Origin of the sequence: Caballeronia sp. LZ029 (assembly GCF_031451275.1) — a bacterium.
GTDB classification, from domain to species: domain Bacteria; phylum Pseudomonadota; class Gammaproteobacteria; order Burkholderiales; family Burkholderiaceae; genus Caballeronia; species Caballeronia jiangsuensis.
The window spans coordinates 2,870,176-2,918,810 of record NZ_JARUXO010000001.1 but is presented as its reverse complement, the minus strand read 5'-3'; the positions used below and the strand labels follow the sequence as shown (position 1 = coordinate 2,918,810).

At 63.1% G+C, this 48,635-nt stretch carries 52 protein-coding genes; 28 read left to right on the top strand and 24 right to left on the bottom strand.

Going from position 1 to position 48,635, the window contains the following annotated elements; translation table 11 throughout:
* Positions 1–201: 201 nt before the first annotated feature.
* Both QCE73_RS13770 and QCE73_RS13765 read right to left on the bottom strand, forming a co-directional pair.
* Positions 202–396, bottom strand: a complete 195-nt coding sequence (locus tag QCE73_RS13770) for a DUF2905 domain-containing protein (protein WP_035511085.1) — start codon at positions 394–396, stop codon at positions 202–204.
* A gap of 10 nt (positions 397–406) precedes the next feature.
* The gene (locus tag QCE73_RS13765) at positions 407–1,612 is read right to left on the bottom strand and encodes an SAM-dependent methyltransferase (protein ID WP_309881653.1); all 1,206 of its coding nucleotides are present in this window, start codon (positions 1,610–1,612) and stop codon (positions 407–409) included.
* A gap of 13 nt (positions 1,613–1,625) precedes the next feature.
* On the opposite strand from QCE73_RS13765, the gene QCE73_RS13760 reads away from it, so the two are divergent.
* The 5 genes from QCE73_RS13760 to glmS all read left to right on the top strand — a co-directional run bounded on the left by QCE73_RS13760 (position 1,626) and on the right by glmS (position 7,213).
* A complete protein-coding gene (locus QCE73_RS13760) occupies positions 1,626–2,468 on the top strand; it encodes an SDR family oxidoreductase (RefSeq protein WP_309881652.1) in 843 nt (280 codons plus the stop codon).
* A gap of 28 nt (positions 2,469–2,496) precedes the next feature.
* A complete protein-coding gene (locus tag QCE73_RS13755) occupies positions 2,497–2,898 on the top strand; it encodes a dihydroneopterin aldolase (protein WP_035511079.1) in 402 nt (133 codons plus the stop codon).
* The gene (gene ttcA, locus QCE73_RS13750; protein WP_250482726.1) at positions 2,895–3,854 is read left to right on the top strand and encodes a tRNA 2-thiocytidine(32) synthetase TtcA; all 960 of its coding nucleotides are present in this window, start codon (positions 2,895–2,897) and stop codon (positions 3,852–3,854) included. The genes QCE73_RS13755 and ttcA overlap by 4 nt, the downstream gene beginning before the upstream one ends.
* Before the next feature lie 97 nt (positions 3,855–3,951).
* Entirely contained in the window at positions 3,952–5,313 is a 1,362-nt protein-coding gene (gene glmU, locus QCE73_RS13745; protein WP_035511074.1) for a bifunctional UDP-N-acetylglucosamine diphosphorylase/glucosamine-1-phosphate N-acetyltransferase GlmU, read from the top strand.
* Positions 5,314–5,395: 82 nt separating this feature from the next.
* Complete coding sequence (gene glmS / locus QCE73_RS13740; protein WP_309881649.1) at positions 5,396–7,213, top strand: glutamine--fructose-6-phosphate transaminase (isomerizing); 1,818 nt, start codon at positions 5,396–5,398, stop codon at positions 7,211–7,213.
* A gap of 369 nt (positions 7,214–7,582) precedes the next feature.
* Here the strand turns inward: glmS and QCE73_RS13735 are convergent, their stop codons facing one another.
* A complete protein-coding gene (locus QCE73_RS13735; RefSeq protein ID WP_309881647.1) occupies positions 7,583–8,284 on the bottom strand; it encodes a FadR/GntR family transcriptional regulator in 702 nt (233 codons plus the stop codon).
* 381 nt (positions 8,285–8,665) lie between these two features.
* On the opposite strand from QCE73_RS13735, the gene garL reads away from it, so the two are divergent.
* From garL to gudD, 4 genes are all read left to right on the top strand, one after another.
* Positions 8,666–9,451: a 2-dehydro-3-deoxyglucarate aldolase gene (gene garL, locus QCE73_RS13730; RefSeq protein ID WP_309881646.1), complete on the top strand. Its 786-nt coding sequence runs from the start codon at positions 8,666–8,668 to the stop codon at positions 9,449–9,451.
* A gap of 45 nt (positions 9,452–9,496) precedes the next feature.
* Positions 9,497–10,405 carry a 2-hydroxy-3-oxopropionate reductase gene (locus tag QCE73_RS13725; protein ID WP_309882011.1) on the top strand — a complete coding sequence of 303 codons (909 nt, stop codon included), beginning with the start codon at positions 9,497–9,499 and terminating at the stop codon, positions 10,403–10,405.
* A gap of 374 nt (positions 10,406–10,779) precedes the next feature.
* Entirely contained in the window at positions 10,780–12,117 is a 1,338-nt protein-coding gene (locus QCE73_RS13720; RefSeq protein ID WP_404989752.1) for an MFS transporter, read from the top strand.
* Between the two features lie 31 nt (positions 12,118–12,148).
* The gene (gene gudD / locus QCE73_RS13715; RefSeq protein WP_309881644.1) at positions 12,149–13,489 is read left to right on the top strand and encodes a glucarate dehydratase; all 1,341 of its coding nucleotides are present in this window, start codon (positions 12,149–12,151) and stop codon (positions 13,487–13,489) included.
* Between the two features lie 7 nt (positions 13,490–13,496).
* Here the strand turns inward: gudD and QCE73_RS13710 are convergent, their stop codons facing one another.
* From QCE73_RS13710 to QCE73_RS13700, 3 genes are all read right to left on the bottom strand, one after another.
* The gene (locus QCE73_RS13710) at positions 13,497–14,312 is read right to left on the bottom strand and encodes a DUF72 domain-containing protein (RefSeq protein WP_309881642.1); all 816 of its coding nucleotides are present in this window, start codon (positions 14,310–14,312) and stop codon (positions 13,497–13,499) included.
* A gap of 8 nt (positions 14,313–14,320) precedes the next feature.
* On the bottom strand, positions 14,321–14,587 hold the full coding sequence (locus tag QCE73_RS13705) for a cupin (protein WP_309881640.1): 267 nt from the start codon (positions 14,585–14,587) through the stop codon (positions 14,321–14,323).
* 104 nt (positions 14,588–14,691) lie between these two features.
* Positions 14,692–14,997, bottom strand: coding sequence for a hypothetical protein (locus tag QCE73_RS13700; protein WP_250482715.1), 306 nt, complete (start codon positions 14,995–14,997; stop codon positions 14,692–14,694).
* 464 nt (positions 14,998–15,461) lie between these two features.
* On the opposite strand from QCE73_RS13700, the gene arsC reads away from it, so the two are divergent.
* The 3 genes from arsC (at position 15,462) to QCE73_RS13685 (ending at position 17,687) form a co-directional block, all read left to right on the top strand.
* Entirely contained in the window at positions 15,462–15,884 is a 423-nt protein-coding gene (arsC, locus tag QCE73_RS13695; RefSeq protein ID WP_035509443.1) for an arsenate reductase (glutaredoxin), read from the top strand.
* A 125-nt stretch (positions 15,885–16,009) separates the two neighbouring features.
* Entirely contained in the window at positions 16,010–16,291 is a 282-nt protein-coding gene (locus tag QCE73_RS13690; RefSeq protein ID WP_035509499.1) for a hypothetical protein, read from the top strand.
* Positions 16,292–16,514: 223 nt separating this feature from the next.
* Entirely contained in the window at positions 16,515–17,687 is a 1,173-nt protein-coding gene (locus tag QCE73_RS13685) for a GGDEF domain-containing protein (RefSeq protein ID WP_309881637.1), read from the top strand.
* Here QCE73_RS13685 and QCE73_RS13680 read toward each other — a convergent pair.
* Positions 17,684–18,178, bottom strand: coding sequence for an MgtC/SapB family protein (locus QCE73_RS13680; RefSeq protein WP_035509496.1), 495 nt, complete (start codon positions 18,176–18,178; stop codon positions 17,684–17,686). The genes QCE73_RS13685 and QCE73_RS13680 overlap by 4 nt on opposite strands.
* A gap of 109 nt (positions 18,179–18,287) precedes the next feature.
* On the opposite strand from QCE73_RS13680, the gene QCE73_RS13675 reads away from it, so the two are divergent.
* Positions 18,288–18,686 (top strand): RidA family protein, encoded by a 399-nt coding sequence (locus QCE73_RS13675; protein WP_035509438.1) that lies wholly within the window; start codon positions 18,288–18,290, stop codon positions 18,684–18,686.
* A 6-nt stretch (positions 18,687–18,692) separates the two neighbouring features.
* On the opposite strand, the gene QCE73_RS13670 is transcribed toward QCE73_RS13675, so the two are convergent.
* Positions 18,693–19,289: an alpha-ketoglutarate-dependent dioxygenase AlkB gene (locus QCE73_RS13670; protein WP_309881635.1), complete on the bottom strand. Its 597-nt coding sequence runs from the start codon at positions 19,287–19,289 to the stop codon at positions 18,693–18,695.
* Positions 19,290–19,472: 183 nt separating this feature from the next.
* Here QCE73_RS13670 and QCE73_RS13665 point away from each other — a divergent pair, with 183 nt between their 5' ends.
* Positions 19,473–19,874: a response regulator gene (locus QCE73_RS13665; RefSeq protein ID WP_309881634.1), complete on the top strand. Its 402-nt coding sequence runs from the start codon at positions 19,473–19,475 to the stop codon at positions 19,872–19,874.
* Positions 19,875–19,882: 8 nt separating this feature from the next.
* Here QCE73_RS13665 and QCE73_RS13660 read toward each other — a convergent pair whose 3' ends face one another.
* On the bottom strand, positions 19,883–20,689 hold the full coding sequence (locus QCE73_RS13660; protein ID WP_035509431.1) for an endonuclease/exonuclease/phosphatase family protein: 807 nt from the start codon (positions 20,687–20,689) through the stop codon (positions 19,883–19,885).
* 50 nt (positions 20,690–20,739) lie between these two features.
* A complete protein-coding gene (locus tag QCE73_RS13655) occupies positions 20,740–21,261 on the bottom strand; it encodes a hypothetical protein (RefSeq protein WP_309881633.1) in 522 nt (173 codons plus the stop codon).
* A 326-nt stretch (positions 21,262–21,587) separates the two neighbouring features.
* On the opposite strand from QCE73_RS13655, the gene QCE73_RS13650 reads away from it, so the two are divergent.
* The 5 genes from QCE73_RS13650 to QCE73_RS13630 all read left to right on the top strand — a co-directional run bounded on the left by QCE73_RS13650 (position 21,588) and on the right by QCE73_RS13630 (position 26,114).
* The gene (locus tag QCE73_RS13650) at positions 21,588–22,565 is read left to right on the top strand and encodes an AAA family ATPase (RefSeq protein WP_309881632.1); all 978 of its coding nucleotides are present in this window, start codon (positions 21,588–21,590) and stop codon (positions 22,563–22,565) included.
* A 185-nt stretch (positions 22,566–22,750) separates the two neighbouring features.
* Complete coding sequence (locus QCE73_RS13645) at positions 22,751–23,851, top strand: NAD(P)/FAD-dependent oxidoreductase (RefSeq protein ID WP_309881631.1); 1,101 nt, start codon at positions 22,751–22,753, stop codon at positions 23,849–23,851.
* Positions 23,852–23,985: 134 nt separating this feature from the next.
* On the top strand, positions 23,986–24,303 hold the full coding sequence (locus QCE73_RS13640; protein ID WP_035509424.1) for a high-potential iron-sulfur protein: 318 nt from the start codon (positions 23,986–23,988) through the stop codon (positions 24,301–24,303).
* Positions 24,304–24,502: 199 nt separating this feature from the next.
* Complete coding sequence (locus QCE73_RS13635) at positions 24,503–25,792, top strand: MFS transporter (RefSeq protein WP_309881629.1); 1,290 nt, start codon at positions 24,503–24,505, stop codon at positions 25,790–25,792.
* A 10-nt stretch (positions 25,793–25,802) separates the two neighbouring features.
* Positions 25,803–26,114: a cupin domain-containing protein gene (locus QCE73_RS13630; RefSeq protein WP_035509420.1), complete on the top strand. Its 312-nt coding sequence runs from the start codon at positions 25,803–25,805 to the stop codon at positions 26,112–26,114.
* Positions 26,115–26,118: 4 nt separating this feature from the next.
* On the opposite strand, the gene QCE73_RS13625 is transcribed toward QCE73_RS13630, so the two are convergent.
* Positions 26,119–26,388, bottom strand: coding sequence for a hypothetical protein (locus tag QCE73_RS13625; RefSeq protein ID WP_309881626.1), 270 nt, complete (start codon positions 26,386–26,388; stop codon positions 26,119–26,121).
* Between the two features lie 62 nt (positions 26,389–26,450).
* On the bottom strand, positions 26,451–27,206 hold the full coding sequence (locus QCE73_RS13620) for a Mut7-C RNAse domain-containing protein (protein WP_309881625.1): 756 nt from the start codon (positions 27,204–27,206) through the stop codon (positions 26,451–26,453).
* 44 nt (positions 27,207–27,250) lie between these two features.
* On the opposite strand from QCE73_RS13620, the gene QCE73_RS13615 reads away from it, so the two are divergent.
* From QCE73_RS13615 to QCE73_RS13600, 4 genes are all read left to right on the top strand, one after another.
* Complete coding sequence (locus tag QCE73_RS13615; protein WP_309881624.1) at positions 27,251–28,195, top strand: NAD(P)-dependent oxidoreductase; 945 nt, start codon at positions 27,251–27,253, stop codon at positions 28,193–28,195.
* A gap of 96 nt (positions 28,196–28,291) precedes the next feature.
* The gene (locus QCE73_RS13610; RefSeq protein ID WP_309881622.1) at positions 28,292–28,921 is read left to right on the top strand and encodes a LysE family translocator; all 630 of its coding nucleotides are present in this window, start codon (positions 28,292–28,294) and stop codon (positions 28,919–28,921) included.
* A gap of 153 nt (positions 28,922–29,074) precedes the next feature.
* A complete protein-coding gene (locus QCE73_RS13605; protein WP_309881621.1) occupies positions 29,075–29,515 on the top strand; it encodes a hypothetical protein in 441 nt (146 codons plus the stop codon).
* Between the two features lie 7 nt (positions 29,516–29,522).
* On the top strand, positions 29,523–29,888 hold the full coding sequence (locus tag QCE73_RS13600) for a response regulator (RefSeq protein WP_035509408.1): 366 nt from the start codon (positions 29,523–29,525) through the stop codon (positions 29,886–29,888).
* A 232-nt stretch (positions 29,889–30,120) separates the two neighbouring features.
* Here the strand turns inward: QCE73_RS13600 and argC are convergent, their stop codons facing one another.
* The 3 genes from argC to QCE73_RS13585 form a co-directional block, all read right to left on the bottom strand.
* Positions 30,121–31,074: an N-acetyl-gamma-glutamyl-phosphate reductase gene (gene argC, locus QCE73_RS13595; RefSeq protein ID WP_309881620.1), complete on the bottom strand. Its 954-nt coding sequence runs from the start codon at positions 31,072–31,074 to the stop codon at positions 30,121–30,123.
* Positions 31,075–31,120: 46 nt separating this feature from the next.
* Positions 31,121–31,735 (bottom strand): flavodoxin family protein, encoded by a 615-nt coding sequence (locus QCE73_RS13590; protein WP_309881618.1) that lies wholly within the window; start codon positions 31,733–31,735, stop codon positions 31,121–31,123.
* Positions 31,736–31,854: 119 nt separating this feature from the next.
* Complete coding sequence (locus QCE73_RS13585; RefSeq protein ID WP_035509402.1) at positions 31,855–32,445, bottom strand: YbhB/YbcL family Raf kinase inhibitor-like protein; 591 nt, start codon at positions 32,443–32,445, stop codon at positions 31,855–31,857.
* Positions 32,446–32,735: 290 nt separating this feature from the next.
* Here QCE73_RS13585 and QCE73_RS13580 point away from each other — a divergent pair, with 290 nt between their 5' ends.
* On the top strand, positions 32,736–33,446 hold the full coding sequence (locus tag QCE73_RS13580; protein ID WP_309881617.1) for a response regulator: 711 nt from the start codon (positions 32,736–32,738) through the stop codon (positions 33,444–33,446).
* Between the two features lie 82 nt (positions 33,447–33,528).
* On the opposite strand, the gene QCE73_RS13575 is transcribed toward QCE73_RS13580, so the two are convergent.
* Complete coding sequence (locus QCE73_RS13575) at positions 33,529–34,215, bottom strand: orotate phosphoribosyltransferase (RefSeq protein ID WP_035509484.1); 687 nt, start codon at positions 34,213–34,215, stop codon at positions 33,529–33,531.
* A 233-nt stretch (positions 34,216–34,448) separates the two neighbouring features.
* Here QCE73_RS13575 and QCE73_RS13570 point away from each other — a divergent pair, with 233 nt between their 5' ends.
* Entirely contained in the window at positions 34,449–35,687 is a 1,239-nt protein-coding gene (locus QCE73_RS13570) for an MFS transporter (RefSeq protein ID WP_309881615.1), read from the top strand.
* A gap of 256 nt (positions 35,688–35,943) precedes the next feature.
* Positions 35,944–38,217, top strand: a complete 2,274-nt coding sequence (locus tag QCE73_RS13565; RefSeq protein ID WP_035509395.1) for an NADP-dependent malic enzyme — start codon at positions 35,944–35,946, stop codon at positions 38,215–38,217.
* Between the two features lie 117 nt (positions 38,218–38,334).
* Here QCE73_RS13565 and QCE73_RS13560 read toward each other — a convergent pair whose 3' ends face one another.
* Complete coding sequence (locus tag QCE73_RS13560; RefSeq protein ID WP_250482702.1) at positions 38,335–41,919, bottom strand: indolepyruvate ferredoxin oxidoreductase family protein; 3,585 nt, start codon at positions 41,917–41,919, stop codon at positions 38,335–38,337.
* A 345-nt stretch (positions 41,920–42,264) separates the two neighbouring features.
* Here QCE73_RS13560 and QCE73_RS13555 point away from each other — a divergent pair, with 345 nt between their 5' ends.
* Positions 42,265–42,474: a hypothetical protein gene (locus QCE73_RS13555; RefSeq protein ID WP_035509390.1), complete on the top strand. Its 210-nt coding sequence runs from the start codon at positions 42,265–42,267 to the stop codon at positions 42,472–42,474.
* A gap of 108 nt (positions 42,475–42,582) precedes the next feature.
* On the opposite strand, the gene hppD is transcribed toward QCE73_RS13555, so the two are convergent.
* The gene (hppD, locus tag QCE73_RS13550) at positions 42,583–43,686 is read right to left on the bottom strand and encodes a 4-hydroxyphenylpyruvate dioxygenase (protein ID WP_238295106.1); all 1,104 of its coding nucleotides are present in this window, start codon (positions 43,684–43,686) and stop codon (positions 42,583–42,585) included.
* A 146-nt stretch (positions 43,687–43,832) separates the two neighbouring features.
* On the opposite strand from hppD, the gene QCE73_RS13545 reads away from it, so the two are divergent.
* On the top strand, positions 43,833–44,336 hold the full coding sequence (locus QCE73_RS13545; protein WP_035509386.1) for an Lrp/AsnC family transcriptional regulator: 504 nt from the start codon (positions 43,833–43,835) through the stop codon (positions 44,334–44,336).
* A gap of 74 nt (positions 44,337–44,410) precedes the next feature.
* Here QCE73_RS13545 and QCE73_RS13540 read toward each other — a convergent pair whose 3' ends face one another.
* The 6 genes from QCE73_RS13540 to QCE73_RS13515 form a co-directional block, all read right to left on the bottom strand.
* The gene (locus QCE73_RS13540) at positions 44,411–45,076 is read right to left on the bottom strand and encodes a GNAT family N-acetyltransferase (protein ID WP_035509482.1); all 666 of its coding nucleotides are present in this window, start codon (positions 45,074–45,076) and stop codon (positions 44,411–44,413) included.
* Positions 45,077–45,296: 220 nt separating this feature from the next.
* The gene (locus QCE73_RS13535; protein ID WP_187606609.1) at positions 45,297–45,899 is read right to left on the bottom strand and encodes a TetR/AcrR family transcriptional regulator; all 603 of its coding nucleotides are present in this window, start codon (positions 45,897–45,899) and stop codon (positions 45,297–45,299) included.
* Positions 45,900–45,932: 33 nt separating this feature from the next.
* Positions 45,933–46,733, bottom strand: coding sequence for a DUF1835 domain-containing protein (locus tag QCE73_RS13530; RefSeq protein WP_309881607.1), 801 nt, complete (start codon positions 46,731–46,733; stop codon positions 45,933–45,935).
* An 84-nt stretch (positions 46,734–46,817) separates the two neighbouring features.
* Positions 46,818–47,906: a 1,2-phenylacetyl-CoA epoxidase subunit PaaE gene (paaE, locus tag QCE73_RS13525; RefSeq protein ID WP_309881606.1), complete on the bottom strand. Its 1,089-nt coding sequence runs from the start codon at positions 47,904–47,906 to the stop codon at positions 46,818–46,820.
* 47 nt (positions 47,907–47,953) lie between these two features.
* A complete protein-coding gene (gene paaD, locus QCE73_RS13520) occupies positions 47,954–48,478 on the bottom strand; it encodes a 1,2-phenylacetyl-CoA epoxidase subunit PaaD (RefSeq protein WP_309881604.1) in 525 nt (174 codons plus the stop codon).
* Positions 48,479–48,635: Phenylacetic acid catabolic protein (locus QCE73_RS13515; protein WP_309882005.1), on the bottom strand; the 157-nt coding region annotated here is incomplete at its 5' end.

Sequence of the window (48,635 nt, the reverse complement as noted above, 5' to 3'; positions counted from 1 at the left end):
ATTTCGCGCATCACCGACTCATGACGTTTGACCCGAACCAGCCCGATACACGATGATCAAAGTGTCAACCATGTCCCCGACGAAAGTGTCAACCATGTCCCCGGTCTATACACAGCAGCAAAGAAAGTGACCCCCGCCCCGGGGAGGGGCAACGCTAATAGACCACCACGCCAACGGGATCCAACGAAAACCAAAAACCCCTCAAATCGCCCGCGCAATCAACGACAACAAAACCGACAACAACAACGTCGACATAAACGGAAACGAATACTCCCGCCCAAAAATCCGCAGCGTGAAATCCCCCGGCAGCCGCCCGATGCCGATCTTCTTCAGCCACGGCAGCGAGCCGGAAAGAATCGCGAGCGCGATGAACGTCGTGAGCAGCCAGCGGATCATGATCGCGCACTCATAGCGTGTGAGAACGATCGCCCGTCGCGAATGCGTCGAGCGTACCGGGAATGCCGCGCGAAAACGCGATCACCTTGAACAACTCGCCCATCTCCGCTTCCGACAGCAGCTTCTGCACCGCATTCGCCGCGGGTAGAAAGCGCTTCACGTCGGCGGGATCGAGGTCCGCAAGCACATCGGTGATGCCGGCGTTCATCAGGAAACGCGCCTGCGACGTGAATCCAAGCAGATCCGCGCCAGCCTCGACGCCAGCCTCCGCGATGCCCGTAAACTCCACGTGCGCCGTGATGTCCTGCAAACCGGGATACAGAAACGGGTCCGCGTGCGCCCGATGACGGTAGTGGCACATCAGCGTGCCCGTCGCGCGCTGCGCGTGGTAGAACTCGCGTCGCGGAAATCCGTAGTCGATGAAAAACGCCGCGCCGCGCGTGAGCATCGTGCAGACCGTCTTCGTGAACGCGAGCGCGGCTTCGTGCGTTTCGGTGACGTACTCGGCGAACGGCTCGTCGTTGGCGTCGTCGATGGCGGCATCGATCAGTTCGACTTGCGCATCCGGCGCGATCGGCCGGTCGTCGAAGGTCAGGCGATCGTTCAGCACGACAACGCCGCGCTCGTGCCACGCGCCGAGCTTGCGCACCACGAGGCGCACGGGCATCGCGTCCAGCACTTCATTGCCGATCACGACGCCTTCGAACGCGTCGGGCAGCGCGTCGAGCCATGTCACCTTCGCAGCGAGCGCAGGCGCCTGCTTTTCGATGGTCTCGCGCTGCCGCGCCCGCAACTCGCCGGACAGATCGACGATCGCGTAACTGTCGAACGGCACATCGAGATCGGCGAGCGCGGTCAGCAAACCCGCCGCGAGCTTGCCCGTGCCCGCGCCGAATTCCATCACTTGCCGCGTGCCGCTCTGCTGCAACGCCTGCGCGACCGGCCGCGCGAGCGTCGTCGCAAAAAGGGGGGACAGTTCCGGCGCGGTGACGAAATCGCTGCCGTCTTCCGCGCGGCGGCCGAATTTCATTGCGCCGCCGCTGTAATAGCCCAGACCGGGCGCGTACAGCGCGAGGTCCATATAGCGGTCGAACGGCAGCCAGCCGCCCGCCGCGGCGATGCGTCCGCGCAGCAGGTCGGTCAGCGCTTCGGATTGCGCGAGCGCGTCGGCGCCCGGAGCAGGTAAACTATCGGTTTGTCTGGCATTCGGATTCATCCCAGTATTGTAAATGAGCGCTTCCACGCCGTTTTCTTCCGCCAACTCACCGTCTTCCGGTTCCGTTCCGCGTTCCCGCGTCGCGCTCGTGACCGGCGCGGCAAAGCGCATCGGGCGCGGCGTCGCGCTGGAATTCGCGCGGCAGGGCTGGGACGTAGCCGTGCACTATGGCGGCTCGGAGCACGAAGCGCGGGAAACCGTCGCGGATATCGAGGCGCTCGGGCGGCGCGCGGTCGCGCTGAAGGCGGACTTGGGTGTCGAGGCCGAAGTCGCGCGGCTCGTGCCCGCGTGCGTCGAGACGTTCGGCGGGCTGAACTGCGTCGTGAACTGCGCGTCGCGTTTCGACGAAGACACGGCCATCGACTTCGGCTACGCAAAACTGCTGGAGATGACCGCCGTCAATGTCGCCGCACCGTTGACGCTCGCGCGCATGCTGCACGAGATCACGCCCGAAGCCGCAGCCGGTGACGACGCGCAACGCGGCGTTGTCATCAACGTGCTGGACCAGAAGCTGTACAACATGAATCCTGATTACCTGTCGTACACGCTGACGAAGGCTGCGCTCGAAAACGCCACCGTCGCGCTCGCGCAGGCGCTCGGGCCGAAGCTGCGCGTCGTCGGCCTCGCGCCGGGCCTCACGCTCATTTCCACCGGGCAGACGCCCGCGTCGTTCGAGGCGGCGCATCGCGTGACGCCGCTGAATCGCGCATCGACGGTTGAAGACGTGGCGCAGGCCGCGTGCTATCTCGCGAACGCGCACGGCGTGACCGGCACGACGCTCGTCGTCGATGGCGGCCAGCACCTCGTGCCGAGCCCGCGCGACGTGATGTACATGTTTGGCTCACGCACGCCTTGAAACGCGCTTATTGAATATTGGAACTCACATGCTTGCCGCACTTTCGCATCCCCGGCTGACCGATTGCCGGCGGCTTTTTCTGCGCAACTACGAAGTGCGCATCAACATCGGTGTGCATGACTTCGAGAAGCGCGGCGAGCAACGCGTCGTGATCAACGTCGAGCTGTACGTGCCGCTCGCATTGTCGACGCCCGTCGCGGACAAATTGTCCGAGGTCGTCGATTACGACTTCATGCGCTCGACCATCGCCGCACGTGTGAAGCAGGGCCACATCCACTTGCAGGAAACGCTCTGCGACGACGTCGCCGCCGCCTTGCTCGCGCATCCGAATGTGCGCGCGGTGGCCGTATCGACGGAAAAGCCCGACGTCTATCCCGACTGCGACGCGGTGGGCGTCGAAGTCTTCCGCATCAAAGAGGAACGAGCATGAACGCGCGTGACACGATCGAAGTCGCCGAGGCCCAGAAGCCCGCGCGCGAGGCGCTGACGAAGCGCCAGCAGAAGGAAGCGTACGAGAACAACAAGCTCTACAAGCGCATCGTGCGGCAGGTCGGCGAGGCAATCGGCGACTTCAACATGATCGAGGAAGGCGACAAGGTGATGGTGTGCCTGTCGGGCGGCAAGGACAGCTACGCGATGCTCGAAATCCTGATGCGTCTGCGCGAGCGCGCGCCGATCAACTTCGAGATCGTCGCCGTGAATCTCGATCAGAAGCAGCCGGGCTTTCCTGAGCACGTTTTGCCGGAATACCTGAGCAAGCTCGATATTCCGTTCCATATCGAGAATCAGGACACGTACAGCATCGTCAAGCGTCTCGTGCCGGAAGGCAAGACCACGTGTTCGCTCTGCTCGCGCCTGCGCCGCGGCATTCTGTATCGCGTGGCGGGCGAGCTCGGCGCGACCAAGATCGCGCTCGGCCATCATCGCGATGACATCCTGCAGACGCTGCTGCTCAACATGTTCTACGGCGGCAAGCTCAAAGGCATGCCGCCCAAGCTGCAATCCGACGACGGCAAGAACGTCGTGATCCGTCCGCTCGCCTATGTGAAGGAAGTGGATCTGGAGAAGTACGCAGAACTGCGCGAATTTCCGATCATCCCGTGCAATCTGTGCGGCAGCCAGCCGAACCTGAAGCGCGCGGAAATGAAGGCGCTCGTGCGCGAATGGGACAAGCGTTTCCCTGGCCGCGTGGACAATATGTTCAACGCGCTGTCGAACGTGGTGCCGTCGCATCTGATGGACAGCAAACTTTTCCCGTTCGCGGGACTGCGCGCGACGGGCGAGGCCGATCCTCAGGGCGATATCGCGTTCGACGAGGAACCGTGTGCAAGCGAACCGTCAGGATCGGCCGGCGCGGTTTCAATTGTGCAGTTCGACGACCTGTAACCTTTATCCGATAAGGCGCAGCGTGGGTTTCGCCGCATTGCGCCAAAGAGCCGGGTGATATATTGGCGGCTCGTCATACCCAGTAAGGCTTCCTGCGATGAACATCGTGATTCTGGCTGCCGGCATGGGCAAGCGCATGCGCTCAGCCCTGCCGAAAGTGCTCCATTCATTGGCGGGCAAGCCCTTGCTCGCGCACGTCATCGACACGGCCCGGACGCTGTCGCCGACGCGTCTCGTCGTCGTCGTCGGGCACGGCGCCGATAAGGTCCGCGAAGCCGTCGGCGCGCCGGACGTCCAGTTCGCGCTGCAAGACAGGCAACTCGGCACGGGACATGCCGTGCAGCAGGCGCTGCCGCTGCTCGATCCATCGGTGCCGACGCTCGTGCTGTACGGCGACGTGCCGCTCACGCGCGCAAGCACGCTCAAGCGCCTGATCGATGCCGCGGGCGCTGAGCGCTACGGCGTCCTGACGGTGAGCGTGAACGATCCAACCGGCTACGGGCGCATCGTGCGCGACGCGGCCGGGAAGGTGAAAAAGATCGTCGAGCAGAAGGATGCGAGCGAGGAAGAACGGCGCATCGCGGAAATCAACACGGGCATCGTGATCACGCCGACGCGCACGCTCGAAACGTGGCTCGCGTCGCTGAAGAACAACAACGCGCAGGGCGAGTTCTATCTGACGGACGTGGTCGAGCGCGCAATCGATGCGGGCGTCGAAGTCGTCACCGCGCAACCGGACGCCGAATGGGAAACGCTCGGCGTGAACAGCAAGATTCAGCTCGCGGAACTGGAGCGCATCCATCAGCGCAACGTCGCGAACGCATTGCTCGACGCCGGCGTGACGCTGATGGACCCGGCGCGCATCGACGTGCGCGGCACGCTCGAATGCGGCGCGGACGTGACGATCGACGTGAACTGCGTGTTCGAAGGGCGCGTGACGCTCGCGGACAACGTGACGATCGGCCCGAACTGCGTGCTCCGCGATGCCGTGATCGGCGCGGGCACGCGTGTGGATGCGTACACGCATATCGAAGGCGGCACGACCGGCGCGAACGTCGTGCTCGGGCCGTATGCGCGGCTGCGTCCGGGCGCGAAGCTCGCTGACGAAGCGCATGTCGGCAACTTCGTCGAGGTGAAGAACGCGGTGCTCGGGCACGGCTCGAAGGCGAACCATCTCAGCTATATCGGCGATTCGGATATCGGTGCGCGCGTGAACATCGGCGCGGGCACCATCACGTGCAACTACGACGGCGCGAACAAGCATCGCACGGTTATCGACGACGACGTGTTCGTCGGCTCGGATACGCAACTGGTCGCGCCGGTGCGCGTGGGCCGCGGCGTGACGATCGCGGCGGGCACGACGGTGTGGAAGGATGTCGGTGAAGGCGAACTGGTCTTGAACGAGAAGACGCAGGTGAGCAAGGCGGGCTACAAGCGCCCGGTGAAGAAGAAGTCGTAAGGCTGTCGAGAAGACTCAGCCCAACGCGCGCGGCGCCTCAAGCACCGCGCTTTCGAATGCAAGTTTCAAAGGATGAACGTCCATGTGCGGAATTGTCGGCGCGGTAGCGCAACGTAACATTGTCTCGGTGCTGGTAGAAGGTCTACGCCGCCTCGAGTATCGCGGCTACGACTCGTGCGGCGTGGCCGTTCTGAGCAACGGCGAGCCGCGCCGCGCGCGCAGCGTCGCGCGTGTGTCCGATCTCGACGCGCAAGTGCGCGATACGAATCTCGGCGGCATGACCGGCATCGCCCACACGCGCTGGGCGACGCACGGCGCACCCGTCACCGACAACGCGCACCCGATCTTCTCGCGCGATACCGTCGCGCTCGTGCACAACGGCATCATCGAGAATTACGAGTCGCTGCGCGAGATGCTCAGGGGCAAGGGCTACGAGTTCGTATCGCAGACGGATACGGAAGTCATCGCGCATCTGATTCACAGCATGTATCGCGGCGACCTGTTCCAGACCGTGCGCGAGGCCGTGAAGCAACTGCACGGCGCGTATGCGATCGCCGTGATGCACCGGAATCAGCCGCACACGGTCGTGGGCGCGCGCCAGGGTTCGCCGCTCGTCGTCGGTGTGGGCGAGGGCGAGAACTTCCTCGCGTCGGACGCGCTCGCGCTTGCCGGCAGCACGGATCGCTTCGCGTTCCTGGAAGAAGGCGATGTCGTGGAGATCGGCCTCGATGGCGTGAAGATCGTCGATCGTGAAGGCGTGCCCGCCGAGCGCGAAGTGCGCGTGGTGACGGCGTATGGCGGCGCGGTGGAACTCGGGCCGTATCGCCACTTCATGCAGAAGGAAATCTTCGAGCAGCCGCGCGCGATCACCGACACGATCCCCCAAGCCGATCAGTTCGATCCGAACCTCTTCGGCGACGGCGCGCGCGATGCGTTCGCGGGCGTCGACAGTCTGCTGATCCTCGCGTGCGGCACGAGCTACTACTCGGGTCTGACGGCGAAGTACTGGCTCGAATCGATCGCCAAGATTCCGACGCAGGTCGAGATTGCGAGCGAGTATCGCTATCGCGAGTCGGTGCCGAATCCGAAGGCGCTGGTCGTCACGATCTCGCAATCGGGCGAAACCGCCGACACGCTCGCCGCGCTCAAGCACGCGCAGTCGCTCGGCCACAAGCACACGCTCGCCGTGTGCAACGTCGCGACGAGCGCGATGGTGCGGCAGACCGAGTTTTCGTTCCTGACGCACGCGGGCACGGAGATCGGCGTGGCATCGACGAAGGCATTCACGACGCAGCTCGTCGGCTTGTTCGTGCTCGCGGTGACGCTCGCGAAGATGCGCGGTCATGTGAACGCGAAGCAGGAAGCCGCGTATTTCACGCAACTGCGTCACTTGCCGGCGGCGCTGAACAGCGTGCTCGCGCTGGAGCCGCAGATCATCGCGTGGTCGGAGGAGTTCGCGCGCAAGGAGAATGCGCTGTTCCTCGGTCGCGGGCTGCACTATCCGATCGCGCTCGAAGGCGCGTTGAAGCTGAAGGAAATCTCGTACATCCACGCGGAAGCGTATCCGGCGGGTGAACTGAAGCACGGACCGCTCGCGCTCGTGACCGAAGCGATGCCGGTTGTGACGGTCGCACCGAATGACACGCTGCTCGAAAAGCTGAAGTCGAACATGCAGGAAGTGCGTGCCCGCGGCGGCGAGCTTTACGTGTTCGCGGATGCGGATACGCGCATCGTCAGCGAGGATGGTATCCATGTGATCCGTATGCCGGAGCACTATGGGGCGCTGTCGCCGATTCTGCATGTGGTGCCGTTGCAGTTGCTGGCGTATCACACGGCGTGTGCGCGTGGGACGGATGTCGATAAGCCGCGGAATTTGGCTAAGTCGGTTACGGTGGAGTGAAGGGCTAAGGCCCAGTCTGATGCCTGAGAAAGCGCCTCTTTGGAGGCGCTTTTTGTTTGATTGGCCGACGCATGAAAGCATCGACGTGAAAGGGCGCCTGTGGACAACCTTGTTGGCACCTCACCGCGTTAACTGTTGGCGGTTTCTGAACAACTCGCCGCCCGTCGCTTGAGCGCGAAAGTTGTTCAACGTTCAGTCCGAAACCGGATGCGCAATACCGGACTTATTGATCCGGTAAACATCTGACGCAAAACGCGCATAGGAAGTTATCCACCGATCCGCGATGCCCTTGTTAACTACTACCACGTATACATACGAACTCTTTTGTTTACTTAAGCAACGTGGCCGCACTGCTCAAAACCGCAGCGTTCAAGCCGCCGCCGCATGCACCTGTCTCAACCGCTCCCGGCTGTTGCTCAAATGCATGCGCATCGCGGCACGCGCATCGTCGGGATCCTGACGCAGGATCGCCTGATAGATCGCCTTGTGCTCGCTGAGCACGTTGCGCAAGCGCTCGATCTGATCCAGCTCTGCAATCTCCGCTTTACCGAGTCTCGTCCGCGGACTGACGCCGCGTCCCATCTGGCTCAGCACATCATAAAAATAGCGATTGCCGCTCGCACGCGCGATCTGCAAGTGAAACTCCACGTCGTGCTCCAGCACATCCGTGCTCCCGCTCGTCAGTTGCTCTTCGAAGCGTTTGAGCGCCGCGGCGATCAGCTTGAGATGCGCATCCGTGCGACGTCCGGCGGCGAGCGCGGCGGCCGCGCCTTCCAGATCGATGCGAAATTCGATGATCGCCATGATGTCGAGAAGGCTGGACAGATCCGCGTCCGGCAGACGCACCGCTTCGCGATCCTCGGACGCCCGAATGAACGTGCCGACGCCATGACGCGTCTCGACCACATTCGCCGCCTGCAGGCGCGATACCGCTTCGCGCACGACCGAACGGCTCACCGATAACTGTTTCATCAGCGCGACTTCGGTCGGGATCTTGTCGCCGGGACGGAGGACGCCGCGTTCGATATCCTCGAACAAGCTTGCAACGACTTTTTCGGTGAGACTGGCCATTGGTATTCGCTGCTGTCTGAATGTGATTTTGTGGAGGTCGATGCTGCTTCGTTGTCGGACGTCTTCGCTTCGCCTAGGATAAAAGCTCCGGCTGACGCGACGAGACGGCGCTTACGGATGTCCGACAACACATCTTCCCGCCCGCAGGCGTTCCCGTCAATTCGGCAAGCTGCACGCGAGCATTCATCCTAGAAATAAGACATCGTATAAGTGCGCGAAAGGCCAATGCTTGGCAAAAAGCCGGAAATACAAGGAAATAAGGGTTAACGCCGCTGTCGTCTGGTGCGAAAATAGCGGTACTCTGTGTTAAGACGTCTGATGACATAACGCTCTCGGACGTGCCGCTTTCCAATCAGATCGCCGTCTTCACAGGGAGGCATCATGCCGTCTTCGTCACCGTATCAACCGCTGCCCAACTCATTCCGAACGTCGCTGCGCGAACGCAAGAAGCTGATCGGCTGCTGGATGTCGCTTGCGAGCCCGATCGTCACCGAGCTCGTCGGCGTGGTCGGCTTCGACTGGATGCTGCTCGACGCGGAGCACGCGCCCAATGACGCGCTCACGCTCATCCCGCAGTTGATGGCGCTGAAGGACAGCCCGAGCGCGCCCGTCGTGCGCCCGCAGGCGAACGATCCGATCGCGATCAAGAAGCTGCTCGACGCGGGCTTCGTGAATTTCCTGATCCCCTTCGTCGATAACGCCGAACAGGCCGAGCGCGCCGTCGCCGCGACGCGTTATCCTCCTCAGGGCATCCGCGGCGTGTCGGTCGGGCATCGCGGCAATCGCTACGGCACGGTTTCGAACTACTTCCAGGTGGCGAACGACAACATCAGCGTCGCGGTGCAGATCGAGAGCCGCGCGGCGGTCGAAGCAATCGACGAGATCATCGCGGTCGAAGGCGTCGATGCGCTGTTCGTCGGTCCGTCGGATCTCGCGGCGGCGTACGGTCATCTCGGCAACGCGAATCATCCCGACGTGCAGGCGGCCATCGCACACGTGTTCGAGCGCGCGCACGCGGCGGGCAAGCCGAGCGGCATCCTCGCGCCCGTGCAGGAGGACGCCGAGCGCTATATCGCGATGGGCTGCACGCTCGTCGCCGTGTGCGCGGATCTCGGCATGCTCAGGAACGCGGCACAGGCCGTCCGGAAACACTTCATCCCGGCGTGAGCGCGACAAGCGCTATCCTCGACCGGACGGATACCGAAAATCGACATCAAGGAGCGATACATGCAAAAGGCAGGCTTCATCGGACTGGGCATCATGGGCAATCCCATGGCGGCCAATCTTCTCAAGAACGGCGTCCAGCTCGCGGCATTCACGCGTAGCGGCGTGAGCGCCGATCTCACCGGCGCGGGCGCCACGGCATGCGATTCGCCCGCCGCCGTCGCCGAGAAGGCGGACGTGATCTTCGTGATGGTCCCGGACACGCCGGACGTCGAGCGCGTGCTGTTCGACGAGAACGGCGTCGCCAGCAAGCTGAAGAGCGGTCAGATCGTCGTCGACATGAGCTCGATTTCGCCGATCGCCACGCGCGAGTTCGCCGCGAAAGTGCGCGAGAAGGGCGCCGATTATCTCGACGCGCCCGTGTCCGGCGGCGAAGTCGGCGCGAAGGCCGCGTCGCTCACGATCATGGTCGGCGGCGCGCAGGCGACCTTCGACAAGGTCAAGCCGCTCTTCGACATGATGGGCAAGAACATCTCGCTGATCGGCGAAGTCGGCGCGGGGCAGGTCTGCAAGGTCGCGAATCAGGTGATCGTCGCGGCGACCATCGAGGCGGTCGGCGAGGCATTGCTGCTCGCGTCGAAAGCGGGCGTCGATGCCGAGAAGGTCCGCACCGCGCTGATGGGCGGCTTCGCGTCGTCGCGCATTCTCGAAGTGCACGGCGAGCGCATGACGAAGCGCACCTTCAATCCGGGCTTTCGCATCGAACTGCATCAGAAGGATTTGAATCTGGCGCTCGCGACCGCGCAGGCGCTGGGTGTCGCGCTGCCGAACACGTCGAACTGCATGCAGCTTTTCAACGCGTGCGCGGCGCACGGCGGCAAGGCGTGGGATCACTCGGGCATGGTGCGCGCGCTCGAAATCATGGCCAATCACGAGATCGGCCAAAAAGCGAAGTAAGCTCTTCCGCAACTTTGGTGCTGCCGGTTTGCGCCGGCAGCACCGTCTCGACGCTTCCCGATTGGCGCGACATGCCCGATCGCGAAGCCGTCAAACTTTCCCCATAACGCTCCTTTCTCCACGCGAGATCGATGTTCGCGTGCGCATTCTTGCGTCCATACCAGTCGGAACCGTGATCGGACGACCGCTTAGTTTGAGTCATCAGACCTCTTAGCTCAAATCTATGCGCAATGGGCTTTACGCCGTTGTTCGACGGTACAGGCCCGTATTAAAAGGCCAAGAGAGAAAAGGGTAAACGCGCAATTGGCAGGACAGGAAGGTCGTCATAGAATGTCATCAGACGACATACCACATGATTCGATCGGGAGACGTTTTTGAATTCACCTCTTGCCGCACCAGCCGCCGACCTGCTCGAATCGGCCAGCTCCAAGGTCAAGCGCCACGTGTTGCCCTTGTTCCTCATCATGTTCATCGCGAACTACATCGATCGCGTGAACGTCGGTTTCGTGAACTCGCACATGCAGGCCGATCTCGGCATCGGCGCGGCGGCGTACGGTCTCGGCAGCGGCCTGTTCTTCGTGGGTTATGCGCTTTTCGAAGTGCCGTCGAACGTGCTGATGCAGAAGTACGGCGCGCGCGCGTGGCTCACGCGGATCATGGGGACGTGGGGCATCGTCGCGGCGGCGATGGCCTTCGTCTGCAACGACACGTCGTTCTACGTGCTGCGCTTTCTGCTGGGCATCGCGGAAGCGGGCTTCTTTCCGGGCGTCGTCTACTACTTCACGCAATGGCTGCCGCAGAAGGAGCGCGGCAAGGCGGTCGCCATTTTTCTCGGCGGCTCGGCGTTCGCGTCGGTGCTGTCCGGTCCGATCACCGGCAGTCTGCTGTCGATCAGCGGTTTCGGCCTGCACGGCTGGCAGTGGATGTTTCTGATCGAAGGCGGCTTCTCCGTATTGCTGTGCGGCGCAAGCTGGATGCTGCTGAAATCGCGCATCAGCGATGCGCACTGGCTGAGCGCCGGCGAACAACGCGCACTGCAACAGGCGATCACGACGGAACAAGCCGAGCGCGAAGCCGCGAGCGGCAGCGCGCACGTCTCCGCGATCAGACTGCTGAAGGATCCGCAGATCGTGCTGTTCTGTTTCCTTTACTTCGCGATCCAGCTCACGATCTACGCGGCGACCTTCTGGCTGCCGACGATCATCCGCAAGATGGGCGGCCTCACCGATTTCCAGGTCGGCCTGTTCAACGCGGTGCCGTGGATGATCGCGATGGTCGCGATGTACTGCTTCGCGCTGCTCTCCGCGCGCTGGCGCTTCCAGCAGGCGTGGCTCGCCGTGGCGCTCGTGATCGCGGCATGCGGCCTGTTCGCATCGACGACGGGCAACGCGGTGCTCTCGTTCGTCGCGATCTGCTTCTCGGCGATCGGCTTCAAGGCGGCGGCGTCGCTGTTCTGGCCGATTCCGCAGGGATACCTCGATGCGCGCGTCGCGGCCGGCGTGATCGCGCTCATCAACTCGGTCGGCAATCTCGGCGGCTTCTTCGCTCCCGCGACTTTCGGCTATCTTCAACAACATACGGGTTCGGTGTCGGGCGGCTTGTATGCGCTCGGATTCGCGTCGCTGATCGCGGCTGCCGCAGCCTTCCTCACGCGCAATCGTCGCTCCGACCACTCGCGGGACGGGCACGCGATCCATCGCGGCGCGCACTGACATCACTCGCTCAACTCACAGGATCACGCTCATGTCCACGAAAGCCAATTCCACTCCGAAAGTCACCGAACTGCGCGTCGTGCCGGTTGCCGGCCGCGACAGCATGCTCATGAATCTCTCCGGCGCGCACGGCCCGTTCTTCACGCGCAACATCGTGATCCTGAAGGACAGCGCGGGTAACACGGGCGTCGGTGAAGTGCCGGGCGGCGAAAACATCCGCAAGACGATCGACGATGCGCGCGCCTACGTGGTCGGGCAATCGATCGGCAACATGCAGGCCGTGCTCAACAAGGTGCGTACCGCGTTCGCCGATCGCGACGCGGGCGGCCGCGGCCTGCAAACCTTCGATCTGCGCACGACCATTCACGCGGTCACCGCGCTCGAAGCCGCGCTGCTCGATGTGCTCGGCCAGCATCTGGGCGTGCCCGTCGCGGCGCTGCTCGGAGAAGGTCAGCAGCGCGATGAAGTCGAAATGCTCGGCTATCTGTTCTATATCGGCGATCGCAACAAGACGGACCTGCAATACGCATCCGGCGCGGATGGCCGCGACGACTGGGAGCGCCTGCGCACCGAAGTCGCGCTGACGCCGGAAGCGGTCGTGCGTCTCGCGGAGGCGGCGAAGGCGCGCTACGGTTTCAACGACTTCAAGCTGAAAGGCGGCGTGCTCGCCGGCGACGCTGAAATGGAAGCCGCCAGCGCGCTCGCCGAGCGTTTCCCGGAAGCGCGCGTGACGCTCGATCCGAACGGCGCATGGTCGCTCGCCGAAGCGATCCGCCTGTGCCGCGACAAACACGACGTGCTGGCCTACGCGGAAGATCCGTGCGGCGCGGAAAACGGCTATTCGGGCCGCGAAGTGATGGCCGAGTTCCGCCGCGCGACCGGCCTGCCGACGGCGACCAACATGATCGCAACCGACTGGCGCCAGATGGGTCACGCGATCCAGTTGCAATCGGTCGACATTCCGCTCGCCGATCCGCATTTCTGGACGATGCAGGGCTCGGTGCGCGTCGCGCAGATGTGCAACGACTGGGGTCTCACGTGGGGCTCGCACTCGAACAATCACTTCGACGTGTCGCTCGCGATGTTCACGCACGTCGCCGCTGCCGCGCCCGGCAAGATCACGGCGATCGACACGCACTGGATCTGGCAGGACGGTCAGCGCCTCACGCGCGATCCGCTGCAGATCGTCGGCGGCAAGGTGAAGGTGCCGGAAGTGCCGGGCCTGGGCGTCGAGCTGGATATGGACGAAGTGGAGAAGGCGCACGCGCTCTATCAGCAGCACGGCCTCGGCGCGCGCGATGACGGCGTCGCGATGCAGTATCTGATCCCGAACTGGAAGTTCGACAACAAGAAGCCTTGCCTCGTGCGCTGAGGCGCTTCTATTTCTTCAACCGATCGATGAGCGCGATCGCCGCGGCGGGATTGCGCTCCTTGAAGCCGCTGATGACGTAGAGAAACACATCGCGCGACGCCGCTTTCGGCGCCGCCTTGCCGAAGGTCTGCAAGTCGTCCGGCGAGCCGCCTGCGGCCCACGTTTTCGCGCGCTCGGTCCATCGATCGAGCGCCGCTTTCGCATAGCCCTTCGCCTGCTTTTCCGTCGTGCCCATGATGCGCGCATAGACGAAAGGCGCGGTCACATCCGCGATCTGCGGATACTTCGAATCCCCCGCGATCACCACCGCGACGCGATACTTTCGCGCGAGCGCGACGAACGCCGGATCGCAGAAGCTCTCGTGCCGGACTTCGATCGCGTGACGAATCGCGCGCCCCTCGGCTTTCGCGGGCAGCAGTTCCAGAAAGCGCTCGAAATCGTCGGGATCGAACTTCTTGGTCGCCGCGAATTGCCAGTTGATCGGGCCGAGCTTGTCCTTCAGTTCGAGCACGCCGCTGCCGAAGAAACGCTCGATCGTATCGCCTGCTTCGGCGAGCACACGGCGATTCGTCGCGTAGCGCGGCGCCTTGAGCGAAAACACGAAATCGTCGGGTGTTTCGTCGCGCCACTTGATGAACGTCGCGGGCTTCTGCGCCCCATAGAACGTGCCGTTCACTTCGATGCTCGTGAGCGCGCGGCTCGCGTGTTCGAGTTCGCGCTTTTGCACGAGGCCTTCGGGATAGAACGTGCCGCGCCACGGCTCGAACGTCCATCCGCCGATGCCCACGCGGATACGCGCGGTCTTGCTCTTCGATGTAGCCATGAATGCGCTTATTTGCGGCCGACGATATAGCGGACGCCCTCGGGGCCGTACTGCTCCGAGTGCTCGATGTTCGTCGCGAGATGAAAGATGTCGCCCGGGCGATACGTGTTCGCGGCGGCGCCGATGCGGATGATGAGATCGCCTTCGAGAATCAGCGCCTTGGCTTCGAACGGATGCGCGTGGACATCCATCGAACCGTTCGGCTCGCGCGTCACGGTGACGACTTCGCGAAAGCCTTCGCTGGAAAGAAGTGCGAGAAATTCGTCGCGGTGCATGATGGCCGTTCCGTCGAAAAAGGGAATGCGCGCCCGCTCGTTTCGAACGGACGCGCCGGGTCATGCACTCATGCTAACGCAGTTGAACTGGCTTCGTTGCGCGCTCAGTTGCCGAAGAAGATGTTGCACTGCGGCCCGCGCGTGCAGGGTTTGGACGCTGCGCTGTCCATCGTGCCCATCGTCGTTGCGCCCGCCGCGCCGCGCGTCATCGGCGCGCCGCCGTAGGACATGTCGGTCGATTGGTCCTGTTGCATCGCGCTTTGCTGAGGCGCGCCGGGATCGGTCCAGGTATCGGCGGTGGCCTGTCCCGGGACCTGTGCTGTGCGATAGTAGGTCTGCTGGGCCGAAGCGATGCCGGCAGTGGCGAGTAACGAGGCGGCGAGCACCGCCATGGCGATACGAGATTTCATGTCGACTCCTTGATCGGAAGGCGCGCTCGCGTGATTGACGCGTAACGCTTTTCGCTGATTCGGAACGTTGGACCGCACGGAACGTGCCACGTGTCCTGCATGCGCCATGCGTGGCGCGCCGGCCGAACGGTCATCGGCGCCGGTTCACGGCGTGGCTGCGTGTGCCTTGGCCGGTTCCCGAACTTTTTGATGTGCGATTCACGCACGGCATCTCGCCGATGCGATGCAGACGGAGCGCCGGTGCGCTTGCCGGCGAAAGGGGACCCGCAGGTCCGCAGAAGACGCATGCCGCGCTGCACACTTCGTTATAGGCCGTGGATGTCCGAATGAACAGCACAATTGATCTTGCATCCCCGACACGGTCGCGCGCGTGACATGAGGCTGTCGGTCGCGTCATCGCGGCTTCGGTTCTAGAATGCGAGGCGTGCATCACGCTCACTCACGAACGCAGGGACATCGCGACAATGACCGTCACCATCTACCACAATCCGAAGTGTGGAACCTCGCGCAACACGCTCGAACTGATACGCAACGCGGGAATCGAGCCGACGGTGATCGAATATCTGACGCATCCGCCGAGCCGCGATGCGCTCGTCGCGCTGATCGCGCGCGCGGGGCTTTCCGTGCGCGAAGCGTTGCGCGAGAAGGGCACGCCGTATGCCGAACTCGGCCTCGACGATCCGAGCCTCACCGACGATCAGCTCATCGACGCGATGCTCGCGCATCCGATCCTCATCAACCGGCCGTTCGTCGAAACGCCGAAGGGCGCGCGGCTGTGCCGTCCGTCGGAGCTCGTGCTCGACATCCTGCCCGAGGCGCAGAAAGGACCGTTCACGAAAGAGGACGGCGAAGTCGTCATCGATGCATCCGGCAAGCGCGTGCGGTAAAGCACATTCGCTCTGGCTGACCGTTACCTGACGTTACCTTTCTGGCAAACCCGTTGCACCTGTATCCGGCATCGCTTTTTAGACTGCACTGACTCACAGAGCACTCGGTGCAAGGAGAAAGCGACATGAAGAAGAAACTTCTTGGAACGGTTATCGGGCTGGCGGGGATCGTGGCACTTGCAATGTCGGCATCGGCGAATGCGCATGTCGATGTCGCGGTGGGCGTCGGCGTGCCGGTGTACGCGCAGCCCGCGGTGCCGGTCGGCTATTACGGATATGGCGATGGTTACGGCTACCGTCGCGATGACTGGCGCGAGCGCGAATGGCGCCGTCACGAATGGCGCGAGCGCCGCTGGCATCACGAGATGCGTCGCGAGGAGCGCTGGCGCGATCGTCACGGATGGTAAGACGCGGGAAACTCGCGTAATCGAACGCGGCGGGCCGAAAGGCTGCGCCGCGTTTTTGCGTTCGATGCGCGACCGCATGCCGCACGCCGGAGCGTTCAAGCTGCGCCCGTTCGTGCCGTAAACACGTGGGCGATATCGGATACTCGTGCTTCTTTCGCCGCGAATCCCTTTGCGCGAAACAAAGCCTTCCTTCAGCACGAGCGATATCCGTCCACTTTCAGCGATGTTCAGTCCCGTCAGCATCCTCGTCGTCACCGCGCTATCGAGCATCCTCTCGATACTGGTGCTGATTTCGCTGCTTTCGCATGCGATCGCGGGCGTGCGGCGCTGGCTTCTCGCGAATGCGCTCGCCATCGTTTCGCTCGTGCTCTTCGCCGCGCAGAATGTCGCGCCCGCGTGGCTCGGCATCGTCGTGGCGAACCAGTTGCTCGCCGCGACCATCCTGCTCATCTACGAAGGCTGCAACGATTTCTTCGATGTGCGCATGCGTCACGTCCAGCGCTGGACCGGCTGGATCATGTGGCTCGGCGTGATGGCGGGCATCGCGTACTTCACCTATGTCGTGCCGGATGTGCACGTGCGCGTGGTGATCGTGTCGGCGTTTCATGCCGCCTGCTGTCTCGCGATCGCCGGCCGCGTGCTGCTGGCGCGCCCGAAAGAGCGGCCGCGCTACAACTATCTGTTCGTCGTCGGCGCGGCCGCGCTCGGCGCGCTCGGCCACACGGTGCGCGGCGCGATCTACGCCGTGAAGCCGCCCGCGCAGGACGCGCTGTTGCAGCCCGGGCCGATGCAGATCACGTTTCTCGCGCTCGGCATTCTCGTGTTGCCGTCGCTGTGCATCGGTCTCGTGATGATGGCGCACGACCGGCTCGCGCAGCGGCTCGAACGGCTCGCGCGCTTCGACGATCTCACCGGCGCGCTGTCGAGAAAAGCCTTCCTGGCCACGGCGGCCGAGCGGCTCGCGCGCGGCGGACAGAAACGTGGCCGCGAGTGTGTCGCGGTCGTCGATGTCGATCATTTCAAGAGCGTCAACGACCGCTACGGTCACGCGGCGGGCGACGAAGTGTTGCGCCATTTCGCGTCGATCGTGCGGGCGCGCATTCGCGATGACGATGCGTTCGGGCGCATCGGCGGCGAGGAGTTTTGCCTGTTCTGCACGGCGGAGCGTATCGAGGATGTCACCGCGCTCGTCGAGCGTCTGCGCAAGACGGTGGAAGCAACGCCGTGCGATGTGCCCGGCGGCGTGCTGCATTACACCTTCAGCGCGGGCATTGCGATGTGGGACGGGCGCGAGCCGCTCGCGTCGCTGATGGCGCGCGCCGACAGCCTGCTCTATGCCGCGAAGGTCGCGGGCCGCAATCGCGTGAAGGCGCCCATCGCGGGCGCGCTCGCTTAAACCTCTTCGATATCGCCGTACTTCTGGCGCTCGTCTTCCGGCTTGCTCATCCAGCGTCGCAGAAGGCGCTTCTCGACGACACGCCCGATCGTCAGCAGCGCGATCATCAGGATCATCGCGATGAACGCGACGCTCCACACGCCCAGCCCGCAGACGATGCCGACGGCCGCCGTCACCCAGATCGACGCCGCCGTGGTCAGCCCGCGCACGCGGTTCTCGCGCGGATTCTGCAGGATCACGCCCGCGCCGAGAAAGCCGACGCCCGTCACGATGCCCTGCACGGCGCGGGAGACGCCCGTATCGTCGGAGGGCGTCATCGAGAAACCTTGCGCGCACATCGTCGCGATGCACGCGCCGAGCGACACGAGCCCGAGCGTCTTCATGCCGGTCGGCTTGCCGTGCAGATCGCGGTCGATGCCGACGATGCAGCCGATCAGCATCGCGGCGAGCATGCGCAATACGGCGTCGGCGAGAAGCGGGTAAGGAAGCATCGGTGCGAGAAGGTAACCGTAAGCCGCATCATCTTCGCACGCGCGGAAACACGCGCGCAATTTTGGCGCGCTAACGTGGACGATACGAGAGCAAAAACGAGGAGACGAAGTGAGCCAACTGCCCAAATTCACGATGGTCGATGCCGCGCCGACGCCCGTCGGCCCTTTCTCGCACGCGGCGGAAGCGGACGGCTGGGTGTTCCTCACCGGCCAGATGCCGACCGATCCGAACGACGACGCCGCGCCGCTGCCCGAAGGCGTCGCGGCGCAGACGCGTCGCGTGATGGACAACCTGGTTCTCGTGCTGAACGGCGTGGGACTGACGCTCGACAACGTGGTCAGCGTGCGCATCTTCCTGACCGAATTCAAGCGCGACTACGACGCGATGAACGCGGTGTATCGCTCGTACTTTCTGCCGAAGCCGCTGCCGGCGCGCACGTGCATCGGCGTGACGGGGCTTGCGCGCGATGCGCTCGTCGAGATCGATTTCGTCGCCAAACGTCCGTAGGCGGCTTCACTTGCGCTTCGACGCATCGACCCAGCGGAAGGTGAGATTGATGCGTTCGCCGCGCGCGCCCGGCTCCTTCGGCACGCGATGCACCCATCCTTGCTGCGTGCGTCCGCGCATCACGAGCAGGCTGCCGTGCGTGAGCGCGAGCGTATGCGTGGCGTGCGTGCGCGCGTGACGGAATTCGAAAGTGCGTGTCGCGCCCAGACTCACCGATGCGATCACCGGTTCCGGGCCGAGTTCGCGTTCCTTGTCGGCATGCCAGCCCATGCTGTCGAGCCCGCCGCGATAGCGGTTCAGCAGCACGCTGTTGAAGCGCGCATCGCACGCGGTTTCGGCGCGCTCGCGCAAAAGCGCGACTGCGGCGGTCCACGGCTGCGGCACGTTGCGGATGCCCGAATAGACATAGACCGCGTCCGGCTCGCCTTGCCACGCGGTCAGGCGCGGCAGCGGCACGCGGCCGCCGGGCGTCGTCATCGTGTCCTGCTGCCAGCCGACTTCCGCGCTCAGCGCGCCCATCAGATCGGAGCCGTCGTCGGCATCGATCCAGTCCGGATGCCACACGATGTCGGGCTTGGGAATGTCGTCGAAGAGATCGAACATGGCTGTGTTGCGGGACGGCAGCGGATGAAGCAATCACGATAGCAGAGCAGTCGCGCACCGTGATTGCGGGTTCATTTTCCGGCATGGAAACACGCTGTGCTACATTTCCCGAAACCATCTCAAAAAAGTCGGGCGAGGGTCGGAACACCGGTTTTCGCGCGGCGACGACTCACGGGGAATCACATGAATATCACCGCCGAAGCAAGCGGCGGCGCGGCGCCGGGCCGCCGCATTCTGCTCGTCGACGATAGCGACGACGCGGCGCTTGCCATGTCGATGCTGCTCGAAGCGCTCGGCCACGAAGTGCGCACCGAGCATGACGGCCCGCGCGCGCTCGCATCGATCGACGATTTCAAACCCGATGTGGTCGTGCTCGATATCGGCTTGCCGGGAATGAGTGGCTTCGATGTCGCGCGCGAAATGAGAAAGCGCGAGGCGACAAGAAGTGTGTTGCTGCTCGCGTTGACCGGCTGGGGCAGCGAAGCAGACCGTCAGAGCGCGCTCGACGCGGGCTTCGATCATCATCTGACGAAGCCTGTCGACGTCACCGATCTGGAAGCGCTGCTCGCCCGGCCGCGAGCGTAAGCGCTTTTCTATTCCACGCGCAGACGCGCCATATACGGCAGGTGATCCGAAAGCCACGCCGTATCCTGCGTCGGGATGAGCCATTCGACCGGCTTCAGGCCGCGCACGAACATCTTGTCGAGCGCGAGCGCGGGCGAAAACGCCGGAAACGTGCGGCCCGATTCGCCGAGCATCGTCGCGACTTCGTGCATGCCGAGTTCGCCGAAGAGCGGCACGGAGTCGTTGCGCCAGTCGTTGAAATCGCCCGCGAGCACGAGCGGACCTTCCGGCGCTTCCTTCGCGATCCAGTGCGCGATCCAGTTCATCTGACGCAGCCGCGCCTGACGCGTCAGCGCGAGATGCGCGCACAGCAGCGTGATCGACTGACCGGCGAAGGTCGCGCGCGCGACCAGCAACCCGCGCTTTTCGAAACGGTGCGCCGAGATGTCCCAGCGCCCGGATAGATCGAGCGGATGCGGCGAAAGAATCGCGTTGCCGTGCCGCCACGATGGCTTGAACACGTTCGGGCCGAGCGCGATCTGCAATTCGAGCGCGGTGGCGATCTCGGTCGCCTGGCAATGCCAGACATCGTCGAGCGGCGCATTGAGCGGCTTGCCGAAGCCGCTTGCGAGCATGGGCTGCGGCATGCGCCGCGCCATTGCTTCCTGGAGGAAATAGACGTCAGCGTTGGTGGTCTGAACCCACCGCTGCATGGCGGTCCACGCGCGCAGGCCGAGGGGCGATCGTCCCTTGTGCAGATTCCAGCTCACCGCCGTGAAATCCGGCGTGGCCGAACGAGCGGACGGACCTGGCGGAAGATGTTCTGGGTTTCGCATGCGTTCTTTGTCTTGAGCGGCGGCCTTTGAAGGCTATGTCACCGCGGTTGTCATTGCGCCGCCGTCGATGAACCCAGGCTCGCGCGCACCCGATAGGCGAGCGACGGGTTGCTGTCGATGATCTGCCATTGCCCCCATTCGCCCGGCTTGAGCACGAGGCCCGGATGCGACCCGCTCACCTGACGCGGCACCGGCGGCAGCTTGCAGCCGGACGACGTCACGCGCGTGCTGTCCTCCTGCAAGGTTTCCTGCGCGTCGATGGCGAGCGTGACGTCGTCGGCGCTGGCGTGCGTCGGCGAAACGGTGATCGTGCGTTGCAGGTCGATATCGCCCGCGGGCTGATCCGCACAGCCGACGCGGTTCTGCACCTTGTTGTGATGCGTATCCGTGCGCGCCTGGCCGACGTTCGTCGTGCCGGAAAACGAGTCGATCTGCTGGCCGTCGCGCACGACCTGCAATTCCCACGTTACCGGCTGCGACGCGGTGGTTTGCGCATACGCGCCGAGCGTGGCGAACCACGCGCCCGTCACGAGCGCGGTATTCAAGAGGGCGGTGCGTATCGTTTTATGCATTGAAAGCGACTCCTGCGCGCGGACTGTTCGGATGGCGGCGCGCTTCGAAAAGCGCCCGCCGGATCGGCGATCCTCGGCGACTTCCTTGTGACACGGCGGTGCGGGCCGGGTTCAGCCGCCCGCTGAAATACACGTTTGAGGGCAGAGCAGATTTCGAACCCGCTCGCGTCTCGATCCCGACGATGATACTAGCGCGCGCCGATCGTGGCTTTATCGGAGAAAACGGGCGTGCGGATTAGCAGCACACGTGTGCGACTGCTCGCTTGCACGCGGTTTTGGCGTCGATACACTGGACTCGTCGACCATAAAAAATGACGGGGTGTGACATGACGACAGCCGTGGTCAAACAGGAACTGGCGGTGGCGTCGTTCAGCAAGGTCTACAGTCTCGACGATGTGGAATCCGCGCTCAACGATCTGTCCGAAGGCGCGAGCGACGCCTTGCGCGCTACCTACGAAAAGATGCTCAAGGTGGGCAATCTGCGCTTTTGCGTGAAGCCGAACCGCATGCCGTCCGTCGACGATCTCGCCGCCGATCTGCCGAATTTCGAGGAGCCGCTCGCCGATATCCGCAAGCAGATCGCGCTGTGCCTCGAAACCGAGGATCGCCTCGAACTCATGCCGATGCTGCTGCTCGGCGAGCCGGGCATCGGCAAGACGCATTTCGCGAAGCAGCTCGCGCGGCTGCTCGGCACGTCCTGTCATTACGTGGCGATGAGCTCGCTCACGGCGGGCTGGATTCTGTCGGGCGCGTCGTCGCAGTGGCGCAACGCCAAGCCCGGCAAGGTCTTCGACGCGCTCGTCAACGGCAGCTATGCGAATCCCGTGATCACCGTCGATGAAATCGACAAGGCCACCGGCGATGCGCAATACGATCCGCTCGGCGCGCTCTACGCGCTGCTCGAACACGACACGGCGCAGACTTTCATCGATGAATTCGCCGAAGTGCCGATCAACGCGGGCAATGTCGTGTGGATCGCCACGGCCAACGACGCGCGCGCGATTCCCGAGCCGCTCATGAACCGCATGAACGTCTACGAGATTCCGCCGCCGGATCGCGACGGCGCGCGACGCATCGCGCAGTCGATTTACGCCGAAATCCGCAATGCCCACGCGTGGGGCGCGCGCTTCCCCGAAACGCTCGGCGATGCGCCGCTCGACGCGCTCGCGCAGGCGTCGCCGCGCGGCATCCGGCGCGCGATTCTCAACGCGTTCGGCAACGCGCGCATCGACCAAAGGCACCACATCGAGGCGCGCGACATCCAGCTCGACCGCAATTCGCGCAAGAAAGCGATCGGTTTTTGAAAAACCTTCGGACGCGGATTTGCCAAAAAGGCCGCCAAAACCTGTCATTTTTGACATCTGGCGGCCAGATTCTTGCCTTTTTCTGAATTACACCGGAAAACGGTGGGATCGATGTGCGTTTGTTGTGTATCCCGCAATAGTCCCGAACGTAAAATAGTTGGGTATATCTGCGGCGGAAAAAAGACATGGATCGGATCGAGTGCGTAGTAATCGGAGCGGGCGTCGTCGGACTGGCGATCGCTCGCGCCCTGGCGATGCGCGGACGCGAAGTCATCGTGCTGGAATCGGGCGAAGGCATCGGCATCGGTACGAGTTCGCGCAACAGCGAGGTGATTCACGCTGGCATCTACTATCCGCGCGGATCGCAGAAGGCCGAGTTGTGCCTGCGCGGGCGCGACATGCTCTACGAGTTCTGCCGCGAGCACGGCGTGCCGCACCGGCAATGCGGCAAGCTGCTCGTCGCCACCGCGCGCAATCAGGTGCCGCAACTGGCGGCGCTGCAGCAGAAGGGCATCGAGAATCGCGTCAAGGGACTCGAGCGCATCAGCGGGGCGCAGGCGGCGGAGATGGAACCGCAACTGCAATGCGTCGAGGCGGTGTGGTCGCCGCTCACAGGTATTGTCGACAGTCATCAGTACATGCTCGCGCTACAGGGGCAGGCGGAGAACCACGGCGCGAACATCGTGTTCCATACGCCGGTCGCTTCCATCGATGCGCGCGAGGGCTGCTTCATCGTCGAGACGGGCGGCGAGGCGCCCGCGCGTTTCCGGGCGTCGTATCTGATCAACAGCGCGGGACTGCATGCGAACGCGATCGCGCGCAGCATTCGCGGCCTCGACGACCGCCACGTGCCGCCGCTCTACTTCGCCAAGGGCAATTACTTCAGCGTGAGCGGACGCGCGCCGTTCGAGCGGCTTATCTATCCGATGCCCAACGAAGCGGGGCTCGGCGTGCATCTCACGATCGATCTCGGCGGGCAGGCGAAGTTCGGCCCGGACGTCGAATGGGTGCAGGCGCTCAATTACGATGTCAATCCGCGCCGCGCCGATTCCTTCTACGCCGCGATTCGCGCGTACTGGCCGGGTCTGCCCGACGATGCATTGCAGCCTGCCTACGCGGGCATCCGGCCGAAGCTCTCCGGTCCTGGTCAGGCCGCGGCGGATTTCGTGATTCAGGGCAAGTCGGCGCACGGCGTGCCGGGGCTCGTGAACCTGTTCGGCATCGAATCGCCGGGATTGACCGCATCGCTCGCGATCGCCGAGCGCGTCGCGGACATGGCGCGCTAGCTTACATGCGACTTTCCGCCGTCTCTTATCTCTAACATTTGGCGTCGTCGCCTCGCTCGCAGGTTGTTATGCTCGGATTTCGCCGTCGCCCAAGAACGGCGCTATTCCCCCAATACAACATGGAGCGAGTCACCATGAAGACATCACGTCGCGCGTTTCTCATCACCAGCGCGGGCGTCGCCTCGACGTTCGCGCTCGGCTCCCGGGCAGCCTTCGCCGCCGATGCGCCGAAAGTCGCCGAGAGCGATCCCACCGCGCAGGCGCTCGGCTACAAGGAAGACGCGAGCAAGGTCGACAAGGCCAAGTTCGCGAAGTACGCCGCCGGGCAGGACTGCGGCAACTGTCAGTTCTATCAGGGCAAGCCGACGGACGCCTTCGCGCCGTGCCCGATGTTCAGCAACAAGCAGGTCGCATCGAAGGGCTGGTGCAGCGCGTATGTGAAGAAGGCATAAGCGCAAAAGGACATCACACGAAAAGCGCGCCCGGCCGAAAGGCCCGGCGCGCTTTTCTTCGTTCGCAATTCGCTTGATCGGGATAAAAACCGTCTTTACACTCGCCAAGGCAAAAAGAGCCGCGCGTGCGCATCTTTAGAACGACGCGAACAGAGCGCGGACAGGCCTAACGCCGATCGATGCACATACAGGGGAACGCATGCCAGGAAGACGACTGAACGCGCGCGCCGTGACGGCGGCGGTCATCGGCAACGCGCTGGAGTGGTACGACTTCACCGTGTTCGGTTTCATGACGGTCGTCATCGCCCGCTTGTTCTTTCCGGGCGACAGCGAATACGCGTCGATTCTTCTGACCACCGCGACCTTCGGCGTCGCGTTCGTGATGCGGCCGGTCGGCGGCATCGTTCTCGGTCTCTATGCCGATCGCGCGGGGCGCAAGGCGGCGCTGACGCTCGTGATCGGACTCATGACGCTGGGCATCCTGCTGCTCGCGATAGCGCCGACGTATTCCGCGATCGGCATCGGCGCGCCTATCGTCATCGTGTTCGCGCGGCTGTTGCAGGGATTCTCCGCGGGCGGCGAGTTCGGCAGTTCGACCGCGCTGCTGATCGAAGCGGCGCCGTTCTCGAAGCGCGGCTTCTACGGCAGTTTCCAGATGGCGAGCCAGGCCGCATCGCTGCTGCTCGGCGCGATCGTCGGCGCGGCGATCTCGCGCGGTCTTTCGCCCGAAGCGCTCGATGCCTGGGGATGGCGCGTGCCGTTCATCTTCGGTCTGGTGATCGGGCCGATCGGTTTGTATATCCGCCGGAACATGGCCGATACCGAAGCGTTCCTGCACGCGAAGAAGACCGCGCGCCGCGCCACGCTCGGCGAAGTGTTCAGCACGCATGGCCGCGAAGTGTTGTGCGGGCTCGGCTCGGTGATCGCGCTGACGGTGACCGTGTATGTGCTGATCGCCTATCTGCCGACCTTCGCCGTCAAGCAACTGAAGCTGCCGTTCGGGCAGTCGTTCACGGCGTTGATCGTCGGCAATCTGCTCTTGACGGTGCTTTCGCCGGTCGCGGGCGCGTGGTCGGATCGCATCGGACGCAAAGGGCTTTCGCTGTGGTCGCTCGCGATCACGCTCGTCGTGATCTATCCGCTCTTCGCGTGGCTCGCGGCGGAGCCGAGCGTGATGCGGCTCGTCATCGTGCAGGCGGTGCTGTCGATCGCGCTCTCGGGCTACTATGGGCCGTTCGGCGCGCTCATCGCCGAGCTGTTTCCGGCGCACGTGCGCTCGACGGGGCTCTCACTCGCGTACAACATCGCGGTCATGATCTTCGGCGGCTTCGGGCAGTTCATCGTGACGTGGCTCATTCGCGTCACGGGATCGCAACTCGCGCCCACCTTTTACGTGATGGGCGGGATCGTGCTCTCGTTGATCGCGGTGGCGTGCATTCCGGCGACGCGTCACGCGGACGTCGATGAAGCGCGCGATTTCACCCGCTAGGCGACATCGAATGAAAGTCATCGAAAGTGGCAAGTTCACGGCCGACCGCGCATGGGGCGCGCTCGATATCTGCGTGATGAACGGCACGTCATGCCGTCTGCACTGGACGGACAAGCCGTACAAATGGCACGTGAACGACGGTGAGGAAGTGTTCGCCGTGATGCAGGGCGAAGTGCGGATGCACGTGCGCGGCGGCGAAGGCGAGCGCGTTCTGACGCTGCGCGCGGGCGACATCTTTCACGCGCAAGCCGGCGATGAGCATTTCGCCGAACCCGTCGGCGAAGCGCGCATTCTGGTGATCGAGAAGGAAGGGAGCGTGTGAGGCCTTAGCGCTCCAGACCCGCCTTCACCAGCAACTCCGCCAGCACTTCCGTCATCCCGCCTTCATGCGCTTCGGCGCGCTCCTTCAGTTGCTTCGCGAGCTTTTCATCGAGCTTGCATGCGAACGGCACGAGGCCCTTCGCCTGATCGAGCTTGCGCTGTTCACGGCGATCGGCTTTTTGCGCGTCCGCGCCGCCCGCGCGTGCGCGGCCGCCTTGCTTCAGATCGTTGGCCAGTTTGAATGCCTTGGTCTGTTCCAGTTGAAATTTGTTCACGCGATGCTCCAGGGGCGAGGATTGAGGTCAGGGGCCGTATTGTACGGAACGCGACGACCGCGCTAGCGGCCCGTTTCCGCCAGCGCGTCGATTCGCGCACGCATGCGCCGCCAGTGCGAGCCTTCCCAGAACACGCGACGACACACGTCGCAGGTGGCGAAGCGCGTATGCCGCTCGCGCACGCCGTCGGGCACGCGGCCATCGATTTCGCCGGGCATGGCCGGTCGCAATGGCGCATTGCACATCAGGCAGAGCCGGAACGCCCGCACGTGCCGCACGAGATCGAGGCGCTCCGAGACTTCGCGGAACTGTTCGTCGGCCTGAAGCGCGCGCACATAGCAGCCGCGCAACACGTTGCGGCGCTTGAGCAATTCACGATCGCGCGTGAGCACGATGCGCGATTCGTCGTGCGCAAGCTGCTCGATTTCATCGTCGGGGAAGTTGTTGTCGTAACGGGTGTCGAAGCCCGCCAGCCGCAATAGTTGCGCGAGCCCGCCCAGGTGCGCATCGGCGATGAAGCGCAGGTCCGCCGCGCGCAGCGGTGGCCGGAGCAGCGGCGCGCCGTTCGCCGTATCCGCGGGTGCGTGATGCGCGGGATAGACCTCGATGACATCGTCCGCCTCGATCTGCGCGTCGAACCCGACCGGGCGGCCGTTGCTTACGATCAGATCGACTTCCGTGTGCGGCACGCCGAGCGCTTCGATCATGTGCTTGGTCGACGAAGACTTCGCGCACGCGCAAGCGAACGCGTGCCCGCGCAAGGGTCGAGCAAGGAAATCGTTCAGTTCGCCATGGAAGTGAAAGCGCGCCTTGACCATGCAGCCAGTATCGCATTGCGCGCCTCTGCGCGCTTTGCGTCGATATGCTCTACTGGCGCTCGGGCCGCGCGGCTTCCCGTGCGCGGCGGGCGAACACGGCAAAGGAGCACGCGAGCATGGATATCGGATTCATTGGACTGGGCGAAATGGGCGGCGCGATAGCGAGCAACGCGCTCAAGGCGGGGCATACGGTGCGCGTCTGGAATCGCTCGCGCGACAAGACACGCGCGCTCGCGGACCAGGGCGCGACGGTAGTCGATACGCCGGAGCAGGCGTTCGCCGGCGACGCCGCGTTCTCCATGCTCGCCGACGACAACGCGCTGCGCTCGGTGCTCGTCGATGGCGGTCTGCTCAAGCACGCGCCGAAGGGCCTCGTGCACGTCAACATGGCGACGATTTCGGCGGCGCTGGCCGTCGAGCTGGCCGAACTGCACGCGCAGCATGGCGTCGCGTATGTCGCCGCGCCGGTGCTCGGGCGGCCGGACGTCGCGGCGGCGGGCAAGCTCAACATTCTCGCCGCGGGCGCGAGCGATGCGATCGATCGCGTGCAGCCCGTGCTCGATGCGATCGGCCAGAAAACCTGGCGCGTCGGCAGCGAACCGCAGCACGCGAACGTGCTCAAGCTCGCGGCGAATTTCATGCTCGCATCGGCGATCGAAAGCTTCGGCGAGGCCGCGGCGCTCGTGACCGGCCACGGCATCGAAGCGCAGACGCTGCTCGACGTCATCACGAATTCGCTGTTTCCGGGTCCGGTGTATCAGGGCTACGGGAAGATGATCGCGGAGCGCCGTTACGAGCCCGCGCTCTTCAAGGCGCGGCTCGGGCTGAAGGACGTGCGTCTCGCGATCGCCGCCGGCGATGCCGTGAACGTGCCGCTGCCCGTGGCGAGCGTCGTACGCGACAACCTCGTCGATGCACTCGCGCACGGCGACGGCGAGAAGGATTTCGCCGTGCTCGGCCAGGTCGCGGCCCGTCGCGCCGGAGGCTGATTCCATTCACGCGGTGTGGCGAAGGCGGCGTTGTGCCCGAATCGGCGCGGGCAGACGGCATAATGCGAGTCCCGTTCTCTTCTCCGCCACGCCGCAATGAGCCTGCATCTCTGGTGGCTGTTCGTCGCCACTGTCTTTGTCGTTTCCGCGATTCCCGGTCCCAACATGCTGCTCGTCATGACGCACGGCGCGCGTCATGGCCTCAAGCGTTCGACGGCCACCATGGCCGGTTGTCTCACGGCGCTCGTCATCATGTTGTCGGTATCGGCGGCGGGCCTGGGCGTGTTTCTCGAAGCGTGGCCGCGTCTCTTCGATACGCTGCGTCTGATCGGCGCGGCCTATCTCGTCTGGCTGGGCGTGAAGAGCTGGCGCGCGAAAGCGAGCGCCGTCGATGTTCGCGATGACAGCGGCGCCGCGCATTCTTCCCGACGCTTCACGCTCTTTCGCAACGGCTTTCTCGTCGCGAGCAGCAATCCGAAGGCGATCCTCTTCGCGGCGGCGCTGCTGCCGCAGTTCATCGACGCGAGCCGGCCGGTCTTGCCGCAATTCGCCGTGCTCGTCTCGACTTTCGCCGTGATCGAAGTGAGCTGGTACGCCGTGTACGCGGGTCTCGGCGCGCGCATCGGCGACAAGCTGAAAAGCGCGAACGTCGCGCGGGCGTTCAACCGTTTGACGGGCGGCGTCTTCGTCGGCTTCGGCGCGATGATGGCGCTCGTGCGCCATTGACGATTCAAACGTCTGTATGAACGGGTGCACGGCTTGCTTTCGTTTGCAGTGCTTCATTCGCTTTCGAACAGACTTGCGCGGCGGGCGGGCGCATAGTGGCGCTCGTCCCGGTTCGCGGCGAACCCAGAAAAACACCTAAAAAGGAGGCGCCTCATGCATCTGTCTGTCCGACGCCCCGCTTGCGCCGCGCTTCTCGCGCTCTGTTTCGGCGTACTGGCGACGACCTCCGCGCACGCCGACGACACCCCGAGCCCCTGCGATGCGCTCAAGCGCATCGTGGCTGCCGCGCCAAATTTTTCATCGCTTTCCGCGATCGATGGCCGCGCCGTCGCGCTGCCTTACGGCGACGACGCGAAGTGCGCCGCATCGCAGACGAACTATCGATGCACGTGGACGCCGCACGGCGGCGCCAGCGCCGACGCGCTGCAGGGTGTCGCGGCGGACATCGCATCGTGTCTGCCCGACGCGACGCACGACCAGAATTCGCCCGCGCGCCAGCATTTCTATCTGGGCGCACGCGGCGCGCGCACCGAGATCACGGCGGCGCAGGCGGGTTCGAACAAGTTGAAACTCGAAATCTACGGTTCCCGGTGAGGCCATTGTGAGCAAGCGCATCCTCATAGCCGATGACGACGACGATGCGCTTTCCGGCCTCGCGAATCTGCTGACCGGCATGGGCCACGAAGTGGCGCTCGCGGCGAACGGCGCGCAAGCCGTCGAAGTCGCCGCGCAGTTCGATCCGGAAGTCGTGATTCTCGATCTCGGCATGCCGCTCGTCGACGGCCTCGCGGCGGCGCGCGCGCTGCGTGCATTGCCGAACGGCCACGCGAGAATGCTGGTCGCGCTGACGGGCTGGGGACAGCCGCAGCATCGGGAAATGACGCTCGACGCCGGTTTCGATGTCCACCTTGTCAAACCGATATCCGCCGATCAACTGCAATTCATTCTGTCGATGATGCAGCCCTGATTTGTATCGATCAGGCGCGTCGGTCTGCTGCAACACGCGATGTTGCGACGCACCAATATTATTGGTATATTTACTCCTGTCTCCTCCATGTCTCCACTGATATGGATTCAGCCCGCCAGCTTTGGCGGGCTTTTTTTCGTCCGTACGGTTTAATGTTGCGCTGCACCGACGGACGCAAAAAAGGCCGATCCGCTGTGGAGCGAATCGGCCTTGCTAGTTTGCTGCTGCTTGATCAGCGGGCGAGACCCGTCTCTTCGTCCGCGCCGATCGCCAGATTCATGCACTGGATCGCCGCGCCCGACGCGCCCTTGCCGAGATTGTCCAGCCGCGCAACCGTCACGAAGCGCTCGTCGTTGCCGAACACGAAGATATCGACGCGATTCGTGTCGTTGCAGGCTTGAACATCGAAGAAACCGTCGTCGAGATTGCTCTCGGCATCGAACGGCATCACGCGCACGAACGGCTCGTTGTTGTAATACTCGGCGAGCATGTCGCGCACGTCCTGCGGTTTCGCACGTCGCGAGAGCTGGTCCGGCGAGAAATACGTCGTCACCGCGAGACCTTTCAGGAACGGGCCGACGATCGGCGTAAAGATCGGCGCGCGCGCGAGGCCCGTGCGCACCGACATTTCCGGCAGATGCTTGTGCGTCAGACCCAGCGCGTACGCACGCGGACTCATGAGTCGTTCGTTGCCGCCCGCTTCGAACTCCGCGATCATCTTCTTGCCGCCGCCGCTGTAGCCGGTGATCGAATAGGCATGCGCGTCGAAGTCGGCGGGAACGAGGCCGCCCGCGACGAGCGGTTGCACCGACAGCACGAACGCCGACGCGTGGCAGCCCGGCACGGCGATGCGTTTCGACGTGCGCAGACGCTCGCGCTGCGCGCGCGTGAGCTCGGGCAGGCCGTACGCCCAGTCGTCCTGCGTGCGGAAAGCGGTGCTCGCGTCGATCATCACGGTGCGCGTGTTGTCCTTATCGACGAGCGAGACCGATTCGCGCGACGCGACATCCGGCAGGCACAGGAACGTCACGTCCGACGCGTTGATGAGCCGGCGGCGCTCCTCGATGTCCTTGCGCTTCGCTTCTTCGATACGCAACACCTCGATGTCACGGCGCTGCGACAGATATTCGAAAATCTTCAGGCCGGTGGTGCCTTCCTGTCCGTCGACAAATACTTTCGTGGTCATCTCGATCTCGCTGGTTCGTGCGGGCGCTCGCCGCAAAACCGACATTTTAGTGCGATTCCGAGACGGGCTGATGTCCACCGTCTTCGACGCCGCTCCGATTGCCGATCCAGCGCGCCGTCACCGCGGCGATGCGCGCGCCGAAGACCTTCGCCGTTTCGAGATCGCCGGGCGGCGGCGCTTCGTCCGGCGAGGCGTCAGCGGGCGATTGCGTCAGGAGGCCCGTAAAGCCGCCGACGAAGTTCAGATCGTTGCGCGTGGCAGCCTTCGTGTTCGAAGGCATCATGCCGGTGCCGATCCAGACCATGCCGTGCTGCATCGCCAGCGTGACGAAATAGGAGATGGTCAGGAATTTGTCGCCGTTCATGTGGGCCGAATTGGTGAATCCGGCCGCGATCTTGTCCTTCCATTTCTGCGCGAACCAGGGCTTCGAACTCGCGTCGGCGAACTTCTTGAAGTCGGCGGACGGCCCGCCCATGTAGGTCGGCGCGCCGAACACGATGGCGTCGGCGGCGTCCAGTTCGGCCCAGGCGGCATCGTCGAGTTCGGCGACGGCGATCAGTTTCACGTTCGCGCCGGCGTCGGTCGCGCCGCCGAGCACCGCCTCCGCGACCTTCTTCGTGTGGCCGTAGCCGCTGTGATAAACGATGATGATGTTCGGCATGGTCTCCCCGAGTCGTTCCTGCGCCGCGCCGCGCACGCGTGCCTTGCGGACGGTCCGGGCCAGTCTAGCAAAGACAATTTTTCACCGAGCGACGTGAGCGCACGGTTCTCGACTTCAGATTAGCGGCCGTATGTGAACGTGAGCTGTGCGCTGGCGATCGTCATCGTGCGGATTTCGTGCTCGAACATGAGCGCGGGCGTGCCCTGACGCAGGCGCAGATCGGCGCTGTCGAGCGCGTAAACAGTCACGATATAGCGATGCGGCTTGCCGGGCGGCGGGCACGGGCCGCCGTAGCCTTCCGTATCCCAGTCGTTGCGCGCTTCGATCGCGCCCATCTTGCGCAGCGCCCCCGACGCGCTCGCGTTGTTCGCCAGGCGATCCGTGCCGATCGGGATGCCCGCGACCGCCCAGTGCCACCAGCCGCGTCCGGGCGCATCGGGATCGAAGATCGTCACGGCGAAGCTGCGGGCATTTGCGGGTGCGCCATGCCAGGAAATCTGCGGCGAGCGATTGCCGCCCTTGCACTCGGACTGATCGAAAAGCAGATCGCGCCCGATCGTCTTGCCCGGCGCGAGATCCGTGCTGGTCACGGTGAAAGCGGGGTCGGCGGCAGCCTCGTGCGAATTCGCGAAAAACGCCGCCGCCATGGCGATTAAGAGCACTGATGCGGCAAGGCCAGTCGAACTCACGCGTCGCCCGGAGAGGCGCATGGGCTGAACTCCTGTCAGTATCGTCGCGCGTTATAGCAGCGTTTCGCCGGCTGCAACGATGTTTTTTGTCTCATGATGCGCTTCGTACCAGCTTGCAGTTTAACATTGCAACAAAGCATTAAAGCTTTACATCCTTGAGACTTTACCGATGGCGCGTTGCGCGCCCAGCGGTTTGGACGTAGCACGCAGCGCCTTGACGGCGATGACTTCTGACTCTATTGAACGTAGAAATGAGTAATTCGACGCAGATTCGCGCGGCAACTAATCGACCGAAATACAGGAGAAGTTAAATGAGCCAGCGAATAAAAGTCATCATCGCCGACGATCATCCCGTCATTCTGTTTGGCGCGGCACAGGCGCTCAACAAGTTTCCGGAAGTGGACGTCATTGGTCAGGCGCGCCAGTCGACCGAACTCATCCAGTTGCTTCAGAAGGAGTCATGCGATGTCCTCGTCACCGATCTCGCCATGCCCGGCGGCTCGTACGGCGACGGCATGCCCCTGCTCGGTTATATCGGCCGGCAATTCCCGCGGGTGAAGCTTGTCGTGCTCACCATGCTCGAGAATCCGGCCTTGCTCAAACGTTTGCGCGAAGTGGGCGTGATGTCGATCATCAACAAGGCCGACGACATGAACCACATCGGCTGGGCTATCCAGCATGTCATGCGCGGGCAGGAATACCTCGGGCCGTCCGTGAAGGCGGCGCTCGACAGCATGGGGCTCAGTTCGAGCGGGCAGCAACGCAGCGTGATCCTGTCCAAGCGCGAACTCGAAGTGGTGCGCCTGTTTGTCTCGGGCATGACGATCACGGAAATCGCGGGACAATTGCGGCGCAGTATCAAAACCATCAGCACGCAAAAGAACACCGCAATGCGAAAACTCGGCATCGAGCGCGATTCCGAATTGTTTCAGTACGCGCAAAGTAACGGGCTAATGAATCTTTCGGCATATTCCGGCGACGGTTCGCTCGACGATTCGCTTCCTAATCCGAATTCGCTATAGGCGATTTTGCTTGCCGAATAAAAAAGCCGCTGATTTCGATCAGCGGCTTTTTGTTTATCGCTTGCTTCGCGGACGTTAATACTTATTGCGGCGCAGCGTTCGCGCCGCCGTGCGCAGCAGACCATTCCGCCGGCGCGTGCAGGAATTTCTCGACTTCATCTAGCGTCTTCGACTCGAAGTAGCCTTGCTCCTTCGCGACGCGCAGCACGTCCCACCAGGTGGCGAGCGCGTGCAGATCGACGTCGATGTCCTTCAACACCGACACGCTCTCCTTGAAGATGTTGTAGTGGAAGAGCACGAAGCAGTGATTCACCGTCGCGCCCGCCGTGCGCAGCGCATTGATGAAGTTGATCTTGCTGCGGCTGTCCGTGGTCAGGTCTTCTACCAGCAGCACGCGCTGGCCTTCGGTCAGCAAACCTTCGATCTGCGCATTGCGGCCGAAACCCTTCGGCTTCTTGCGGACGTATTGCATCGGCACCATCAGGCGGTCGGCGATCCAGGCGGCGAACGGGATGCCCGCGGTCTCGCCGCCGGCGACGGCGTCGATCTGCTCGTAGCCGACATCGCGCAGAATCGTCGCTTCGGCCATCTCCATCAGGCCGCGGCGCACGCGCGGATACGAGATCAGCTTGCGGCAGTCGATATACACCGGGCTCGCCCAGCCGGACGTGAAGATGTACGGTTTTTCCGCGTTGAAGTGCACCGCCTGCACTTCGAGCAGCATCTTGGCGGTGGTGTCGGAGATCGTCTGGCGATCGAAGCCTGTCATGGGCGAATCCTTGGACTTGTGTGGCGCTTGAAGAAGCGGGAGGCGGCCGCGAGGGCCTTTGGCGCATGATTCGATGCAGAACACGCCTTTTGGACGACGTTTTCGCACTCACTGCGCGCGTAGCCCGCCATTTTACCCGAGCGGACGAATGCGGGCGAGAGGGCTTTTTTCGACCGATTGAACGATTCGGGCGCTCGCGCTTACACTCCCGGCACTTTCCGCAGAACGCTCCGATGACGCCCGCTTCCTCTTCCACTGCCTCCGAGCCGCTTTCCCGCCACGCATTGCAGGCGCTCGTCGCGTCGATGCTCGGCTACGCGATGGACGGTTTCGACCTGCTGATCCTCGGCTTCATGCTGCCCGCGATCGCCGCCGATCTGCATCTCACGCCCGCGCAATCCGGCGCGCTCGTCACGTGGACGCTCGCCGGTGCGGTCGCGGGCGGCGTCGTGTTCGGCATGCTGTCCGATTACTTCGGCCGCGTGCGCATGCTGACCTGGACGATTCTCGTGTTCGCCGTCTTCACCGGCTTGTGCGCGCTCGCGCAGGGCTACGGCGATTTGCTGATCTATCGCACCATCGCCGGAATCGGGCTGGGCGGCGAGTTCGGGATCGGCATGGCGCTCGTCGCCGAGGCGTGGCCCGCGCGGCTGCGGGCGCGCGTGTCGTCGTATGTGGGGATCGGCTGGCAAATGGGCGTGCTCGCCGCCGCGCTCATCACGCCGATGCTCCTGCCCGTGATCGGCTGGCGCGGCATGTTCGCAGTCGGGCTGTTGCCGGCGGTCGTTTCGTTCTTCGTGCGGCGACATGTGGACGAGCCCGCGCTGTTCACCGAACGCCGCGCGGCCGCCAAAGCCGACACTGCCCGCAAGCTGCCGCTCAGGCGTCTTTTCGACGACGCCCGCACCGCGCGCGCGAGTCTCGGCGTGATCATCCTGTGCTCGGTGCAAAACTTCGGCTACTACGGGTTGATGATCTGGCTGCCGAGTTACCTGTCGAAGACCTTCGGCTACTCGCTGACGAAATCCGGTCTATGGACCGCGGCCACCGTGCTCGGCATGGCGTTCGGCATCTGGCTGTTCGGCCTGGCGGCGGATCGCTTCGGACGCAAACCGGCGTTTCTTGTCTATCAGTTCGGCGCGGTCGCGATGGTGTTCGTCTATTCCAGTCTGACGAGCCCGGCGGCGCTCCTGATCGGCGGCGCGGTGATGGGCGTGTTCGTGAACGGCATGCTCGGCGGCTACGGCGCGCTGATCTCCGAGATCTATCCGACGGAAGCGCGCGCAACCGCGCAAAACGTGCTGTTCAATATAGGACGCGCGGTGGGTGGACTCGGTCCGGTCGCGGTCGGTGCGCTGGCGGCGCGTTATTCGTTCGCGGTGGCGCTCGCGTTTCTCGCATCGATCTATCTGTTCGATGTCGTCGCGACGCTCTTTCTGATCCCGGAAAAACGCGGCGCCGAACTCGACTGAACGCGGAGTCGTCGGACGAAATTGCGCTGAAACGTTGCATCGCGTCATTTCAGGCGCGCGGTGTACACTGAACGTCCCAAAAAAAACCAAAGGTTCTGTCCGCTCGTTCGATCCCGACGAGCGGCACGCCGCGTCTATCCGACGCGCCGAGCCCATGAAAATTGGTCCATCGATTCACATTCCCGCATTCATTGCAGCACGGTCGACGGCGGTGTGAACCCTGTTCAAATAATTCTCAAACGTCTCAGGTCAAATCATGGACGAACAACTGAAGCAAAGTGCCCTCGCGTATCACCAGAATCCCCGTCCCGGCAAGATTTCGGTTACTCCGACCAAGCCGCTTTCCAACCAGCTCGACCTCTCGCTCGCCTATTCGCCGGGCGTCGCGGCCGCGTGCATGGCGATCTACGATGAGCCGCTCGACGCGCAGAAGTACACGTCGCGTGCGAACCTCGTCGGCGTCGTGACGAACGGCACGGCCGTCTTGGGCCTCGGCAATATCGGCCCGCTCGCGGCCAAGCCGGTGATGGAAGGCAAGGGATGCCTTTTCAAGAAGTTCGCGGGCATCGACGTGTTCGATATCGAGCTGGCGGAAACCGATCCGGACAAGCTCGTCGATGCGATCGCGATGCTCGAACCCACGCTGGGCGGCATCAACCTCGAAGACATCAAGGCGCCGGAATGCTTCTATATCGAAAAGAAGCTGCGCGAGCGCATGAAGATTCCCGTTTTCCATGACGATCAGCACGGCACGGCGATCATCGCGTCGGCGGCGATTCTCAACGGGCTGAAAGTGGTCGGCAAGAAGCTGGACGAAGTGAAGCTCGTCTGCTCCGGCGCGGGCGCGGCGGCGATCGCATGTCTGGACCTGCTCGTTCACCTCGGCCTGAAGAAGTCGAACACGCTCGTGATCGATTCGAAGGGCGTGATCTACGAAGGCCGCGGCAATCTGGACGCATCGAAGGAGCGCTATCAGGCGAGCACCGACGCGCGCACGCTCGCCGACGCCATGCACGGTTGCGACGTGTTCCTCGGCTGTTCGAGCGCGGGCGTGCTGAAGGCGGAAATGGTCGAGACGATGGCCGACAAGCCGCTGATTCTCGCGCTGGCGAATCCGGAACCGGAAATCCGTCCGGAAGAAGCGAAGCGCGTGCGTCCGGACTGCATCGTCGCGACGGGCCGTTCGGATTATCCGAATCAGGTCAACAACGTGCTGTGCTTCCCGTTCATTTTCCGCGGCGCGCTCGACGTGGGCGCGACGACGATCACCGAGGAAATGAAGCTCGCGTGCGTGCGCGCGATCGCCGAACTCGCGGAAGAAACCGATCAGGGCGATGAAGTTGCAAAGGCTTATGAAGGCCATTCGCTGGAATTCGGTCCGGAATATCTGATTCCGAAGCCTTTCGATCCGCGCCTCATCATCAAGATCGCGCCGGCCGTGGCGCAAGCCGCGATGGATTCGGGCGTCGCGACGCGTCCGATCAAGGACATGGACGCGTATCGCGAGACGCTCGGCGCCACGGTGTATCGCACGGGCATGGTGATGCGTCCGGTGTTCACGGCGGCGAAGGCGGCGCCGGCGCGCATCGCGTTCGCGGAAGGCGAGGACGAGCGCGTGCTGCGCGCCGCGCAGTTCGTGCTGCTGGAGAAGATCGCGAAGCCGATCATCATCGGCCGTCCGGCTGTCGTCGAAATGCGTCTGCAGAAGATGGGCTCGAAGCTGAAGCCGGGCGTCGATTTCGAGATCGTGAATCCGGAAGACGATCCGCGTTATCAGAAGAGCTGGCAGGCGTATCACGAGATCGCCGCGCGTCAGGGCGTGACGCCCGAAAGCGCGAAGGCCGCGCTGCGCAAGTTCAACACGCTGATCGGCGCGATCCTGGTTCACACGGGCGATGCGGACGGGATGATCTGCGGTCTCATCGACACGTATCAGGATCACCTGAAGTTCATCGATCAGGTGCTCGGCAAGGCGGAAGGCGCGAACAACTTCGCGGCGATGAATTTGCTGATGCTGCAAGGGCGCAATCTGTTCATCAGCGACACGTACGTCAACGAGACGCCGACGCCCGAGCAACTCGCCGACATGACGATTCTGGCGGCGCGCGAGATCGAGCGTTTCGGGATTCAGCCGAAGGTTGCGCTGGTGTCGAATTCGAACTTCGGCAGCGTGCAGAGCGCGTCGAGCAAGCGCATGGCGGAAGCGCGCAAGCTGATCGCCGAGCGTGCGCCCGACCTCGAAATCGATGGTGAAATGCACGGCGATGCGGCGCTTTCCGAAGCCGTGCGAAAGGCTTCGTTCCCGGGGACCACGTTGCACGGCGAAGCGAATCTGCTGATCATGCCGAACGTCGAAGCGGCGAACATCACGTACAACCTGCTCAAGATGGTGAGCGGCGAGGGCGTGACCGTCGGGCCGATCCTGCTCGGTGCTGCGAAGCCTGTGCATATCCTGACGCCGGCCGCGACCGTGCGGCGGATCATCAATATGACGGCGGTGGCGAGCGCGAATGCGCGTGTAGCGAAGTAACGAGACGTCGCGTCAGAAAGACGAACGGCGATCCGGGAGACCGGATCGCCGTTTTTTTGGCCGATGAAAAAGGCGGTCCGTTTTCACGAACCGCCTTCGAGCGTGAAGCAACGAGAATTACGCGACCTGCCGTTTTTCCCCGCCTTCGTTACTCCGCCAGCGCGCGAGCAAGGCATTCCACTTGATCTTCGCGGCCTTGACGTTGTTTTCCTTGACGTGGCCGTAGCCGCGCATCGAATCGGGAAGATTCGCGAGTTCTACAGCGAGCGACAGTTTCTGCTCCGTGAGTCCGCCGATCAGCTCACGCACCAACGCCTCGTACTCGCCGATCAACGCGCGCTCCATCTTCCGCTCTTCCGTGCGGCCGAACGGATCCAGCGCCGTTCCGCGCAGGAACTTCAGCTTCGCGAGCACGCGCATCGCGGACATCATCCACGGACCGTACTGCTTCTTCACAAGATGCCCATGCGCATCCTTCTTCGAAAGACTCGGCGGCGCGAGATGCATCTTGATCTTCCAATCGCCTTCGAAACTCGCGCGAATCTTATCGAGGAACACCGGATCGGCATACAGACGCGCGACTTCGTATTCGTCCTTGTACGCCATCAGCTTGTGCAGATTCTTAGCGACGGCCTCGGTCAGCGGATATTGCCCGTCGCCCGCGCCCAACCCGGCTTCCTTCGCGCGCACTTCCGCAACCAGCCGTCCGTATCGCGCTGCGTAGGCCGTGTTCTGATACTTCGCGAGATAGTCGAGCCGCTTGTCGATGAGCGTGTCGAGCGCCTTCGGCGTATGCAGCGCGATGACCTTGCCCGGCGCTGCCTGCGCGCCATGCTGTGCATCCGCGAGACGACGCACGGCTTCCGGATCGTGCGCCGCGCGACGGCCCCATTCGAACGCCGCGAGATTCTTCTCGACCTGCACCGCATTCAGTTCGATGGCGCGTACCAGCGACTCATGGAGCAGCGGCACCCAACCCTTCTGCCACGCGAAGCCGAGTACGAACGGATTCGTGTAGATCGCATCGCCCATCAGCGCGACGGCGAAGCGGTTCGCATCGACGAGCGCGACATGCTCGCCCGCGGCCGCGCGAATATCCGCCTCCGCGCTCGCGCCCGGAAAACTCCAGTTCGGGTTCTTGATGAATTCGGCGGTCGGCGTCTGCGCGCTGTTCACGACGACGCGCGTGTGATCGGGCTGCATCCGCGAGCCGCATTCGTTGCTCGCGGTGACGATCGCATCGCAACCGATGACGAGATCCGCTTCGCCCATCGCGATACGCGTCGCGTGGATATCGGTCGGACGGTTGGCGATCTGCACGTGGCTCATCACGGCGCCGCCTTTCTGCGCGAGCCCGGTGACGTCGAGCACGGTGACGCCTTTCTGCTCCAGATGCGCAGCCATGCCGAGCAGCGCGCCGATCGTCACGACGCCGGTTCCGCCGACGCCCGTGACCAGCACGCCATACGGCCGTCCGATCTCCGGAAGTTCGGGCGTGGGCACGGACGGCATCGCATCGCTCTCGACGCTCGTCGCCTTCGGCTTCTTCAACTGGCCGCCTTCCACCGTCACGAAGCTCGGGCAGAAGCCGTTCAGACACGAATAGTCCTTGTTGCACGTCGACTGGTTGATCTGCCGCTTCGTGCCGTACTCGGTATCGAGCGGCTCGACGGACAGGCAATTCGACTTCACCGAGCAATCGCCGCAGCCTTCACACACCGCTTCGTTGATGACGACGCGCTTAGCCGGATCGGGGAATGCGCCGCGCTTGCGACGACGACGCTTCTCGGTCGCGCAGGTCTGGTCGTAGATCAGGATCGATGTGCCCGCCACTTCGCGCAATTGACGCTGGATTTCGTCCAGCTTGTCGCGATGATGCACGTCGATGCCCGGCGCGAGTCCGACGCTCGCCGTGTACTTCTCCGGCTCATCCGTCACGATGACGATTTTCGCCGCGCCTTCCGCCGCCAGTTGATGCGTGATCTGCGGCACGGTCAGCACGCCATCGACGGGCTGACCGCCGGTCATCGCGACGGCATCGTTATAGAGAATCTTGTAGGTGATGTTCACCTTCGCCGCGATCGCCGCGCGGATCGCGAGCAGGCCCGAATGGAAATACGTGCCATCGCCGAGGTTCGCGAAAACGTGCTTGTCGTTCGAGAACGGCGACTGGCCGACCCACGCCACGCCTTCGCCGCCCATCTGGCTGAACGTGCTCGTGTTGCGGTCCATCCAGACTGTCATGTAGTGACAGCCGATGCCCGCCATCGCGCGCGAGCCTTCCGGCACGTTCGTCGACGTGTTGTGCGGACAGCCCGAGCAGAACCACGGCTTGCGCTCCGCCTCGACACGCGGCCGCGCGAGCGACCGTTCCTTCGCCTCGATCACGGCGATGCGCGTCGCGATGCGCGCGCGCACATCGGCGGGCAAATCGAATTTGTCGAGGCGCGTGGCGATGGCCTTCGCGATGATCGCGGGCGACAGCTCATAGTGCGCGGGCAGAAGCCAGTTGCCCATCGGCACGGACCATTCGCCGCCGGCGCCGTCTTTTTCGTCGAACTTGCCGTACACGCGCGGACGTTGCGCATCCGGCCAGTTGTAAAGCTCTTCCTTGATCGCGTATTCGAGAATCTGTCGCTTCTCTTCGACGACCAGAATTTCCTCCAGCCCGCGCGCGAATTCATGCGCGCCTTGCGCTTCGAGCGGCCACACGCAACCGACCTTGTAGAGACGGATGCCGATTTGCGAGCACGTCGCGTCATCGAGACCGAGATCGGTCAGCGCCTGACGAACGTCGAGATAGGCTTTGCCGCCAGTCATGATGCCGAAGCGCGCGTGCGGCGAATCGATTTCCACGCGGTCCAGCTTGTTCGCGCGCACGTACGCGAGCGCGGCGTACCACTTGTAGTCGAGCAGACGCGCTTCCTGCACGAGCGGCGGATCCGGCCAGCGGATGTTCAGGCCGCCATCGGGCATCGCGAAATCGGTCGGGAGCACGATCTTCGTGCGATGCGGATCGATATCCACCGAAGCCGACGACTCGACGACATCCGTCACGCATTTCATCGCGACCCACAGGCCGGAGTAGCGCGACATCGCCCAGCCGTGCAGGCCGAAATCGAGATATTCCTGCACGTTCGACGGAAACAGCACCGGCAGCCCGCACGCCTTGAACACGTGCTCGGACTGATGCGCGAGCGTCGATGATTTCGCGGCGTGATCGTCGCCGGCGAGCACCAGAACGCCGCCGTGTTGCGCCGATCCGGCGGAATTGCCATGCTTGAAGACATCGCCCGAACGATCGACGCCCGGACCTTTGCCGTACCACATCGAGAACACGCCGTCGTATTTGGCGCTCGGGTACAGGTTGACTTGCTGCGAGCCCCACACGGCGGTGGCGGCGAGATCTTCGTTCACGCCCGGCTGAAACACGACCTGATGGCCGGCGAGATGCTTCTTCGCCTTCCAGAGTGACTGGTCGAGACCGCCGAGGGGAGAACCGCGATAGCCGGAGATGAATCCGGCGGTGTTGAGGCCAGCGGCCTTGTCGCGCTCTTGCTGCAGCATCGGCAGGCGCACCAGGGCCTGGATGCCGCTCATATAGGCGCGGCCGCGTTCGAGCGTGTATTTGTCGTCGAGCGTGACGGATTTCAACGCGGCTTCTAGCGAAGCTCTTTGTTCTGCGTCTAGCGGGGCGTTCATTATGTGTATTCCTCCACCCGAGGTTTGGGATCACCAAAGCATGTTTCGGGCCGTCGCGTCTTGTGAACGCGTAGGCCGGGACTACCAGTTTGCCGGTGCAATGATCTTTCAGGCACTGGTACAAACCCGTTAAAAATTCCTCACTTAGCCGCGCTTTGCGTCAATTCCTTGACGATTTGACCGTCATCAAGAGGGTTTTGTTACAGCATGTAAATTCGACCGATCCACGGAACCCTGCCGTTCATCCCTGTCTAAAATGACGCTTCCGGAACTTCCGTGCCAATTTTCTGTGCACGCTTTGAGTTTCGGAAGCGAGTTGTACTTTGCAGTTAGAAGGAGATAACGATGAAACAACGCCACATCCAGAATTTCTTGGTCGTTTCGGCGGCTTTTTTCGCCATCAGCGCGCCTGTCGGCGGCGCACGGGCGAATAATGGCTCGCCGTTCGGGGCGTCGTCGGTTGCACAGGTCGCGCAAGTGCGCGTTCAGTCGGTTAAGGCGGGTGCTGAAAAGCGCCGCGAATCGGAAAGCAGCGACGACGAGACGGCGGGCTGACCCGCTCATCGCGGTCCGTATCGACCAAACGGGCCGCCAGAAAGAACAAAGGGACATGGGCCTTCGCGGTCCATGTCCCTTTTTTGATGCGTGCGTTTCGGAACGCGATCAGCTCGCGGTGGTGTCCTTCAGCACGCCACGGCGCATCTGATCCAGTTCGATCGACTCGAACAGCGCCTTGAAGTTACCTTCGCCGAAGCCCTGATTGCCCTTGCGCTGAATGATCTCGAAGAAGATCGGCCCGATCTGGTTCTCCGTGAAGATCTGCAGCAGGATTTCGTCTTTGGTGCCGTCGATCAGAATCTTGCGCTTCTTCAACTCCGCGACCGTTTCGCAATGGCCGGGCACGCGCCGATCGACCAGCTCGTAATACGTGTCGATGGTGTCGAGCAGGGCGATCTTCGCGCCGCGCAGGCCGTCGACGGTGCTGTAGATATCGCCCGTGCCGAGCGCGATGTGCTGAATGCCTTCGCCGTGATACGCGTCCAGATATTCCTGAATCTGGCCCGCGGTTTCCGAGCCTTCCTCGTTGATCGGAATGCGGATTTTGCCGCACGGTGACGTCATTGCCTTTGACTTCACCGCCGTGACCTTGCCTTCGATATCGAAATAGCGGACTTCGCGGAAGTTGAAGAGACGCTCGTAGAACTCCGCCCATTCGACCATGCGACCGCGGTGCACGTTATGCGTCAGGTGATCGATGTAGGTGAGTCCGTGGCCCACCGGGTTTTGCTCCGCGCCCGGAATCGGCTCGAAATCGACGTCATAAATGCTGATATCGCCGATGCTGCCCGGCTGCGCGCCGTTCTTGCCGCGCCAACGGTCGACGAAGTAGATCAGCGAATCGCCGATTCCCTTGATTGCCGGGATGTTCAGCTCCATCGGGCCATTCTTGTTGTCGAAGCCCCATGCGCCGAGTTCGAGCGCGCGCTTGTACGCCTTGGCGGCATCGGCGACGCGGAAGGCGATCGCGCAGATCGACGGACCGTGCAGGCGCGCGAAGCGCTGCGCGAACGAATCCGGCTCGGCGTTGACGATGAAGTTGATTTCGCCCTGGCGGTAAAGCGTCACGTCCTTATGACGATGCTTTGCGATCGCGGTGAAGCCCATCTGCTCGAACAGTTTGCCGAGCGCGACCGGATCCGGCGCGGTGTATTCGATGAACTCGAAGCCGTCGGTGCCGACGGGATTCTCCCAGGTCGTTGCGGTCATGCGTGTCTCCTGATTTAGATGCGGCGCGATGTGCGCGACGTGGAGACAGTTTAGTCAGGTGGCGCTGGCAAAAACTTGCGAAACTAATCGGAGATTCATAAGATTGCGCACGATGCTGCCAATCGAGAGCGGCATGGAGCTACAAAATGGCCGAGCTCGAACTGGACACGATCGACCGCCGCATTCTGGCGATTCTTCAGGAAAATGGACGGCTATCGAATCAGGAAATCGCGGATCGCGTGAATCTGTCGCCGAGCCCGTGTCTGCGGCGCATTCGGCGGCTGGAGGAGATCGGCGTGATTCGCGGTTATGTCGCGCTCCTCGACGCGAAGAAGCTGGGGCTGGGTCTGCTCGCCTACATCAACGTGCGTCTGGAAAAGCGCGGCGGCATGCAGGCGGCGGCGGGCACGCCGAAAGCGCCGACGCACGGCGATCTCTTTCGTGAAGCGGTGCGTTCATGGCCGGAAGTCGTCGCCTGCGACGCGATGACCGGCGAGATGGATTTTCTGCTGCGCGTTCAGGTGCGCGACATGGATGATTTCTCGCGCTTCGTGCAGGACGAGTTGCTGCACCATCCGTCCGTGATCGATGTGCGCTCGAGCTTCTCGCTGGAACGCATCAAGGAGACGACGGTTTTGCCGCTGCGTTAAAACGACGAAGGGCGGTCAAAGCCGCCCTTGTTGGTCCCGCTCGCAGCGCATTCCCGCGCTGTTCCTGAGAAGAGTTACGCGACGGCCGCTGCCGGCATGAACGCCTGAAAGACCTGCGACGCGCGTTGCGCCTGGCGCTTGATCGCGTAGTCGAATACGGCCGCCTGCTCCTGAAGCATTTCGGCCACGATGCTGGTCTGGTCTGCTGGCGCGAGCGAGAGATAGGCATCCGCTTCGCCGTAAGCGTATTCGATCTTCATGCCCGACTTTTTCGCGATATGCATCATGGTCGAGTTGCGCGACAGGCAGTGCATATAGAGCACCGATACCTGCGTGTTGCGGCTGCGCATGGCGGCGCGCTCGAACAGCTTCGAACCGATGCCGCGGCCGCGCGCGCTTTCGAGCACCGAGACGCCGAATTCGGCAGTGCGCTTGTCGCCCTCGGCGGGCAAATACGCTAGATGGCCGACGCCGATCAATTCCAGGGCGCCGCCGAACACGCCGAACACCTTGTCGTTCGAGAAGTTGATGTTGCGCACATAGTTCTCGATGACGTGATCCGGCACGACCTGCCCGAAGCGCAGGAGACGGTCGTCTTCGTCGAGAGCCAGAAAGTGCGTGAGGAGACGCTCACGATCTGCCGAGGACAGTTCGCGGACGAGAACCGGCATACGCGCGTCTTTGAGAGGCTGATCGTGCGCGACGATCGGCTCGGCAGTGCGGTTGATGATCAGTTCCATGGTCGTTTCTCCTTCGTTCGTCATGCAGCATGCTGCAAAGCAAAACGAATTTTAGCCGATTACGGAGAAACGGATACGGGAAAACCCTTAAAACGGCCTAGACGGCACGTTCTAAACAGCTACTGAAAACGATTAGATCGTATAAAAATCAATAACTTAATGAGTCATCACAAACGCAACGATTTACCGGCCAGTCGGTTTTTTGTGCTGCAACATCGAACTATTCGACATTGAGGCCGTTTTCGATCATGTCGACGACTTGCTCGGCGAACTCGCTGTAGCCCAGCTTGCCGCCCGGCTTGAGCCACGTGAACGTCCAGTTGATCATGCCGAAGACCATCATGGTCAGCGCAGTCTGGTTGTCCTTGGTTGCCCGTTTCGGATAAGCCCGCGCGAGTTGACGCGCGAACGCCGCCACGATGTCGCGCTGACGATCGAGGACGATTTCGCGCTGCGCCTCCTCCAGATACTTCACATCATTCAGAAGCGCGACGTGCCGGCTGTGCGATGTCTCGTATTCGGCGAGAAACGCGCGCACGAGATCGGCGAAAGCCTCGCGTTCGCTCAGTCCGCGCCGCTGGCTGGCGCCTTCCACTTCCGCGATGATCAGCATCAGCCGCTTGGTGTAGCGGTCGAGCAGATCGAAGAGGATCGCTTCCTTGCTCACGTAATAGTGATAGAGGCGCGCCTTCGACGTGCCGCTCGCGGCGGCGAGATCGGCCATCGACGTGCTGGGATAGCTCGTCTGGGCGAATTTCGCGGCGGCGAGTTCGAGGATCTGTTCGCGTTGCGTCTCGTGATCGGGCGCTTTGGTACGGGCCATGTGTTCGGAAAGTGCGTTCTTATAGGTATGGATTCAGCGGCGCAGTTCGGCCTGACTGATTTCGGACGGCGTGCCGCGAATTTTAAGCCGTCCCGCCGTGACGAGTTCGCGGCAGCGCCAGAATGCGACGGAATCGGAAAGCATGAAATCGAAGCGCTGTCCCATTGCCGCGCCGGCGATCTGACGCGCCGGTATCCATTCGGGACCGGCGAGATCGAGCAAGGCTTCGTCGATATCGATCCACGTTCCCGAAACGAGCATGTTGTCGCGCAGGCGGCGTGTGTCGGCGCTGGCGTATTTCGCTTCCTGCCACTCGAGCGCGAGCCGGCTGATGCGCAGCACGGAAATCGGCGCGACGGTCGGCAGTTTCGCGAGAAGTTGCTTCGGTGAAAACATGCCGACGGCCGTCGCACGGTCTTCGCGGCCGACGCGCTCGGGATCGCTTTCGCCGGTCGCAATCGTCAGATCGTCGTGAGCGAGTTTCGCTTCGTTCAGGCGCTGCGGCACGTTGCGCAGATGATAGGCGACCCGTCGCAGCGTGAGCTGATCGGCCGCGCTCTGGCCGTGCCACACGACGATCTGATCGTCGCCGCGTGCGAGGCGCCCGAACAGCGCTTGCTGTTCTTCGAGCTCGCCTTCGAAGTCGATGGCGCTGTTCAGAACCTGACGCCAGAACGTGGCGCGCGCGAGCGGCGATTCGTCGATGTCCCTGATCGGACCGACGGCGAGATCGTCGCGCAGCGTGATGACGCGCTCGTCGCGTTCGGCGCGCCGCAATGCTTCCGCGAGGGATTGGGCCGCGCAATCGCCATTCGTGACGTGAATCATGTTCATCGGTGTCGGGAGGCCAGAAGGACGAAAGGACCGCTCGGGTGAGCGGTCCTAGTTTACGCGAATCGAATGACGCCGGGCTGCGATCTAGCGTTCGTCGAAACTCACCACCACGCGCTCGCTCACCGGATGACACTGGCAAGTCAGCACGAAGCCATCATCGATTTCGTGTTGTTCGAGCGTGTAGTTCTTTTCCATCTTCACTTCGCCTTCGAGCACTCTGGCGCGGCACGTGCAACACACACCGCCCTTGCACGCGTAGGGCAGCGCGAGTCCCGCTTTCAGACCCACATCGAGCACGCTCACGCCTTCATACGGCAGCCGCAATTTGCGCTTCTTGCCGTCGATGATCAACTCCAGATCCGCCGCCGGCGTGCTGTCCGTGATCTCGATGGCAGGCACCCCCGCTTGCGGCAACGGCGTGCCGAAGCGCTCCACGTGTATCTGCTTCGGCGCCACGCCCGAGTCCTTCAACGCCGCTTCGGCCGCATCCATCATCGGGCCGGGGCCGCAGATGAACGCCTCGTCGATTTCCTCGGGCGAGAGCAGCGTCTCCAGAAACGCCTTGCACTTCGCCTCATCCAGCACGCCGTTAAAGAGCTCGACGTCCTGCAGATCGTCCGACAGCACGTGATACAGCGAGAACCGATCCATATATCGATTCTTCAGATCTTCAAGCTCTTCGGCGAACATGATCGCGTCGACGCTGCGATTGCCGTATACGAGCGTGAAGCGGCTCGTCGGCTCCGTGTCGAGCGTCGTCTTGATGATCGCCAGCACCGGCGTGATGCCCGAGCCGCCTGAGAACGCCACGTAGTGTTTCGCGTGATCCGCGTTCAGATGCGTGAAGAAGCGCCCGTCGGGCGTCATCACGTCGATCTCGTGGCCGGGTTTCAACGTATCGAACGCGAAGTTCGAGAAGCGCCCGCCACGCACGCGCTTGATGCCGATGCGCAATTCGCCGTCGCGATCGTAGTCGGTCACGCCCACGCAGATCGAATACGAACGGCGCGTCTCCTCGCCATCGATATGCGTCTTGAGCGTCACAAACTGACCCTGCGTGAAGCGAAACGCATCGCGCAGCGCGGGGGGCACCTCGAACGAAACAGTGAACGCGTCGGCGGTTTCGGGGCGGACCTCACGGATGCGCAGCGGATGGAATTGCGGAGTCGCCATGTTTTTCGGCTCGCTATCGTTGATTCGGTTGATTCGGTTGATTCGGTTCAGTACGGCTTAAAGTAGTCGAACGGCTCGCGGCAGTCGATGCAGCGATACAGCGCCTTGCACGCCGTCGAGCCGAATTGCGCCAGCTTCTCCGTGTGCGTCGAGCCGCAGCGCGGACAGGCGATCGTCGCTTTCTGATAAGGCACGAAGCGGATCGGCTTTGTGCTCGATGCCGAAGTGCTGCTGCATGCGCCCGTCGGCGGTGCGATGCCGTAGCGGCGCAGCTTCTCGCGCGCTTCTTCGGTGATCCAGTCCGTTGTCCACGCGGGCGCCAGTACCGTCTCGATGCGATGCGCGCCAAGCTCAGCCCGATCGATCGCCTGCGCGATGTCTTCGGCAATCTGCGACATCGCAGGACACCCCGAGTACGTCGGCGTGATCACCACTTCGAGCACGCCATCGTCGCCGTGGCGCACCTCGCGCAGAATGCCCAGCTCGCGGATCGAAACCACCGGAATCTCCGGATCGGGCACCGCTTCGAGCACGTCCCACGCGCGTTCGATGGTTGCGTTGGCGGTATTCATTTACCAGCTCGCGCCCGGATGTTGACGCGCCAAGCTCTGCATCTCCGCGAGCAAATAGCCCATGTGCTCCGAGTGCTCGCCGTGCTTGCCCGTGGTGATGTGCTTCACCTCGGCAGGCGCTTCAAGCGTGGCTTCTTCCAGCGCCGATGCGACCTGC

Bases quoted from the DNA above. Each gene is read 5' to 3' on its own strand.
- QCE73_RS13665 (WP_309881634.1), top strand. From the start codon at position 19,473: ATGAATATCACCGCCGAAGCAAGCGGCGGCGCGGCGCCGGGCCGCCGC.
- QCE73_RS13705 (WP_309881640.1), bottom strand. From the start codon at position 14,587: ATGCACCGCGACGAATTTCTCGCACTTCTTTCCAGCGAAGGCTTTCGC.
- hppD (WP_238295106.1), bottom strand. From the start codon at position 43,686: ATGACCGCAACGACCTGGGAGAATCCCGTCGGCACCGACGGCTTCGAG.
- QCE73_RS13605 (WP_309881621.1), top strand. From the start codon at position 29,075: ATGCATCTGTCTGTCCGACGCCCCGCTTGCGCCGCGCTTCTCGCGCTC.
- QCE73_RS13560 (WP_250482702.1), bottom strand. From the start codon at position 41,919: ATGAACGCCCCGCTAGACGCAGAACAAAGAGCTTCGCTAGAAGCCGCG.
- glmS (WP_309881649.1), top strand. From the start codon at position 5,396: ATGTGCGGAATTGTCGGCGCGGTAGCGCAACGTAACATTGTCTCGGTG.
- ttcA (WP_250482726.1), top strand. From the start codon at position 2,895: ATGAACGCGCGTGACACGATCGAAGTCGCCGAGGCCCAGAAGCCCGCG.
- arsC (WP_035509443.1), top strand. From the start codon at position 15,462: ATGACCGTCACCATCTACCACAATCCGAAGTGTGGAACCTCGCGCAAC.
- QCE73_RS13635 (WP_309881629.1), top strand. From the start codon at position 24,503: ATGCCAGGAAGACGACTGAACGCGCGCGCCGTGACGGCGGCGGTCATC.
- QCE73_RS13640 (WP_035509424.1), top strand. From the start codon at position 23,986: ATGAAGACATCACGTCGCGCGTTTCTCATCACCAGCGCGGGCGTCGCC.
- argC (WP_309881620.1), bottom strand. From the start codon at position 31,074: ATGACCACGAAAGTATTTGTCGACGGACAGGAAGGCACCACCGGCCTG.
- QCE73_RS13700 (WP_250482715.1), bottom strand. From the start codon at position 14,997: ATGAAATCTCGTATCGCCATGGCGGTGCTCGCCGCCTCGTTACTCGCC.
- QCE73_RS13670 (WP_309881635.1), bottom strand. From the start codon at position 19,289: ATGTTCGATCTCTTCGACGACATTCCCAAGCCCGACATCGTGTGGCAT.
- QCE73_RS13685 (WP_309881637.1), top strand. From the start codon at position 16,515: ATGTTCAGTCCCGTCAGCATCCTCGTCGTCACCGCGCTATCGAGCATC.
- QCE73_RS13610 (WP_309881622.1), top strand. From the start codon at position 28,292: ATGAGCCTGCATCTCTGGTGGCTGTTCGTCGCCACTGTCTTTGTCGTT.
- QCE73_RS13590 (WP_309881618.1), bottom strand. From the start codon at position 31,735: ATGCCGAACATCATCATCGTTTATCACAGCGGCTACGGCCACACGAAG.
- QCE73_RS13645 (WP_309881631.1), top strand. From the start codon at position 22,751: ATGGATCGGATCGAGTGCGTAGTAATCGGAGCGGGCGTCGTCGGACTG.
- QCE73_RS13660 (WP_035509431.1), bottom strand. From the start codon at position 20,689: ATGCGAAACCCAGAACATCTTCCGCCAGGTCCGTCCGCTCGTTCGGCC.
- QCE73_RS13680 (WP_035509496.1), bottom strand. From the start codon at position 18,178: ATGCTTCCTTACCCGCTTCTCGCCGACGCCGTATTGCGCATGCTCGCC.
- QCE73_RS13540 (WP_035509482.1), bottom strand. From the start codon at position 45,076: ATGGAACTGATCATCAACCGCACTGCCGAGCCGATCGTCGCGCACGAT.
- QCE73_RS13555 (WP_035509390.1), top strand. From the start codon at position 42,265: ATGAAACAACGCCACATCCAGAATTTCTTGGTCGTTTCGGCGGCTTTT.
- glmU (WP_035511074.1), top strand. From the start codon at position 3,952: ATGAACATCGTGATTCTGGCTGCCGGCATGGGCAAGCGCATGCGCTCA.
- QCE73_RS13545 (WP_035509386.1), top strand. From the start codon at position 43,833: ATGGCCGAGCTCGAACTGGACACGATCGACCGCCGCATTCTGGCGATT.
- QCE73_RS13755 (WP_035511079.1), top strand. From the start codon at position 2,497: ATGCTTGCCGCACTTTCGCATCCCCGGCTGACCGATTGCCGGCGGCTT.
- QCE73_RS13710 (WP_309881642.1), bottom strand. From the start codon at position 14,312: ATGGCTACATCGAAGAGCAAGACCGCGCGTATCCGCGTGGGCATCGGC.
- QCE73_RS13735 (WP_309881647.1), bottom strand. From the start codon at position 8,284: ATGGCCAGTCTCACCGAAAAAGTCGTTGCAAGCTTGTTCGAGGATATC.
- QCE73_RS13585 (WP_035509402.1), bottom strand. From the start codon at position 32,445: ATGCGCCTCTCCGGGCGACGCGTGAGTTCGACTGGCCTTGCCGCATCA.
- QCE73_RS13570 (WP_309881615.1), top strand. From the start codon at position 34,449: ATGACGCCCGCTTCCTCTTCCACTGCCTCCGAGCCGCTTTCCCGCCAC.
- QCE73_RS13650 (WP_309881632.1), top strand. From the start codon at position 21,588: ATGACGACAGCCGTGGTCAAACAGGAACTGGCGGTGGCGTCGTTCAGC.
- paaD (WP_309881604.1), bottom strand. From the start codon at position 48,478: ATGAATACCGCCAACGCAACCATCGAACGCGCGTGGGACGTGCTCGAA.
- QCE73_RS13765 (WP_309881653.1), bottom strand. From the start codon at position 1,612: ATGAATCCGAATGCCAGACAAACCGATAGTTTACCTGCTCCGGGCGCC.
- QCE73_RS13770 (WP_035511085.1), bottom strand. From the start codon at position 396: ATGATCCGCTGGCTGCTCACGACGTTCATCGCGCTCGCGATTCTTTCC.
- paaE (WP_309881606.1), bottom strand. From the start codon at position 47,906: ATGGCGACTCCGCAATTCCATCCGCTGCGCATCCGTGAGGTCCGCCCC.
- QCE73_RS13565 (WP_035509395.1), top strand. From the start codon at position 35,944: ATGGACGAACAACTGAAGCAAAGTGCCCTCGCGTATCACCAGAATCCC.
- QCE73_RS13630 (WP_035509420.1), top strand. From the start codon at position 25,803: ATGAAAGTCATCGAAAGTGGCAAGTTCACGGCCGACCGCGCATGGGGC.
- garL (WP_309881646.1), top strand. From the start codon at position 8,666: ATGCCGTCTTCGTCACCGTATCAACCGCTGCCCAACTCATTCCGAACG.
- gudD (WP_309881644.1), top strand. From the start codon at position 12,149: ATGTCCACGAAAGCCAATTCCACTCCGAAAGTCACCGAACTGCGCGTC.
- QCE73_RS13655 (WP_309881633.1), bottom strand. From the start codon at position 21,261: ATGCATAAAACGATACGCACCGCCCTCTTGAATACCGCGCTCGTGACG.
- QCE73_RS13690 (WP_035509499.1), top strand. From the start codon at position 16,010: ATGAAGAAGAAACTTCTTGGAACGGTTATCGGGCTGGCGGGGATCGTG.
- QCE73_RS13530 (WP_309881607.1), bottom strand. From the start codon at position 46,733: ATGAACATGATTCACGTCACGAATGGCGATTGCGCGGCCCAATCCCTC.
- QCE73_RS13615 (WP_309881624.1), top strand. From the start codon at position 27,251: ATGCTCTACTGGCGCTCGGGCCGCGCGGCTTCCCGTGCGCGGCGGGCG.
- QCE73_RS13580 (WP_309881617.1), top strand. From the start codon at position 32,736: ATGAGCCAGCGAATAAAAGTCATCATCGCCGACGATCATCCCGTCATT.
- QCE73_RS13535 (WP_187606609.1), bottom strand. From the start codon at position 45,899: ATGGCCCGTACCAAAGCGCCCGATCACGAGACGCAACGCGAACAGATC.
- QCE73_RS13760 (WP_309881652.1), top strand. From the start codon at position 1,626: ATGAGCGCTTCCACGCCGTTTTCTTCCGCCAACTCACCGTCTTCCGGT.
- QCE73_RS13620 (WP_309881625.1), bottom strand. From the start codon at position 27,206: ATGGTCAAGGCGCGCTTTCACTTCCATGGCGAACTGAACGATTTCCTT.
- QCE73_RS13575 (WP_035509484.1), bottom strand. From the start codon at position 34,215: ATGACAGGCTTCGATCGCCAGACGATCTCCGACACCACCGCCAAGATG.